The following is a 57671-nucleotide window of genomic DNA, read 5'->3' on the forward strand; positions in this document are numbered from 1 at the left end:
TCTGCGTGCTCGAGGTACGAAGAGTTGCTCGTCGAGCTGCACCGAGAGATGCGAGCAGGGCGCAGCGATGGGGAGCGGGCGGACCGGCTTCGCGACGAGATGGATGCGCCCTACCTCGCTGCGAGCGAGGAGGAGCAAGCGCACCTCGACGATCTTTCCGAGGACCTTTACATCATCGAAGGGAAGCGCCGGGTCGAGCCGTTCGTCGAGGGGGAGACGCAGGCGATAGTGTCGCAGAAGGTCAATGAAGCGTTTCTGGGACAAGACGATCGTCAGGCTTTATCGCTTATCAGAAAGCTCCCGTCACCGCTTGAGGCTCGCTACGTATATGCGATGGGTCGGTGTTGGGAGCGACAGGGATTTTTTCATGCTGCTGTTTGCTTCTACGACTTCGCGAACGAGCTGGAGCCAAAGCCGCATTATGAGTTTCTCGCTCTAGAGGCTCTCGTTTCCGCGGGGCTGATCGACGTTGCGGTCGAGCGCGCACGAGAAATCGAATCGCGGCCCATCGTCTCGGGGATACTGCTTCTGGAGGTTGCTGCGATCCTTCGTCGGGCATCGATGCAGGCAGAGGAGAAAGATCAGCGCGCGGTGCTCGAGCGAGTCACCAAGTTGGTCGAGTCCGCATGGGATGACCCTACGGCACTGCCTTCAATTCGTGCCATGGGGCTTCTCGCCGCAGGATTTGCGTACGAGGACCTCGGAGACAAGGATCAAGCGTTACGCTCCTTCGAGCGGGCTGTGACCGTGCATCGCTCCGAAGGGCCGCTGCTCGCGCGCGGCCTCGCGTTGCTGCACTCCGATCGAGCCCGAGCGATGCGAGACTTCACCGATGCCGCTAGATTGAAGACGAAGCTCGACTGGCCTTACCTCTACGCTGCGTTTCACGCGCTCCAGATAGGCCGCTACGCCGAAGTCGAGAGGTTCTGCGAAGATGGCCTTGCGCTATCCACCCGTAGCGAGGTGCGCGGGCGCCTCTTCGAGTGGTGGGCCATCGCCGCAGCGATGCTCGGTCGTCCTGAACAACAGGTGAACGCTCTCTTTGATCAAGCGACGGCAGAGCTACCGCTGGACCTGGAAATCCGTGGCAACGCTAAGCGTTACCGGGAAGCCCTCGATACCCAGGAAGTTTTGCCCGCGAACGACTGGGAGCTGTCGGCGGCGGAGATCGACGAAGCGCAGGCGTGGGAATCGCTACGTCTCGCCGCCTGATCCCCTCTACTTCGGCTCCTCATCATCCGTCATGATCCGGAACCCCGGATCCTCCTCCGTCGGCCCCTTCGGCTTCTGGCCCGGCGGATACCGCGGCGGATCCCGATCGTCTTTGCGCTCGTCGTCCGGCCCGGGCTCGCGCTTCTTGTCCTTGTCCTTGTCCTTCGACCCGAACAGCATCTCCGTCCCCAGCCGGCTCACGACGTTGTTCGCGGCGCGGTAGATCTCGCGCCCCGCGACCTCGACTTGCTTGCCCACGTCCGTGCGGTCGAGCTCCTTCTTGATTCCGGTCGCCGCCATCGTGGCCGCGCGGAACAAGTGGCCGAGGCCCTGCACCAGGTGCGTCTTCGCCCGTTCGGCTTGCTCGTTGCGATCGTCCCGATCGTCGTTCGCGCTCATACCTGGAGTGTATGGGTCGCGTCAGCGCGCTCGCAAGCCACGATCAGGCTGCGTGTTGCGCTTTCGACCCGGCGGCGCGGGGCAGGGCCGCGTGGGCGGTGACGCGGTTCCGCCCGCCGCGCTTCGAGGCGTAGAGGGCCTCGTCCGCCGCCTTGAAGAGGTCTTCCCAGGTCTCGCCGGCCTCGGGGAAGCTCGCCACGCCGATCGAGCAGGTCACGCGGATCGTCACGGGCTGACCGTCCGGACCGGGCTTCGGCGCGTGGAAGATCGTCTTGCCGAGCTCCTCGCGCACCCGCTCGGCCAGCAGCATCGCGCCGCGCGTGTCCGTCTCCTCGCAGATCACCACGAACTCCTCGCCGCCGAAGCGCGCCGTGGCGTCGGTCGCGCGCCGCTCGCGGCGGAGCACCTCGCCGAGGCCCTTGATGATCACGTCGCCCGCGTCGTGCCCGTAGGTGTCGTTGACCTTCTTGAAGTGGTCGATGTCCGTCACGAGCACGCTGAGCTTGCGGCCGAAGCGCTTGGCCGCCTTGATCTTCTGGTCGGCGATCTCCAGCATCGCGCGCTTGTTGTAGAGGCCCGTCATGCCGTCGAGCGTGGCCATCTCTTCGAGCCTGCGCATCATGCGCGCGTTCGCGAGCGAGACGGCGACGTGGCTCGTGAGCACTTCGAGCGTGCTGCGCGCGGCGTCGCCGAACGCGGCGCGGCGGCGCGAGCCGAGGACGAGCGTGCCGAGGGGCTTGTCGTGCACGAGCATCGGCAGGACGATCATCGAGGGCATGCTCGGCGGCGCGAGCTTCTTCGTGAAGACGACCTGGCGCTTCTCGTCGTACTCGCCGCGGTAGGGCAGCGGGTGCTTGTTTTCGAGCGCCATCGAGACGAGGCCGGCGTTCTGCTTGTAGCGCTGGCCGACGAGGTTCGCCTCGTCGCCGCCGCTGACGGCGCGGATCTCGTGGGCCTTCTGCGACTCGTCGTAGAGCGTGACCGCGGCGAAGTCGACGCTCGTGATCTCGCGCGCCGTGCGCAGGCCCGACTCCACGACCTCGGCCTCGGTCGTCGCGGCGTTGAGGCTCTCGACCGCGCGGTAGAGCCGGCCCTGCTCCACCTTGGCGCGCTCGAGCTGCACGAACACACGCTCGTTCTGGATGGCCCGCACCGCGTAGCGGCAGGCCTCCATGGCGAGCTCCTGTTCTTTGAGGCCAAAGGGCTCGTCGGTGAGCCGGTCGAGGACGAGCACGCCGCGGATGGAGCCGTGCTCGAAGACCGGGAGCGCGAGCGCGGCGCGCACGGGGCAAGGGCCCGTGTAGTAGGGGAGCTTGTGGCGCGGCTCGAGGCCACGGAGCGCGACGGCCTCGCGCTGCGTGATCGCCGCGCCGAAGATGCCGTCGCCCGCGAGGAAGGGGCCCTCGGCGACGTTCGGGTCGTCGGTCGAGAGCTCGCTGATGCGCAGGTGCGTCCCGGCGTCGTTTTGCCAGAGCAGGACCGCCGTGTGCAGGTTCATCGCCTGCCGCAGCAGCCGCAGCGCGAAGAGCACGGACTGGTGGATCTCCTCCACGCCCGAGCGCACGAGCCGCTCCTCGTCGTTCGCCCGCGACGAGGCGCGCCCGCCGCCCGGCGCGCCGAGCAGCCGGTAGCTCCGCGCGTCGTCGCGAAGTTTCTCCACCTCGGCCTGGATACGCTCCTTCAGCGCGCTCCTCGCGCGGGCGATCTCGGCGCGGAGGAGCAGCGCGTTGAACGAGGCGAACACGACCATGAACGCGCCCGCGTAGGCGAGGCGGTCGAGGCTCGACGCGAGCATGGCCCAGTGCCGCACGGAGGCGTCGAGCCCGAGCGCGAAGGCGAGGAGCAGGACCGTGGCGATCGGGCGCGCGAACGCGCTCACGAGGCCCACGCACACGTAGACGAGCGGGTAGAGGCGCCCGTCGAGCGCGCCGTCGCTGCGCGTCACGATCGCGTAGACGAGCACGGTGAAGAGCGCGCCGACCTCGAGGTCGAGGCGGAGCGTGCCCTCGATCGCCCGGGAGCGCCGCGACGCGCGCGCCGCGAGCAGGCCGAGCAGGAGCGCCGAGGCCGGCGCTTCGATCCAGAGCGAGAGCGGGCTCGCCGTGGACGCGACCACGATCGCGCCGAGGCCGATCGCAGAGAGGAGCGGCAAGGCCGCGCGGCCAAGGCGCCGAAGCTTGAGCACGAGGACCACGAGCGGAGCCATTTGGGTGCGACCGGTCCCGTATCAGAGGGCAGAGGAGCGGGCCTAGTTTTGGGACATCGGTCCCCGGCGGAGGCTGGGGCGTGGACGTGTGCGCGCGTCCTGACGTGTGCGCCGTCTCGACACGCGCGTGGATGCCGGTCCGGGGGAAGACGAATGCGAGAACGATGGCCAGCGGGCATTGCCACGCCGCGCTCGAACACGTTTCCTGGCCGAAAACGCGGAGAGTTTGATCCCGAAAGTTGTTTGATTTTTCCGCCGAGGCGTACCGTTTGCAGCGTCGTCGGTGCTCGCGTGCCGAGATCCACAACGCCGAGAAAAGAACGGTACATACCTCGATGAGACTCGACCGACTCCGGTCCGCGCTGCTGCTTCTCTCCCCGCTCGTCGCCGCGTGTATCGGCGCCCCCGACGGATACGAGGACGAAGGGCTCACGGACGAGGCGCAGCTCGCATTCTCGATCACCAAGGACATGCTCACGGTGAACGAGAGCCCGTCGGGCGTGAATACGTGGCCGAAGACCGTGACATGGTGTCTGGTTGGTGATCACGCGCCGCATGTCCGCACCCCCGCGGATCCCGTCGACGTCCAGTGGGACGTCTCCTGGTCCCCGAGCGATGTGCCGAGCAGCGGCCCTTGCATCAGCCGCACCTTGTCCGAGGAGAGCTGCGACTCGAGCGCGATGGTCGTCCGCGATTCGGCCTTCCATACCGGCAATACCGCCGACCCGAAGGCGCACATCGTGTACGACCACCGCGCATCCTTCGCGATCCTCCCGTCCTCGTACACGGTGCCGGTGAACCAGTCCGTGTCTCTCGTCGCCCCGGGGCCACACGGCACGCGGCACTGCGACGGAACCGGGAGCTTCGTCTGGCAGATCAAGCTCGCGAATGGCACCTGGCAGAACGTGAGCAGCAATGTGCAAACGCTTGCCGTGAACAACACGACGCCCGGCACGGAGACGTATCGGGTCCGCTCGACGCACCAAAACTTCGTGTCCACCAGCAACGAGATCGTGGTGACGTGGGTCGCGCCCCCGGCGGGCTGCACGATCGGCGGCGTGACCTACACGAACGGCGCGTTCAATCCGAGCAACAAGTGCCAGGTGTGCGACACGTCGATCAGCACCACGAGCTGGTCGAACAAGAATGGGCAAGCCTCGAGCGGAGTCTGCAAGAGCAGCGGGGTGTGCGGCGGCCTCATCACTTCGAGCTGCGCTGGATCGCCGTGCACATCGGATCTCGACTGCACGACCATTTGCCTGGACGGCGAGCGGGTGTGCGGGGGGCGCCTCGATTAGCGGAGCGCTCGACCCCTCGGGGCCTGCTCCCTGCTGCATCACGCCGGGAGACGAGACGCGCGCAGGTCCGGCGATTTTTCGGATCGTGAAAGATCACTCTGGTCGGCCCGACCAGAGCCCCGCACCGTAACGAGGTGCGCCCCGGCATCCGCCTTCAGCTCCTCGTCGCGCTCGGCACGCTGCTCGTCCTCGCCTTCCTGCCGCTCTTCTTCGCCGTCGTCAGCTTGCACCGCGCCAGCATGGCCGGCGTCATCCCCACGGCGCCCCTCGTCCGGCTCCTCGCGCTCTATATGGGCATCTTCGCCCTCGCGCTCCTCGTCTTCATGTACCTCGCGATGACGCGGCTCGTGGTCGATCCGATCGAGCGCCTCTCGCGCGCCGCGGGCCGCGTGGCGGAGGGCGCGCGGCGGCTCGAGTTGCCTCGCGCGGGCGCACGTGAGCTCGCCGAGCTCGCGGACAGCGTGGCGCGCATGACCGAGCGCCTGCGCGCCGACGAGGAGAGCCTGCGCGTGAAGATCGACGAGGCCACGCGGTATGCGAAGGAGCTCGAACGCGCGCAGGAGCGGCTCGTGCGCTCCGAGCGCCTCGCCTCCGTGGGACGCCTCGCGGCCGGGCTCGCGCACGAGATCGGAAACCCCATCGCCGCGTTGCTCGGCTTCGAGGAGCTGCTCCTCGCCGGCGGCCTCGACGAGGCCGAGCAACGCGACTTCTTGCAGCGCATGAAGGGCGAGACCGAGCGCATCCACGGCATCCTGCGGGACCTGCTCGACTTCGCCCGCCCTGCGACGAGCGTGCGCGGCGGTCGAGCCCCCGAGATCGGCGGCTCCCTCGCGCAAGCGATCGACGCCGCGCTCGCCCTCGTCAAACCGCAGAAGGCCCTGCGCGACGTGGCCATCACGCTCGACGTCGACAAGCATCTCCCGCTCGTCGCGCTTTCCGAGGAGCGCCTCGTGCAGGTCCTCTTGAACCTGCTCCTCAACGCGGCCGACGCCGTCCCGAAGCCCGGAGGGCGTATCGATCTCGTCGCTCGCCGCGCGCCCGAGGGCGTGCGCGTCGAGGTCCACGACAACGGCCCCGGCGTCGCGCCGGCCATCCGCGATCGGCTCTTCGAACCCTTCACCACGACGAAGGAGATCGGCAAAGGCACGGGCCTCGGGCTCGCGGTGTGCCGGGGCCTGCTCGAATCCGTGGGCGGAACGATCGGCGTCGAGCACGGCGAGGAGGGCGCGGGCGCGCGCTTCTCCTTCACGGTCCCGCTCGCCGCGAAGGACCTCAGTTGAACGAGCGGTTCGCGGTGGGCCGGGCGAGGATCGCGCGGCTGCCGCCGAGCCGATCGAGCTCGCGGGAGAGCTCCGGCGACGGCGCGATCGCGACGAGGTGTTCGAGCACGTTGCGCAGCCGCTCGTCGTCGTTCCGCGACGCGTGGATGCTGCGGAGGTTCGAGAGCATGCGGGCGAGGATCTGGCGCTTGCTGCAAGGTTCGAGCAGGCGCGGATCGACCCGCGGCCCCGCGCCCGTCACCCGCGCGTGCAGGGCTTCGAGCTCCTGCCCGGCGAGGATCCGCCCGTGGAACGGATCGATCACGAGGGGGACGCCCGGGGTCTCGACTTGCTTGGCGGCGTAGCGCGTCCCGAACCCCGGTCGCGGAGCTTCCTTCTGCCGATCCCCCGCGCCGACCAGAAAATGCCCCGGGAACGAGATGCCTTTCGCGTCGATCCCCGCGCGTGTCGCCACGTCGAGCAGCACGACGGCGAGCGTGATCGGGATGCCCTTCTTCCGGTCGAGCACCTCGTTCAGGTAGCTGTTGCGCGGGTCGTAATACTCCTCGGCGTTGCCGCGGAAGCCTTGCGAGCCGTAGAGCCATTCGAGCACCACGCGCACCCGCTCCTCCGTCGTCCCGTGCGGCGCGTCCTGGGCGATGCGCCGCGCCGCCGCGCGGCCGAGCGCTTCGAGCGTCGACACGTACCGCGCGACGTCGAGCGACGGGTACTCGCTCTCCGCGAAGACGAGCGAGGCTTGCACGAGATCGATCTCCGGCTCGGGACGCGAGACGAGGTGGGCGAAGAGGGTCAGGCTCGGGCGAGAAGGCACCATGACGATCCGTCTTCGTTCGTAGCGCTCTTCGGGGCCCTAGGCCGCACCTTCCTCGCGGCTTCCTTCCACGAAATCCGTGACCGCCACGCCCGCGAGGTTCCTCGCCCGCAGGCCTTCGAGGATCTTCGGCAGCGCGGCGAGGCTCGCCGGCACGTGATCCTCGCGCTCGGCCGCGTCGTGCAGCAGCACGATCGCCCCGTCTTCGAGCCCTCGCGTGACGCGCGCCGTCACCTTCTCGGCGTCCGCGGAGGCGAGCCCGTCGATCGCCCGAACCGACCAGCCGACCACGGTCAGATCGAGCGCGTCCACGACCTTCGCGATGCGCGGGTTCGTGTGCCCGATCGGCGGCCGGAAGAGGGTCGGCCTCCGGCCCGTGATCTTCTCCAGCACCACGAGGGAGCGCTCGACGTCCGCGCGCACGGCGGACGTGGGCAACATGGCGAAGGTCCGCGGGTGGGCGTAGCCGTGTGAGCCGAGCGCGTGACCTCGCGCCACGATGTCGCGCACGATCTCCGGGTGCGCCTCGGCCTTCTTGCCGATCACGAAGAACGTCGCCTTGACCTTCGCCTGGTCGAGCAGGTCGAGCACCTTCGGCGTATGCGTGGGGTTCGGCCCGTCGTCGAAGGTCAGGGCCACGCCGCGCGCGTCGTCGGGCCCGCGGCAGACCGCGTCGACGAACATACGCAGGCGCAGGAGGAGCACGCCGGAGAGGACCGTCGCCGTGTACGCGGCGAGCGCGGCGAGCGTGATCCACGTGGGCACGGGCCCGATCAGGAGCGAACGCGCGACGAGCGCGAGGGCCCCGAACGTCGCCATGTAGAACAGGATCCGCGCGGGCGGCACCGCTCTACTTCTTCGCCTTTTTCTCGTCCGCCGACGTGTCGTCGAAGTCCTCGTCGAGCTCGTCCGCGGCCGGCTGCGCGATGCGCTTCTGTGGCCCGGCCTTCGCGGGCGGGGCCTTCGCCTCTTCTTTCGCCTCGCCCTCGGGCTCGGGCGTGTTGTCCGCGTCGTAGAAGCCGCCGAGCACCGCGGCGACCGCGGCGAGCGAGGTGATCGGGAAGTAGCCGAGCTGGATCGTCTCGCTCTTCGCCATCACGCCGACCTGGCTCAGCAGATCGGTCGGGAGGTACATCGTCAGCCACTTGCGCGCGGCGAACATGAGCCCGGCGGCGAGAAGCGCGCCGACGCCGGCCTTCATCCCCGCCTCGATCTTCGCGTCCTTCGCCCAGATGGGTTTGCCCGCGATGAGGCCGATCACGACGCCCGTCACGGCGGCGGCGATGTACGCGAGCCACGCAGGAAGGACGGCAAATCCGAGCTTCACAAGCCCGAACCCGATGAGCCCGCCTACGATGAGGCCTTTGAGGATCCCTACGATCAGGCGCCCGAGCATCACCGTAATCCTTGGCACGGCAGCCCGCGCCGTTCAACATGCGGCCCGCTCGTGAACTTCATCAGCATCGAGTACGCGGTTTTCTTCGCCGTTGCGTTCGTCGGTTGGTGGGGCCTTTCGGCCCTCCGCCCCTCGTTTGCGACGGACGGCGGGCGCCTCCTCGCTTCGTGGCCGCGCATCATCTTTCTCCTTGCGATGAGTTACGGCTTCTACGCCGCCTGGGACTGGCGGTATCTGCCGCTCATCTTCGGCTCGTCGACCGTCGACTTCTTCCTCGCCCGCATCATCGCGAACGAGCCGAGCGCGTCGCGCCGCAAGGCGCTGCTGACGATCACCGTCGTCCTCAACCTCGGCTTCCTCGGCTTCTTCAAGTACTGGAACTTCGGCGTCGAGAACGTCGAGCTCCTCCGCGCGTGGCTCACGGGCACAGCGCCGAAGACGAGCGACGCGATGCGGGTCTTGCTCCCGCCCGTCGGCATCTCGTTCTTCACGTTCGAGTCGATGAGCTACGTCATCGACGTCTACCGCGGCGACCTGCCGGCGCACCGGAGCTACCTCCGGTACCTGCTCTTCGTCTCGTTTTTCCCGCACCTCGTCGCGGGCCCGATCGTTCGCCCGCGGGATCTTCTGCCGCAGCTCGAAGCCGTCCCCTCCCTGCCGAGCCGCGTCGGCGCCGAGGCCCTGTTCCTCATCGCGGTCGGGCTCCTGAAGAAGGTCGTCTTCGCCGATCAGCTCGCGATCCACCTCGTCGATCGTGTCTTCGACCAGCCCGAGAGGTACTCCGCGATCGAGGTGCTCGCGGGCGTCTACGGCTACGCCGTCCAGATCTACTGCGACTTCTCGGGCTACAGCGACATCGCCATCGGCTCGGCGCTCCTGCTCGGCGTGCGCTTCCCGCCGAACTTCGACGCGCCCTACACCTCGTCGAACCTCGCCGAGTTCTGGCGCCGTTGGCACATCTCGTTGTCGAGCTGGCTGCGCGACTACCTCTACATCCCGCTCGGCGGCAACCGCGGTTCGAACCTCGCGACGTACCGCAACCTCATGCTCACGATGCTGCTCGGCGGCCTCTGGCACGGCGCGTCGTGGACGTTTGTCTTCTGGGGGTTTTTGCACGGGCTCGGCCTCGCCGTGACGCGCGCCGTCGAGCGCGCCGGCGGCAAGAGCGCGGGCAAGCCGAAGCGTTTTTTGCCGAAGCCTGTCGGCGTGGTCCTCACGTTCCACTACGTCTGCCTCGCGTGGATCTTCTTCCGCGCCCCGACCTTCGACATCGGCACGCGCGTCCTCAAGCAGATCGCGACCGGGACGACCTTCCACCCGAACCTGCCGCCCATCGTCGCCGCCTTGCTCGCGCTCGGGATCGCCGTGCACCACACGCCGCGCGTGATCTACGATCGGCTGCGCGCCGCGTTCGCGGCCCTGCCGGCCCCCGCGCAGGGTGCCATGCTCTTCGTCGTCGCCGTCGTGCTGCACGAGGCGGCGAGCGTGAAAGCCGTGCCGTTCGTGTACTTCCAGTTCTGACCATGCGCCCCCTCGCCCTGCTCCTCCTCGTTCTCGTTGGCCTCGTCGGTTGTGGCAACACGATCAACGGTCGCGGTGCGGCCGCGCCGCTCGTGCGCGTGCACGCGGCCAAGGACCTCGATTGTCCCGACGAGGAGGTTCGCGTGACCGAGGAGTTCGGCGGGGTCTACAAGGCCATCGGCTGCGGCAGGAAGGCGTACTATCGCACCCTCTGCGAGGGCCTCTCCTGCGAGGTGAGGGGCGAGGGCGACGGGCCCGTCGGCTGGCGGGAGCGGCCCGATCAGACCACGCCCGTCCTTCCGAGGTAGACATCGAACCGGCGCTTAGCGACAGGACCGAACGATGAGCGAGACGAACGAGGGCGCGGATCCGCAGGGCGAGGCCGAAGAGCCGAGCGAGGCCACGCGCCCCAAGAAGAAGCGCAAGAAGAAGGCGAAGGCGCCGCGCGAAGGCGTGCCCTCGTTCGCGCAGCGGTTCCCGCGCGACGAGAGCCTCGACGCGCTGCTCGCCGCCTTCGACCGCGGCGACTACGGTCGCGTCCGCGAGGACGGCGCGCGCCTCGTGAAGAGCACCGACGACCCGGCCGTGCGCCGCGCCGCCGAGGAGCTGCTCCGTCGCATCGAGCCCGATCCGCTCGCGAAGTACATGCTCTTCGCCGCGTGCTTGCTCCTCGCCTTTTTTACGGTCTGGTACTTCTCCCACCGGCTCGCGCCCACCCCATGACGCCGAGGCCGAGCGCACTCGCCCTCGTCCTTTCGGGCTTCACGTTCGCCGCGTGTGGGCCAGCCACGCCCGAGCCGCGGCCTTCGTTCACCACGCCCGGCGAGGGCGTCGTCGATGTTTCCTCCGGCACGCCGATCGAACGGTATTTTCCGATCGTTCACGGCAACCTCTGGCACTACGAGACGACGAGCAACGACGGCGCGCGTGGCCTTTTGCTCGTCCGCGCCCGCCGCACGAGCGCGTTCGAAGGCGAGCTCGTCACGCCCAAGGGCGCGCGCCGCGTCGCGTTCACGAGCGAGGGCGTCGCGCTCCTCGGCCGCTCGGTCTACGTGCTCCGGGCGCCCGTCGTCGTCGGCATGAGCTGGACCGGCGAGCATGGCGGCGGGACGCGGATCGTGGCGGTCGGCCAGAGCGTGACCGTGCCGGCGGGCCGCTTCGAGGGATGTGTCGTCACGGTCGAAGAGCGCGGCGGCGATGTACCCGTCCGGTACACGACCACGTTTTGTCCCGATGTGGGCATCACCGTTCTCGACGTCGAGGCGCGCGTAGGCCACGAGCGAGCGGAACTCCGGAGTTACGGGCCACCCGTGAACATCGGACCCGAGGGCACGAGCGTCACCACGACGCCCTGATCACGGGCAGACGTTACGTTAGCGGCGGTCGCGGGCGCTCTTCGGGCGCGCTGCTCGTGGCTTCCGTTTTCGCCCGTCGGAAGTAGACTCGCCTCGCGACGAGGAGCTGACACATGCGCAACTACTGGGACTACATCAAGGTCGAAGAGCTCCTTTCGCTGCAGGGCGGCTTCGACAACGACGAGAGCAAACTCTCGAACGACGAGGTCGTCTTCATCGTCGTCCACCAGGTCTACGAGCTCTGGTTCAAGCTCATCCTGCGCGAGCTCGAGACGGCGCGCGATCTCTTCCGCCAGAACCCCGTGCCCGACATGAAGCTCGCGAACGCGGCGACCTCGCTCCGCCGCGTCGTCGCGCTCTTCGAGCAGGCCGTGCCGCACTTCCGCGTGATGGAGACGCTGACCACGCGCGACTACCTCGACTTCCGGGATCGCCTGATCCCGGCGAGCGGCTTCCAGTCGGCGCAGATGCGCGAGATCGAGATCCTGCTCGGGCTCGACGACAACCTGCGCATCCCGCTCGGCCGCGAGGGCAGCTACATGGCGGCGCTCCGCTCCTCGGACGGCTCTGCCTCGCCGGCGCTCGCCCGCGTCGAGCACCGCAGAGAGAGCGGGCCGAGCTTCAAGACCGTGCTCTACGACTGGCTCTCGCGCACGCCGATCGACGGCCCTGCGACGCAGGAGTCGGCCGAGCGTTTCGCGCGGGCGTTCATCGCGGGGCACGAGAAGGAGATCGAGAACCGCATCCGGCTCGCGAAGCAAAACGCGCTCACGCCCGACGACATCGCGCGGCTCGAGCAGCGGTACCGGGCCGAGATCAAGTTCGCCGAGCGCTTCCTCCAGGCCGAGGACGAGGAGGGGCTCGACGACGAGGCGCGCGCCTTCCGCCGCCGCTTGCGCGCGGCGATCGTGTTCCTGGAGAGCTACCGCGAGCTGCCGCGGCTCGCGTGGCCGCGCGAGGTCATCGACCTCGTGATCGCGGTCGAGCAGCAGATGATCATCTGGCGCCAGCGCCACGCGCGTATGGTCGAGCGCGTGATCGGCCGCCGCACGGGCACGGGCGGCTCCGCGGGCGTCGATTACCTCGATCAGACCGCACTCCGTTATCGCATCTTCAACGACCTTTGGGCTGTGCGGACCATCTTGCTCCGCAAGCCGAGCGTCCCGTTGCTCTCGCACGAGGACGAGTACCGATTCCGGGTCGAGGATTGACGTGGGCAAACGAATTCTGTCGAGCTTCCTTACCATCGACGCTCGCTCCCTGGGGCTCTTCCGCATCACGATGGCCCTCGTCCTTTGCGGCGACCTCTTCCGCCGCTGGCCCTGGGTGCGCGCGTTTTATTCGAACGAGGGCGTCCTCCCGAACCACAACCACATCTTCAACCTGCGCGACAAAGGCCAGGTCTGGAGCTTCCTCCACGCCTTTTCGAGCGTCGGCGAGAATCACGTCGCGTTCGCCCTGATCCTGCTCGTCTACCTCGGCTTTCTCCTCGGCTGGAAGACGCGCGTCTTCCACGCGCTCTCCCTCGTCGGGCTCGTGAGCCTCGGCGCGCGGAACATCCTGCTCGAAAATCAGGGCAACTACGCGGCCGTCGCGCTCCTCTTCTTCACGCTCTTCTTGCCGCTCGGCAGCCGCTTCTCCGTCGACGCCCTCGTCCGCTCGTATGCGGATCGCGACGAGAAGACCGACGCCGATCTGAACGATCGCACGCGGCCCACGGAGGCCGAGCTCGCGGCCACGCGTGGCCCCGGCTGGTCGCCCCTCTCGTTCGCGGCGCTCGCCGTCACATTGCAAATCGTGATCATCCTGATCGCGTCCGCGGCATGGCATTTCGCGGGGCCGTGGCGGGACGGCAGCGGGCTTTATTATGCGCTCCAGGTCGAGCGCTGGGTGAGCGACGTCGGCGTGCGGTTTCAACATGCGCCGGCGGGCGTCTTGAAGGGCCTCTCGTATTTGCTCCTCGCCACGGAATGCGTGGTGCCGCTCCTCGTGCTCGTCCCCGTGGCGCGCCGGCCCTTGCGTGGGATCGCGGTCGGGCTGCTCGTCGTGTATGCGCTCGCGCTCGGCGTCCTGTTCTCGCTCGGCCTGTATGCCTGGACGCTCCTCGCCGCCGCGGCGCTGCTCCTGCCCGCGGAGAGCTGGGACGCCTTCGAGCGCCGCTTCTCGCCCGAGCGCGCGCGCAGCGTCGTGTACGACGAGGATTGCGGCGTTTGCTTGTGGCTCGCGCGCCTCGCCAAACGCCTCGATGCCCATACCCACCTCACGTTCCAGGGCAATGGCGACCTCTCGGGTTTGCTCCGCGGCAAGGCCGACGGCTCGGTCGAGAAGGTCGATCTGCCGGCGGGCATCACCGAGGAGCTCGTGCAGGACACCATCGTCGTCGTGGACGCGAAGGGCACGGTCTTCACGCGGAGCCGCGGCATTGCGGAGATCGTGCGGGCTCTGCCGCTCGGGCAGCCGCTCGCCTTCGTCATGCGCCTGCCGGGCATCTCGAATCTGCTCGACGTCTTGTACGACGCTTTCGCCAAGCGACGCACGAACATCAGCGTGCTCGTTGGCCTGGACGCGTGTGGCCTCCCCGCGCCGAAAGACGAATCCGATGCCGAGGCCGCCGAGGCCCTCGAAGTCCCGTCTGCCGTGCGCGCGAAGCGTCTCGTGACGGGTGGCCTCCGCGACGCGTTCGCGCTCGTGCTTTTCGTCGCGGCGCTCGCCCAGGCGGCCAAGGAAAACCCGCTCCCGTTCGCGATTCCCCAGGGCAGGGTGCTCGCGGCGGTCGTCGCCTGGCCGCGCATGCTGGAGCGCTGGGACGTGCTCGTCGTGAACGCGGACGAGGACGGCGTCTTCGTGATCGACGGCCAGAACCGCAAGGGCGCGAGCATCGACCCGCTCACGGGCGCCCCGCCCGCGATCGACCCTGTCGCGTTCAACACGCGCAAGCTCGGCCAGCTCTGGAACGATTACTTGAACCGCGTCCGCCAGCGCGAGTACGAGCCGTACCAGAAGGCCCTGCGTGATTACCTCGGCAAGGGCGGCCCCGCGCTCGAAGGCCGCGCGCCGGACGAGCAGCTCTCGGGGTACGACGCGTACTGGGTGAAGTATTCGATTGCGAAGCCCGGCGAGAGCCCGGCGCGGGTCGAGAAGGGTCGCGAAAAACTCTTCACGCATTCGCGCGGCGGACGCCTGGCGATCGACAGGCTCCCGATCATCAAGCCCGACGTCCGCCGGCAGGAGTAGGCGCCGTGGCCGATGTAGCCGCCGAGGGCGAGGTCACGGCCGACGCGCCGGAGGAGAAGCCGCGGAAGGACAAAGCCGCGAGGCCGTGGTTTTCCCCGCTCCGCGCCGCGTTCGTGTGGCTGCGCGACCATTACATGACGATGGATCCGCGCACGCTCGGATTTTTCCGGCTCGTGATCGGCTTCCTGGTCACGGCCGATTGCATCCGGCACTGGATGGATGCGCGCTTGTTCTACTCGAACGAGGGCATCCTCACGAACCATTACCACCTCTTCCGTCCGAGCAGCGGCTTCAATTTCAGCATCTTCCACGCGTTCTCCACGCCCGGAGAGGTCCACGTCGCCTTCGCGATCGCGACGTTTTGCCATTTTTGTTTCTTCCTCGGCTGGCATACCCGCATCTTCTCGGTCCTCTCGTTCTTCTTCGTGACGAGCCTCGACAACCGGCTCGTCATGGTCGAGAACGGCGGGTACGTCGTGGAAAACCTGCTCATCGGCTGGGCGATGTTCATGCCCACCGGCCAGCGATTCTCGGTCGACGCGCTCTTGCGCTCGTTCCGCGAGCGCAAGGAGCGTTCGTCCGCGGAGCTCAACGCCCGCGCGCCGTTCGCCTGGGCCACGAAGCCCTACGTTTCGCTCATCGGGCTCGTCACGACCCTGAACGTCGCGGTCATTTATTATTTCAACGTCGTCAACAAATCGGGCCACATCTGGCGCAAGGGCGACACGGTCCATTACGTGCTCCACCTCGATCGCATGATCACGGGGCTCGCCGTGCCGTTTCGCGAGTACATGCCGCTCTGGATGATGCGGCCCGTCGCCTGGAGCGTGCTCGTCGTCGAGGCGCTCCTCGTGCCGCTCATCCTCGCCCCCGCCGGCCGCCGCATCACGCGGCCGCTCGCGATGCTCCTGATGACCGGCCTGCACGGGAGCTTCGGCGTGATGATGCGCCTCGGCCCGTTCTCCTGGTTCATGATCGCCTGGAGCTTCCTGTTCCCCCAGCCCGTGCACTGGGAGATCCTCGGCCGCTGGTACACGAAGAAGGCCCGCGCGTGGGTCGTAGTCTACGATCGGCGCTCCCCGCTCGCGTTTTTCATGTGCCGGCTCCTCGCGCGCCTCGACCTCTGCGAGCGCCTCACGTTCGAGGAGAGCCCCGAGGAAGACGCCACGCCGGCGCTCCTCCGTGTCCGCGATGCTGCGACGAACGAGGCCTACGACGACCACGCGGCGCTCGCGGCGATCGCGCGATCGCTTCCGGCGGGCCGCTTGTTCTGGCCGCTCTTCCGCGTCCTCACGCTCGGCCTGTCCGCGCCGCTCTTCGGCGCCGTCGCGCGCCGTCGGGACGCCGTCGCCCGCGCCTTGGGCCTCGGCACGAAGCTGCGCGGCCGTGAGGCGAGCGCGCCGCCGTCCCCGCTCGCCGTGCGCGCGGGGCGCGTGCGTGCGGGCTTGCGCGAGGCGCTCGTGGCCTGGGTCTTCGTCTGCGCGGTGAGCCAGACGGTGAACGAGAACAAGTCGGTCCCTGCGCCCTTCAAGCACCAGCAACCGTGGCTCATGCAGGCGACCCTCGGCTACCCGCGCATGTACCAGGGCTGGGGGATGTTCGCGCCGAACCCGATCAGCGACGACGGCTCGATCTCGGTCGACGCCGTCACGCTCGGCGGTCGCCGCGTCGATCCGTTCACCGGCGACGTGCCGGACCTCAATCTCTCGGACGCGCGTGGCCTCGGCCTGAACCAGATCTGGCAGGACTACTTCAACCGCATCCGGCTCGATCGGAACAAGGTGTTCCGTCATGGGCTCAAGGAGTACCTCCTGCGCTGGCACGAAGAGACGGGCCGCCCCGAGGACGAGCTTGTCGCGTTCGATGTGTACTGGCTCCGGGATCAGTGCCCTCTGCCTGGACAAACACAACCCTACAAGCATGAAAAGATTGCGATCCTGACATATCGAAAGCCTGGATACAGGCCTCCGCCGGGCAATCCGCCGCTCCCGCCCGAGCCAAAGGTCGAGAGCGCGGGCAACTAAAGAGCGGGCCGCGTCACGTCGGCGCAGCGCGTGATTCTGTCGTGCGACAATGTGGGCCGTCCGGAGCGCTCTTTGCGTTCCGGTGTGGCCGTGCGGGCTGGCTTGCATCGCAGCGTCGAGCACCGAACGTGCGATGGGCAAACGGTTCGGGTTCGTTTAGGATTCTCGGGACTGTATGCACGACGTCCTCCCTGCTTCGATCGATCTTCGGCGGGGGACCGAGGGCCACGTGTGCCGACGCCCTCGCCGTGCGGAGGTTCGTCGTCGTGAGGCTCGAGGTGCGTCCTCGCCGGGGTGGGCGAGAAACACGCCATGCGGGCTACCTGGTGCGTCGCTTCGCCTCCTCGGGGTATATGCTGCTTCCCGGAGCGCGCCGCGCGGCGCGCTTCGAACGTTCGAGGAAGGTTCGAGGCTTTTCGCGGCACGTAAGGACAATGGACCGCGACGAGGCCGATGGGCGGTCCCCAGGAGACGAGGTCGGGTTACGCGTCGATGACTCCACCCAACGCAGAGAACCTTTCGGCCTGGCTGGTCTCCCGCCTCGCCGAGCTTCGGGGGATCGATCCGCGGACCATCGACCCACGCGAGCGGTTCCATCGCTACGGGCTCGACTCCCTCGGCGCGACGAAGCTCATCGCGGATCTGGGCAAGCACCTCGGCCGTAGCCTCTCGCCGACCCTCGTATGGGAGCACGCGACCCCCGCGTCGCTGGCGAAGTTCTTGACGACCTCCACGGGTTCGTCCGTGGCGCCGACGTTGTCCGCGCGCCCGCCGCCGATGCCGCCGCGAACGACGTCGCCGGAGAACGAGCCCATCGCCATCGTGGGCATGGCGTGCCGGTTCCCCAAGGCGCCGGACCTCGACGCGTTCTGGCGGCTCTTGCACGACGGCATCGACGCGATCACCGAGGTGCCGCGGGACCGCTGGGACGCGGCGGACCTCTACGATCCGGACACGGCCGCCACGGGCAAGCTCAACACGCGCTGGGGCGGCTTCCTCGACCACGTCGACACCTTCGACCCGCAGTTCTTCGGCATCTCGCCGCGCGAGGCGGTGCAGATGGATCCGCAGCAGAGGCTCGCGCTCGAGCTCTCGCTGGAGGCGCTCGAAGACGCCGGGATCCCGCCGCCCACGCTGAAGGGCAGCCGCACGGGCGTCTTCGTCGGCGCGCTCTTCCTCGACCACGCGCTCCTCCAGGATCGCGCGGGGCGCGAGTCGATCACCGCGCACACGAGCACGGGCGGCGCCTCGTGCATCATCGCGAACCGCATCTCGTACGCGTTCGGCCTCCAGGGGCCGAGCATGACCGTGGACACGGCGTGCTCGTCGTCGATCGTCGCCATCCACCTCGCCTCGCAGAGCTTGCGCAGCGGCGAGACGGGCATCGCGATCGCGGGCGGCGTGAGCTTGATGCTCGTGCCCGAGACGACGATGGGCTTCACGCGGCTGAACGCGATGAGCCCCGACGGCCGCTGTCGCGCCTTCGACGCCCGCGGCAACGGCTACGTCCGCAGCGAGGGCGCCGGGCTCGTGATCCTGAAGCGCCTCTCGGACGCGCTCCGCGACGGCGACCGCATCTACGCGATCGTGCGCGGCAGCGCCGTGAACAACGACGGCGCGAGCAACGGCCTCACCGCGCCGAACCCGCTCGCCCAGCAGTCGATGCTGCGGGACGCGTGCCGCGCGGCCGGCATTGCGCCGGCGGACATCCAGTACGTCGAGGCGCACGGCACCGGCACGCCGCTCGGGGATCCGATCGAGGCGGGCGCGCTTGGGGCGGTGATCGGCGTCGAGCACCCGCCGGATCAGCCGCTCTGCATTGGGTCCGTCAAGACGAACGTCGGGCACCTCGAAGCGGCCGCGGGGATGGCGGGGCTCATGAAGGTCGCGCTCGCGATGCAGCACGACGCGCTGCCCCCGAGCCTGCATTACCAGTCGCCGAACCCGAACATCGACTTCCCTCGGCTGAACCTGCGTGTCGTCGCGAAGGTCGAGCCTTGGCCTGCGCCCGAGGGCACGCTGCGCCGCGCGGGCGTGAGCTCGTTCGGGTATGGCGGCACGAACGCGCACGTGATCCTGGAGAGCATGGCTCGCTCGACGGCGAGCGTCGCGCTGATCGAGGCGGGCGCGCCGGAGGCGATGGGCGCCTCGATCGGGCTCGCGCTCGAATCGATCCGAGGCGAGGAGGTGATCGCCGGGCGGGTCTTGCGTGGCCCTCCGGCCGGCCTGGGCCAGCGGCTCGCGGTCGTGGCGAGCACGAAGAGCGGCCTCGAAGCGCGGCTCGTCGAGGCCCGCGGCGGCGCCGAAGGGCGCGGAATTTTCCGCGGCGCAGCGCGCGGATCACGCCGCGTCGTGTGGGTGTTCTCGGGGCAGGGATCGCAGTGGGCGGGGATGGGTCGATCGCTCGTGCTCTCGGAGCCGAGCTTCCGCGCGGCGCTCACGCGGTGTGATCGTGTCCTCGGCCCGTTGCTCGGCTGGTCGGTGCTCGACGAGATCATGGCCGGCTCGACGCGCGTCGCCGCCGATCGCCTCGACGTCATGTGGCCCGTGCTCTTCGCGTTCCAGGTCGCGCTCGCGGAACTCTTGCACGACCTCGGCCTCGAGCCGGGCGCGGTGATCGGCCACAGCATCGGCGAGGTCGCGGCGGCGCATGTCGCGGGCGTGCTCTCGCTCGAAGACGCGGCGCGGGTCATCGCGCATCAGGCGACGCTCGTGCAGCGCTCGGCCGGTCAGGGGATGATGCTGCTCGCGGGCGTCGGCTGGGACGAGGCGCAGTCGATCGCCGCCTCCTCGGGCGGCCGCATCACCGGCGCCATCGCCGCGAGCCCGACCTCCACGGTCTTCTCTGGGGAGGGCGGCGCGCTCGCCACACTCGCGGCGTCCTTTGCGTCGCGCGGCGTCTTCGCCCGCCCGGTCAGCACCGGCGCCGCCGTGCATGGGCCGCAGATGGCCTACCTCACGGACGAGCTGCCGCCTTTGCTCACCGGCCTGCACCCGATGAGCGCGCGGGTCCCTGTCGTCTCGAGCCTCACGGGCGAGCGCATCCGCGGCGAGGACCTCGACGTCCGGTACTGGTCGCGGCAGCTCCGTGAGCCGGTTCTGTTCGCGAACGGCATTCAGCGCCTCCTCGACGACGGGCTCGCGGTCTTCCTCGAAATTGCGCCGCACCCCATCGTCAAGCACTCGATCGAGGAGTGCATTCGCCACGTGGACAAGCAAGCCACGGCGGCTGCGGTGGCGGCGCTCTGGCGCAACGAGGACGAGGGCCGATCGATCCGCGAGGCCGTCGGCCAGCTCTTCGTGCACGGCGCGAGCGTGCTGGATCGCAGCGCGGAGACCGAGGCGACCGAGACGGGCCACGTGCATCTCGTGCCGGTCTCGGGCCAGACCGAGTCGGCGATGCGGGACGCTGCGCGGCGCCTCGCTCACTACATCAACGCGTCGAACGGGATCGTGCTGCGGGACGTTTGCTACACGATGAGCGTTCGCCGCGCGCACCACCGCACGCGCGGCGTCGTCGCGGCGCGCACGCGGGCGGAGGTCCTCGACGGCCTGCGCGCGCTCGCCGAGGGGCGTGATCATCCTCTCGCGCGCGCGGGCGCGGTGCCGATCGGCGGCCGGCGCGGTCTGGTCTTCGTGTTTCCGGGGCAGGGCTCGCAGTGGGTCGGCATGGGCCGCTCGCTCTTCGTGCAAAAGCCCGTCTTCCGCGAGGCGATCGAGGATTGCGACGCGGTGATCCGGCGCGAGGCGGGTTTCTCCGTCATCGAGGAGCTCCTCGCGGACGAGACGCGCTCGCAGCTCGGGCGCATCGACGTCGTGCAGCCCATGCTCTTCGCGATCGAGGTCGCGCTCGCCGCGCTCTGGCGCGCGTGGGGCGTCGAGCCGGACGCCGTGATCGGCCACAGCATGGGCGAGATCGCGGCGGCGCACGTCGCGGGTGTGCTCTCCCTCGAGGACGCGGCGAAGGTCATTTGCCGGCGGAGCAAGCTCCTTCGCCGCGTCGCGGGGCTTGGCGCGATGGCGCTCGTCGAGCTCGCGATGGACGAGGCCGAGCGCGCGCTCGTGGGGTACGAGGACCGGCTCAGCGTCGCGGTGAGCAATGGCCCGCGCTCCACCGTGATTTCGGGCGAGCCGGCGGCGCTCGAAGAGATCGTCGCGAAGCTCGAGGGGAGCGGCGTGTTTTGCCGTCGGGTGAAGGTCGACGTCGCCTCGCACAGCCCGCAGATGGACGTGCTGAAGCAGGACCTCTCGGCCGCGCTCGCCGAGCTTCGGCCGCGGCCCGCGAGCGTCGCCATGCGCTCGACCGTGACGGGCGAGCTCGTCACGGGCGTAGAGCTCGATGGGTCGTACTGGGTGAAAAACCTCCGCGCGCCCGTCCTCTTCGGCAGGGCCGTCGCGAAATCGGCCGAGGAGGGACAAACCCTCTTCGTGGAGATCAGCCCGCACCCGATCCTCTTGCATTCGATCGAGGAGACGCTGCGCATGCTCTCGAAAGAGGGGGCAGCCATTGCGTCGCTCCGGCGCAACGAGGACGAGCGCCATTGCCTCGTCGACGCGCTCGGCGCGCTCCACGTGAAGGGCCACGATCTCACGTGGGGCAGGCTCTTCCCGCGCGGCGGCCGGTGCATTTCGCTGCCCACGTATCCGTGGCAGCGGGATCGTTACTGGCTGCCCGACGAGGTGAAATCGCGGATGCCGTCGTCGCGGCCGTGGCTCGCGCACGCCACTTCCCATGATCCCGCGGCGCACCCGCTGCTCGGGTCGCAGGTCCACCTCTCCGTCGAGCCCACGTTGCATTTTTGGGAGCAATCGCTGAGCACCACGGCGCTGCCTTACCTCGCGCATCATCGCGTGCAGAACGACCCCATCTTCCCCGGCGCGGGGTACGTGGAGATGGCGCTCGCCGCGGTCGTCGAGGTGCACGGCAAGGTCTCCGTCGCGCTCGAAGAGGTCACCTTCGATCGGATGCTCCCGGTCGGCAAGGACCCGGATCGGCGCGTCCAGTGCGTCCTCGTGGACGAGGAGCCGGGGCGCGCGTCGTTTCAGGTTTCGAGCCGCGAGGCGGGGGCGAAGACGTGGACGCGGCACGCGGCGGGCAAGGTGCGGACAGGCGTGGGCGCGCCGGGCGCGAGGATCTCGCGCGAGCGTCCTCGCGTGCTCCAGGCGCGTTGCCCGACGGTGGTCAACGCGGAGGCGTTTTATCGCCGCATGGAGGAAGGCGGGCTCTTTTATGGCCGGAGCTTCCGCGGCCTCGAACAGATGTGGCTCGGCTCCGAGGAGGGGCTCGCCCGCGTGTTCTTGCCGGCCGACGTGGCGGTGAATGCGGATCAATATCAGGTCCACCCGGCGCTGCTCGATGCCTGCTTCCAGACCCTCGTGCAGGTCCATGTCGCCTCGGAGACGGAGCCGCTCGGCACGTACGTGCTCTCGGGTGTGGACAAGATCCGGCTCCACCGTTCGCTCGGGCAGGAGGTGTGGGTTCATGCGCAGCTCCACCCGAGCGACGACAAGGTCAATCCCGCGGGTGACGTCTTCGTCATCGACGCGGACGGCCGGGTGCAGGCGGAGGTCCAGGGGCTCCGCATCAAGCGGCTGGAGAGCGGAAAATCGGCGCCTGCGAATGTGCTCGACGATTCTGTGTACACGATCGAGTGGCGCAAGAAGGACCTCGACGGCGAGTCGGTGCGGATCAAGTCGTCGGGCAACCCGGGCGCGTGGCTGTTCTTCGTCGACGAGGGCGGCACCGCGGCGTCCATGGCGTTTCTTCTGCTCGCGCGGGGCGAGACGTGCGTGCGGGTCCGCGTCGGGAGCCGGTTTGTCCGCCTCGAAGCGGGCCTCTTCGAGATCGATCCGACGAACCCCGAGCATTACCAGCGCGTCCTCCGCGAGGCGTTTGGCCGCGAGGTCCATTGCCGTGGGATCCTGCATCTCTTCGCGCTCGACGCGACCCCGTGGGAGCGGACCACGAACGACACCATCGAACGCGACGTCGCGAACGGCTGCCTGAGTGCGCTTTACCTCGTCCAGGCCGTGCTCCGGCAGGGGTGGCGTGACATGCCGCGCCTCTGGCTGGTCACGCGCGGCGCCCAGGCCGTGCTCTCGAACGGCACGCCGCTCTCCGTCGCACAATCGACGTTATGGGGCCTCGGCCGCACGATCGCGCTCGAGCACCCCGAGCTCGAATGCACGCGCATCGACGTCGATCCGAGCCGCAGCGCGGACGAGGCCTCGGTCCTGCTCCGCGAGATCTCGGTGCGCGACCGCGAGGATCAGATCGCTTATCGCAAGGAAGGCCGGTACGTCGCGCGGCTCGTGCACAGCTCATTCGACGCCGTCGGGGTTGTCAAGGCGAACGTGCCGCCCGAGCGCGCGAATGGCAGGCCATTCCGGCTGGAGAGCCTCGAAGTGGGGGTCCTCGATCAGCTCATGCTCCGCGAGGCGCCGCGCCGCCCACCAGGCCCGGGCGAGGTCGAGATCGAGGTCGAGGCCGCGGGGCTGAATTACGTCGACGTGATGAAGGCGATGGCTGCCTACCCCGGGACGGCCGGTGATGTCGCCACGCTCGGCCTCGAATGTGCGGGTCGTATCGTCGCGCTTGGCGAGGGCGTCGAGAACCTCTCCGTCGGCCAGGAGGTCGTCGCGTACGCGCCGGGCGCCTTCGCGTCGCACGTGACCACGCTCGCCGCCTTCGTGGCGCCGAAGCCTGCGAAGATCAGCTTCGCGGAGGCCGCATCCATTCCTGTCGTCTTCACCACCGTCTATTATGCGCTCAATCGATTGGCGCGCCTGGGTCACGACGAGCGCGTCCTCGTGCACACGGCGACGGGCGGGACCGGCCTCGCGGCGATCCAGATCGCGCGGGTGCTCAAAGCCGAGGTCTTCGCGACCGCCGGCAGCGAAGAGAAGCGGAAGTACCTGCGATCCATCGGCATCGAGCACGTCATGGATTCCCGCACGCTCTCGTTCGTCAGCGAGGTCATGGAGAGCACGTCCGGGCAGGGCGTGGACGTCGTGCTCAATACGCTGACCGGCGATGCCCGCACACGGAGCCTGGAGCTGCTCGCGCCATACGGGCGCTTCGTCGAGCTCAGCAAGCGCGACATCTACGAGAACAAACAGCTCGCCATCACGCCGTTGCGGCGCAGCGTCTCGTTCGCGTCGGTCGATCTGCCCGGCATGTCCGTCGAGCGGCCGTCGCTGCTCGGCTCGCTGCTGAACGAGGTGATGCAGCTCTTCGAAATGGGCATCTTCCAGCCCTTGCCCGTGAAGGTCTTCCCGGCGTCGGAGGCGAATGCCGCGTTCAAGCTGATGTCCGAGGCGAAGCACATCGGCAAGGTCGTGCTCGTCATGAATGAGCCAACGGCTGCGATTCTTCCCGTGGAGGAGCCGCGTCCCCGCATTCGCCCCGACGTGTCGTATTTGATCACCGGCGGCTTCGGCGGCCTCGGGCTCTCGCTCGCGCAGTGGATGGTGGATCAGGGGGCGCGGCACCTCGCGCTCGTCTCGCGCCGCGCGCCGGCGCCCGCTGCGCGCGAGGCCATCCGGGCCATGGAAAAGGCCGGCGCGCAGGTCCTCGTCGTCGAGGCCGACGTCGCCCGGGAGGATCAGGTCGCGGTGATGCTCGCGCAGATCGACCGCGCGCTGCCGCCTCTGCGCGGCGTCGTGCACGCGGCCGGCGTCCTCGACGACAGGACCTTGCTGGAGCTCGATGAGGAACGCTTCCAACGCGTGCTCGAACCGAAGGTCGCCGGAGGGTTCAACCTGCACGCGCGCACCCGGGACCACCAGCTCGATTTCTTCGTGTTGTATTCGTCTGCGGCCTCGCTCCTCGGCGCACCGGGCCAGGGCAATTACGCGGCGGCCAATGCCTTCCTCGACGCCCTCGCGCATGCGCGCCGGCGCAGTGGTTTGCCCGCGACGAGCATTCACTGGGGGCCGTTCTCGGACGTCGGCCTCGCCGCCGCGCAGGGCAATCGTGGCCAGCGACTGTCATATCGCGGAATCGAGAGCCTCACGCCGCAGCAAGGGCTCCTCGCGTTCGCCCGTTTGCTCGAACGATCCCCGGCTGAGGTCGGCGTCTTGCGCCTCGCCGTGCACCAATGGCTCGAATTCTACCCGCAGCTCGCGGGCAGCCCCTTCTGGTCCGAACTCCAGCGGGATCCGAAGACGACGACGGACCGCCCGGCGCCGTCGAGCCGCGTGTCGTTCAAGGGCTTGCTCGAGCGTAGGCCTCCGGCGGAGCGGCTCCCCGTGCTGGAAAAACACATCCTGGAGCACGTGGGCCAGGTGCTCCGTCTCGACGTCGGGCGCATCGACCGGCTCGCCTCGTTCACGAGCCTCGGAATGGACTCGCTGCTCAGCCTGGAGCTACGCAATCGGCTCGAATCGAGCCTCGGCGTGCGGCTCTCGGCCACGCTCCTGTTCACGTATCCGAACCCGGCCTCGCTCGCCGATCACCTTCTCGACCGGATGAGCCTCTCGCCCGGCCGGCGTCCCGGGGACACGGCGCCCCCGTCCATGGCGGCGCCGCGGGCGGAGCGCTCGTCGGCGCTCCCGGCGAGGCCAAGTGACCCGATCCGCGTGCAGTCGCCCAGGCACATTACGCAGTCGGAAGCCGAAATCCTGCTCGAGCTCGAGGAGGAGCTGGCTCGCTCGGAGGATTACCTCTCGTGACCACCAGACGCCCCGATGCCCCGCAGAGCATGACGACGCAGCACGACGACGACGCCCCGCCAGCGTCGGGGCTCTCGTCGATGCAGCGCGCGATCATGACGATCCAGAAGATGCGCGCGAAGATCGAGAACCTCGAGCGCGTGCGCGTCGAGCCGATCGCCATCATCGGCATGGGGTGCCGTTTTCCCGGGGGGGCGAACACGCCGGAGGCGTTTTTCGAGCTCTTGAAGCAGGGCGTGGACGCGATCACGGAGGTCCCGCCCGAGCGGTGGGGGCTCGACGTGGACCCGTCCACCGATCCGGAGGCGCGCGCGGTTCGCTGGGGGGCGTTCCTGCGCGACGTCGACCTCTTCGATGCTCGGTTCTTCAGCATCTCGCCGCGTGAGGCGTCGAAGATGGACCCGCAGCAGAGGCTCCTGCTCGAGGTCACGTGGGAGGCCCTCGAACGCGCGGGGCAGCTCCCCGAGCGCCTCGTCGGCAGCCGGACCGGCGTTTTTCTCGGCATCATGAACAACGATTATGCCGAGCTCTCCGCCATCGCCGGTATCGAGCAGGAGGACGCGTACACCACGACGGGCAATGGCCATTGTTTCCCGGCGGGCCGCATCTCGTACACATTCGGGTTTCAGGGCCCGAGCATGGCGGTCGACACCGCCTGCTCGTCGTCCCTCGTCGCGATTCACCTCGCTTGCCAGAGCTTGCGCAGCGGCGAGTGCAACATGGCGGTCGCGGGCGGCGTCAACCTCATGCTCGTGCCTTCGACCACGCGCAAATATGCTAGAACGCAGGCCCTGTCGCCCGACGGTCGATGCAAGACCTTCGACGCGACGGCGAACGGGTTCGTCCGGGGCGAGGGCTGCGGGATGGTCGTGCTCAAGCGGCTGTCGGACGCCGAGCGTGACGGCGACACGATCGTCGCGCTCATTCGTGGCTCCGCCGTCAACCAGGATGGACGCTCGACGGGCCTCACCACGCCGAACGTGCTCGCGCAGCAGGCGATGCTGACACAGGCGCTCGAGAGCTCGCGGATCGCGCCCTCCGACATCGGGTATGTCGAGACGCACGGCACGGGGACCTCGCTCGGGGATCCGATCGAGATGGAGGCGCTCACGCGCGTGTTCGGTCATCCCCGGGAGGCCGGCTCCGTGTGCGCGCTCGGGGCAGTGAAGACGAACATCGGGCACCTCGAGTCGGCCGCGGGGGTGGCCGGGCTCATCAAGAGCGCGCTCGTGCTTCAAAATGGGCTCATCCCGAAGAACATCCATTTCCGCACCTTGAATCCTCGCATCCAGCTCGACCGGACGCCCTTCGTGATTCCCACGGAGCCGCGACCCTGGCGGGCCGCGCTGAAGCGGCGCGTGGCGGGCGTGAGCTCGTTTGGCATGAGCGGGACGAATGCCCACGTCGTCGTGGAGGAGTTCGCGCAGAGCGCGGAGGAGGATCTCACCCCCGAGGCGAGTTCGTATCTCCTCCCCCTCTCGGCGAAGAGCCCCGAGGCGCTCCGGGCGCACGCGTCCGCGTTCCGCGATTACCTCACGAGCACGCAGGACGTCTCGTTTCGGGACGTCGTGCACACGGCGAGCTTGCGCCGGAGCCATTTCGAGTATCGCATCTCGGCTGTCGGCCGCACCCGGGAGGAGCTAGCGCGTTCGCTCGACGCGTTCCTGGGCGGCGAGGTGGGCGGGGGGCTCGCCACCGGAAAGTCCACGCCGGCGCGGGCGAAGGTCGTATTCGTCTTCTCGGGGCAGGGCGCGCAGTGGCTCGGGATGGGGCGGAAGCTCTACGAAGAGGAGTCGGCATTTCGATCGGTGATCGATTCGTGCGACGCTCTCCTCACCCCGCGGCTCGGATGGAGCCTGCTCGACGAGCTCGACACGACCGAGTCGATGTCGCGCTTGAACGAGACGCAGGTGGCGCAGCCGCTCATCTTTTCGATCCAGATCGCGCTCGTGGAGCTGCTCCGGTCCTGGGGGGTCGCGCCCGACGCGGTGATCGGTCACAGCGTCGGGGAGATCGCCGCTGCCTACATCGCCGGCATTCTTTCCCTGGACGAGGCGGTGCGCCTCGTCGCGATCCGCGGGCGGATCATGAACAAGGCGACGGGCCTCGGGAAAATGGTGGCGGTCGCGGCGAACCCCGACGTGGCGCGCCAGGCGATCGCCGGGTACGAGGACCGCCTGGGGATCGCCGCGGTGAACGATCCAGGCTCCGTCGTATTGAGTGGACAAACCGTCGCCCTCGACGAGGTCGTCGCGAAGCTCGAACGCGAAGGGGTCTCGTGCCGGCCGCTGCGCGTCAATTATGCGTTTCACAGCCCGCAGATGGAGCCGCTCGCGACGGAGCTCGTCGAGCGGCTCGTGCGCGTCACGGCGCGGCGAGCCACGCTCGCGATGTACAGCACCATCCTCTCCGAGTGCGTCGAGGGCAAGGAGCTCGACGCGCGGTACTGGGGTCGGAACGTGCAGGAGACCGTCCAGTTCGCGGGGGCCGTGGACGCCGCGATTCACGACGGATATCAGCTCTTTCTGGAGGTCGGGCCTCACCCGGTGCTGGCGGCGAACGTCGAGCAATGCCTTGCGATGCGCAAGGCGGCCGGGCTCGTCGCGTTCACCCTGCGGCGCAACCAGGACGAGCGCCGCTCGCTGCTCGAAGCGACGGGCGCGCTTTATACGCGCGGATGTGCGCCGGAATGGGCGAGGCTCGCGCCTAGCGGCGGAAAATGCGTCCCGCTGCCCACCTATCCCTGGCAACGGCAGCGGTATTGGCTGGAGCTCCCCGAGGACGCGCCGTTCGCCGCCGTGGGTCGGAAGGGGAAGAGCGACGCGCCGACCACGCAGAGCGCGCAGGACGATATAATCTTCGGGCTCGCGTGGCGCGCAGCTCCGGCGGCCGTCGATGCGAATTGCGCGTCGGCCCGCGTGGGCACCTGGATGGTCCTCTGCGACGAACGGGGGACGGGACGCGCGCTCGGTGCGATGATGCGCGCGCGAGGCATTCCCTGCGTGCTCGTCGAGGCGGGCGAGCGGTATGAGCGTGTCGACGCGACGACGTACCGGATCCAGCTCACGAGCGCCGAGGATCATGTCGAGCTCTTGAAGGCGGTCTTCGACGAGAACACCGTCTGCGCGGGCATCGTCCACCTGTTCGCCCTCGACGCGGTGCCGGTCGAGCGCGCGAGCGTGTCGACGCTGGAGGCCGATGGGGATCGCGTCGTTGGTAGCGCCTTGTTCCTCGTGCAGGCGCTCGTGCAGCGAGCCTTCCGCGAAGGGCCGCGGCTCGTCTTCGTGACCCGCGGGGCGCAGGCGGTCCTCGGCGACGTCGACGTCGTCTCTGTGGCCCAGGCGCCGCTCTGGGGGTTCCGCCGGACGCTCGCCCTCGAGCACCCGGACCTCGATGGAAAACTCGTGGACCTCTCCCCCGAGGTGGATCCCCTCGACGTCGAGCGTCTCTGCCATGAGCTCTTCGTGAACGACAGCGAGAGCGAGGTCGCGCTCCGCGGGGAGCTGCGTCACGTCGCGCGCATGACCCACAGTTCGTTCGACGCCGCGCCGGCGCGAGGCCACGCGGTTCATCCGGAGTCCTCGTACCTCATCACGGGCGGACTCGGCGGGCTTGGTTTGTCGGTTGCGCAATGGCTGGTGGCGCAGGGCGCCCGGCACGTCGCGCTCGTGGGCCGTCGTGCGCCCACGCCGGCGGCGCATGAGGCGATCGCGCGCTTACGCGAGGTAGGGGCAAACGTGGTCGTGCTGGAGGCCGACGTTTCCCGCGCGGCGGACGTCGATGCCGTCCTTGAGCGGGTACGCGCGGAGGCGCGACCGCTCGCGGGCATCGTGCACGCGGCCGGCGTCGTCGACGACCGGACGCTGCTCGACCTTTCACGCGACAAACTCGCGCGTGTGTTCGGACCGAAGATGCTCGGCTCGTGGAACCTGCACGAGCGTACGCGCGCCGAGCCGCTCGATTTCTTCGTGATGTACTCCTCGACGGCGTCCTTGCTCGGCTCGCCCGGTCAGGCGAATTATGCCGCGGCGAACGCGTTCATGGATGCGCTCGCGCACGCGCGGGTCGCCGCCGGATTGCCGGCGACGAGCATCCACTGGGGCCCGTTCTCCGACGTGGGCATGGCGGCGCTGCGCGACAATCGTGGCCAGAGGCTCTCCAGCCGAGGCCTCGAGAGCCTGACGCCGGAGGAGGGCGCACGAGCGCTCGGGCTGATCCTCGCGCGTCCGCGCGCCGAGGTGGCCGTCATGCGGTTTTCCCCGCGGCGCTGGCTCGATTTTTATCCGCAGGCGGCGGCCTCTCCCATGTTCGCGGAGCTCTCCCGCGAGCGCGGGGTCGATGCGGCGGCGTCGGAGGCGCGAAGGCGATTGCGGGAGGAGCTCGAGCGCGTGACGCCCGCCGAGCGGGTCGAACAGCTCGCGGCGCACGTCCTCGGCGAGCTTGGGAAGGTGCTCCGCCAGGAGCCTCGTCAGCTCGACCCGCGCGCGGGGTTCGCGAGCCTCGGCATGGACTCGTTGATGGGCGTCGAGCTGCGCAATCGAATCGAAGCGACCCTCGGCATCAAGCTTGCGGCGACCATGCTCTACACGTACACGAGTCCCACGGCGCTCATTGACCATTTGGCCAGCCAGTTCGCCGCGCCGCCGAAGCGCGCGGTCGAGGCGCCGGCCGCGCCCCCGGCGCCTTCGCCTGCCGCGGAGCCGGCGAAGGAGGGGGCCGGCGGCGAGGACGACCTGCTCTCCGCGTTCGATGCGTCGCTGCGTGAAATCGAGGAGCAGAAACTGCGATGAGCGGATCGGCATCCGTGGACGAATATCGCGCCCGGCTCCGGGAGGCGCTCGCGGTTATCAACGATTTGAAAGCGCGCGTCCAGGCAGCCGAGCGCGCGCGGGTCGAGCCGATTGCGATTCTTGGAATGGGGTGCCGGTTTCCCGGCGGCGGGGAGGGGCCGGAGGCCTTTCGCGAGGCGCTCCGCCGCGGCGTGGATGCGGTGCGCGAGATCCCGGCGACGCGCTGGCCCGCGTGGATGGTGCCGAAGGACCGACCCGAGGTGCGTCACGCAGCGCTCCTCGACGATATCGACGGGTTCGACGCCGCCTTTTTCGGCATCTCGCCGCGGGAGGCACAGAGCCTGGATCCGCAGCAGCGCCTCCTGCTCGAAGTGGTGTGGGAGGCGCTGGAGGACGGCGGGCAACGCCCCGACGCGCTCATGGGCAGCCGGACGGGCGTCTTCGTCGGGATCGGGACGCTCGATTATCAGCAGCGTATCGTTTCCGTCGGGCCGGGGGCCCTCGACACGTATTCGGCCACGGGGAACCTCGGGAGCACGGCGGGAGGCCGGCTCGCCTTCACGCTCGGCCTCGTCGGGCCTTGCATCACCGTGGACACGGCATGCTCGTCGTCGCTCGTCGCGACACACCTCGCCTGCCAGAGCTTGCGGAGCGGCGAGTGTGACGTCGCGATCGTGGCCGGCGCCAATGCGCTGGTATCGCCCTTCACGATGACCATGCTCTCGCACATGCGGGCGCTGTCGCCGGATGGGCGCTGCAAGACGTTCGACGCGCGGGCAAACGGCTACGTGCGGGGCGAGGGGTGCGGGGTCGTGATCCTGAAACGCGCCTCGGACGCGCGCCGGGACGGCGATCGCATTCGCGCGTTGATCCGGGGCTCGGCGGTGAATCAGGATGGCCGGTCGACCGGTCTGACGACGCCGAACGTGCTCTCCCAGCAGGCGCTCCTGCAACAGGCGCTCGCGAATGCGCGGCTCACGCCTTCGCAGATCGGGTTCATCGAGGCGCACGGGACCGGGACCCCGCTGGGAGATCCCATCGAGCTCGACGCGCTGCGGGCCGTGTTCGGCGAGCCGCGCCCGGACGGATCGACGTGCGTGATCGGCGCTGTCAAGACGAACATTGGTCACCTGGAGGGGGCGGCCGGGATCGCGGGCCTCATCAAGGCGGCGCTGGCGCTCGAATACGAGGAGATCCCCGGGAATCTGCATTTCCGCGTGCTCAATCCGCGATGCGACATCGAGGGGACACCCTTCGTCCTGCCGACGGGGCCCGTGCCCTGGAAGAGGGGAATGGCGCCTCGTTTCGCGGGCATAAGCTCGTTCGGGATCAGCGGGACGAACGCGCACGTCATCCTAGAAGAGGCGCCGATTGAGCCCGAACCGACGCGGCCGTCGCCGCCCGTCGGACCGTTTTTGCTTCCGCTCAGCGCGAAGAGCTCGGGGGCGCTCCTCGCGCTCTCGAAGAAATACGCCGCGTGGATTGGATCCAAATCGGAGGAGGCGCTCTCCGACGTCACGCAAACGGCGAGCGAGCGCAGGGCTCATCACGAGTATCGCCTCGCGGTCGTGGGACGTACGAGCGCCGAGGTCGCGGAGGCGCTCGCGTCCTACGCGGCTGGGCAGGTTCGTCCGGGCGTCGCGCAGGGGCGCGTGCCGGTGCAGGGCGCGCCGAAGGTCGTATTCGTGTTCCCGGGTCAGGGTTCGCAATGGCTGGGGATGGGCCGGCAGCTCCTCGCGGAGGATCTCGCGTTTCGTCAGGCATTGGAGGCTTGTGACGCGGCGATTCGCGCCGAGGCTGGTTTTTCGGTCCTCGCGGAGCTCGCCGCGGATGAGGCGAGCGCGCGCCTCGGTGACATGGCCGTCGTGCAGCCGCTCCTGTTCGCGATCGAGGTCGCCCTCGTGGCCACGTGGCGCTCCTTCGGCGTCGAGCCCGATGTCGTCGTGGGCCATAGCATGGGCGAGGTGGCGGCGGCGCACGTCGCAGGCATCCTGAGCCTCGCGGATGCGGCGAAGGTGATTTGCCGGCGGAGCCGGCTCCTCAAGCGCGTGAGCGGCAAAGGAGCCATGGCGCTCGTGGAGCTCACGATGGCGGAGGCGGAGCAGGCGCTCGGGCCGCGAGCCGCTCGCCTCGGCATTGCGGCCCAGAATGGGCCTCGCTCGACCGTGTTGTCCGGGAACGCCGACGCGCTCGAAGAGGTTCTCGCCGAGCTTGGCAAGCGCGGCGTGTTTTTCCGCCGGGTGAAGGTCGACGTCGCCTCGCACAGCCCCGAGGTCGATCCCTTGCTCGGCGAGCTGCGGGAGGTGCTCGCGGAGGTGCGGCCGGGCCCGGCCGCGATTTCGATGCGCTCGACGGTGACGGGCGGGCTGCTCGCTGGTCCCGAGCTCGACGCGGGCTACTGGGTGCGGAACCTGCGTGAGCCGGTGCGGCTCTCGCAGGTCACGAGCGCGCTCCTCGGGGCGTCGCCATGTGTGTTCGTGGAAATCAGCCCGCACCCGATCCTCGTGGCGTCGATCGAGGAAAACCTGCACGAGGCGAACCGGGAGGGCGCGGCCATCGCCTCGCTCCGGCGAGAGTCGAACGAGCGGCGCGCCATGCTGGAGGCGCTGGCCGCTTTGTACACGCACGGCGTGGGCGTGCGGTCGGCCCCGCTCGACGCCGCGCGCCGGCCGATCGTGCCTCTGCCCTCCTATCCGTTTCAGCACGAACGATACTGGATCGAAATCGGGGAGCGACGCGGCCGCGCCGCTGCCGCTGCCGGCGCACATCCGCTCCTCGGCGCGCGCGTCTCCCCCGCAGCCGCGCCGGAGATCCATTGCTGGGAGGTGTGGATCGACGTGAAGTCGTTCCCCTATCTCGCGGACCACCGTGTCCAGGGGGAGATCGTGTTCCCCGGCGCGGGATACGTGGAAATGGCGCTCGCGGCGGCTGCGGAGGTCCTCGGCGAGAATGCGGCGCTGCTCGAGGATCTCTCGTTCGAGCAGATGCTCGCGCTGCCCTCCGAGGGCGGCCGCGTCGTGCAGGTGACGCTGATCCAGGAGGGCGGGGGTGCGGCGAGGGTCGTCATTGCGAGCCGTGAAGAGGGCGCGACGACGTGGGTGACGCACGCGCAGGGCAAGCTCCGCGTGGCCTCGGCGCCGGCCGTCGAGGTCGAATCGCGTCGCGCCGTCGAGGAGCGGTGCCCGACGCTTTTTGAGGGAGTGGAGCATTATGCGCGCATGGAGGCGCGCGGGCTCTCGTACGGCGAGCGCTTCCAGGGCGTCGTCCGGGGTCGCATGGGGGAAGGCGAGGTCGTCGCGTCGGTGCAAATGCCGGCGGGCCTCGACGGGGATGCGGAGGGCCATCGTCTGATGCCCGCGCTTCTCGACGCGTGTTTTCAGGCGGCGGCCTGGGCGATCGGGTCCTGGGTTTCTGGAAAGGAACCGTTTGTCCCCGTCAGCGTCTCGCGCGTCTCCGTGCACGGGCGTCTCGGTCGCGCGGTGTGGGTGCATGCGCGCCTCCTCGGCGGAGAGCGCGATGGCGCGCCGAGGCTATCGCTCCGCGTGATGGACGAGCGTGGCGCCTTGCGGGTCGAGATCGGCGAGCTCCGCCTGCAGCGCCTCCTTTCGAGCGCGGAGCAGGCGCGTGACCCTCTGGAGGGTTGCTCTTATGTCGTGGAATGGCGGAGGAAGGATCTCGAGCGAAGGCAAGCGCCTGCCGCCGCGGCCGCGAGCGGCGCCTGGCTCGTGATCGCGGACGCTGGAGGCAGGGGGGAGGCGATCGCGCAGCTCCTCCGGCAGCGCGGTGATGCCTGCGTCGAGGTCGCCCGTGGGCCGGGTCGGGAGCGGCTCGGACCGTCAGAATATCGGATTGACGTCACCGATCCGGACGCGCTGCGCTGGATGCTCGCCGAGGCGTTCGGCGGCCAGCGCGCCTGTCGTGGCGTCGTTTGCATGCAAGCGCTCGACGCCGCGCCGTGGAAGGACACGTCCGCCGATTCCCTCGGTGCCGACCTGCGCGGCGGCCTGCTCGGGACGCTGCGGGTGACGCAGGCTATTCTGCGCCACGGATTCAGGGATCGACCGAAGCTCTTCCTCGTGACGTGCGGCGCGCAGGCGGCAGGGCGGGACGCGCGCTCCCTCGCTGTGTCGCAATCGCCCTTGTGGGGGTTTGGCAGGACGCTCGCCATCGAGAACCCCGAGCTCGAATGCACGCGGATCGATCTGCCGGCGCAGCCGGGCGAGGACGACGCCGCGCGGCTCCTCTATGAAGTCGTCGAGGGCGACGGCGAGGACGAGATCGCGCTCCGGAGCGAAGGTCGTTACGTCGCGCGCCTCGTGCGCGCGGATCTCTCGGCGAAGGCGACGGAGGAGGCGGCCACGCGTCGGGAGCCCGCGGCCGGGAGGCCCTTCCGGCTGGAGATTCCCGAGCCGGGCGTGCTCGACCGATTCACGTTGCGCCCCGTGACGCGCAGGCAGCCCAGCCGGGGCGAGGTGGAAATCGAGGTCGAGGCGGCGGGCCTCAATTTCATCGACGTGCTCAAGGCCATGGGCATTTATCCCGGAATGGACGGGACGGCGCCGCTGCTCGGCGGGGAATGCGCCGGGCGGATCGTGGCGGTGGGCGAGGGTGTGGAGGGCCTGCACCCCGGGCAGGAGGTCATCGCGGCTGTGATGGGCGCGTTCGCGACGCACGTGGTCGCGAAGGCAGCGTTCGTCGTTCCGAAGCCGCCGGGGCTCTCGTTCGAGCAAGCAGCGGCGATTCCTGGCGTCTTCACGACGGTGCATTATGCGCTGCGGGACGTGGGGCGCGCGCGCCGAGGCGAGCGGATTCTCGTGCATTCGGCGACGGGCGGCACGGGGCTCGCGGCTATCGTGGTGGCGCGGGCGCTCGGCCTCGAGGTCTTTGCCACGGCGGGCAGTGAGGAGCGGCGCGCGTACCTGCGCGCGATGGGCATCGAGCACGTGATGGACTCGCGGTCGCTCGGATTCGCGGACGAGATCATGCGCACCACGCGCGGAGCCGGCGTGGACCTTGTCCTGAACTCGCTGACGGGCGAGGCGATCGTCAAAGGACTCGAGGTGCTCGCGCCCTACGGGAGGTTCCTCGAACTCGGCAAGCGCGATATTTACGACAACCATCGCCTCGGGCTCCTGCCCTTCAAGAAGAGCCTGTCGTACACGGCCATCGATCTCGCCGGCATGAGCGTGGACGCCCCCGATACCTATGCGAGGCTGCTCCGGGAGGTCGTCGCCTCGCTCGAGGACGGGACGTACGCACCCCTGCCGATCGAGGTCCTGCCCGTGTCTCGCGCGGACGAGGCGTTCCGCCGGATGGCGCAGGCGCGGCACATCGGCAAGCTCGTCGTCCGGATGCGGGACGCAGAGGCGCAGGTCGACGCGACGCGTGCGTCCGCCGTGGCCGTGCGGAGCGATGGGACGTATCTCCTTACGGGCGGCCTCGGCGGTCTCGGCCTTTCCTTGTCGCAGTGGCTCGTGGATCGAGGGGCGCGGCACCTCGCGCTCGTGGGTCGCAGCGAGCCGTCCGAGGAGGCACGACAGATCCTTCAATCGATGCGGGACGCCGGAGCCGACGTGCGTACGTTCCGCGTCGACGTTTCGAATCGCGCGGCTGTGGAGGGGTTGATCGAGGCGGTGGAGCGGGACATGCCACCCTTGCGCGGTATCGTGCACGCGGCGGCGGTGCTCGCCGATCGGACGGTCGTGGAGATGGGCGAGGCCGATCTTTTCCTGCCGCTGGCCCCGAAGGTCCTCGGCGCGTGGAACCTGCACGCGGCGACCCGCGGGCGTGGCCTCGACATGTTCGTGCTTTATTCGTCGGCGGCCGGCCTGCTCGGAAATCCGGGGCAAGCGAGTTATGCCGCCGGGAACGTGTTCATGGACGCCCTCGCGCGCGCCCGCGTGGCGGAGGGGTTGCCGGGCATGAGCATTCAATGGGGGCCCTTCGCGGACGTTGGACTCGCGGCGGCCGAGGACAAACGCGGCAAGCGCCTCGCGACCCGCGGCATCGAGAGCTTGACGCCCGAGGAAGGGACGCGGCTCTTCGGTCGGCTCCTCGAGCGCTCCTTTGCGGAGATCGGGCTGTTCAAGCTGTCGATGCGCCAGTGGCTCGAATTCTATCCGCAGGCCTCGGGGCTCAGCTTTTTTTCCGAGCTCGAGCGCGAAGGCGACAAGCACGGCCCGGAAAAACCATCGGGCTTCCGCGAGGCCATCGTGCAGGCCGGGGCCGCCGAGCGGACGTCGATGCTCGAAGTGCACGTCATCGAGCAGATCGCGCGCGTGCTAAGGATGGACGTCTCGCGCATCGATCGCCGCGCGCCCTTCGCGAGCCTGGGTATGGACTCCTTGACGAGCCTGGAGCTGCGGAACCGGCTGGAAGCGAGCCTCGGAGAGCGGCTCTCGGCGGCGCTCCTGTTCACCTATTCCACGCCAGCCGCGCTCGCGGTCCACCTCATCGAGCGGATGGGCCCGTCGGGCCCGGCCGTGCCGGTCGTCGCGGAAGTGCCGCCTGCGCCTGCGCCTGCTCTCGCCCGCGACGAGGTCGCGGAGGGGACGATCGACGACGATATTCTTTCGGCGTTCGACGCGTCGCTTTCGCGCGTCAAGGCGGAGAATCTGCGATGAGCGCTCTGCTCGAAGAGTATCGGTCGCGCCTCCGCGAGGCGCTCTCGGTCATCAACGAGCTGAAATCACGCCTGGACACGGCGGAGCGCGCGTCCGTCGAGCCCATCGCGATCATCGGGATGTCGTGCCGATTCCCCGGTGGAGGGGGCGGCCCCGACCGGTTCTTCGATTCGCTTCTGCGCGGCGTCGACGCCGTCGGCGAGATTCCGCCGGAGCGATGGCCGAAGGAGGCGATCCCGGGGGATCGGCCCGAGGTGCGCTGGGCGGCGCTGCTCGACGATCTTTCCGGGTTCGACGCGGAGTTCTTCGGCATCGCACCCCGGGAAGCGCAGAGCCTCGATCCGCAGCAACGGCTCTTGCTCGAGGGCGCGTGGGAGGCGCTGGAGGACGCGGGGACGCGGCCGGACACGCTGTCCGGGAGCAAGACCGGGGTTTTCGTCGGTATATGCGCGTCAGACAACCAGCACCGTGTCCTGATCCGCGGCACGGATCAGTTCGACATGTACTGCGCCACCGGCAATGCCTACAGCACGGCGGCAGGCCGGATCTCGTTCGTCCTCGGCCTCCAGGGCCCGTGCATGTCGATCGATACGGCGTGCTCCTCGTCGCTGGTCGCCGTCGCCGAAGGCTGCCACAGCCTGCGCGCGGGTGACAGCGATCTCGTGATCGCCGCGGGGGTCAACGTGATTCTTTCGCCGCTCGCGATGGCCCTCCTCGCGGGCACGCAAGCGCTCTCGCCGGACGGTCGTTCGCGCGCGTTCGACGCGCGCGCGAACGGGTTCGTCCGAGGGGAGGGGTGCGGCGTCCTCGTGATGAAGCGTTTGTCGGACGCGATGCGCGATGGGGACCGCATTCAAGCGGTCATCCGCGGGTGGGCGGTGAACCAGGACGGCCGATCGACAGGGCTGACGACGCCCAACGTGCTGTCCCAGAAGGCGCTCCTCCGTCGTGCGCTGGAGCGCGCGCGCCTCGCGCCGTCGGACATCGGGTTTGTTGAGACGCACGGTACGGGTACGCCGCTCGGCGATCCGATCGAAATGGAGGCCTTGCGCGAGGTCCTCGGCGCTCCGCGGCCCGACGGATCGACCTGCGTGCTCGGCGCGGTCAAGACGAACATCGGGCACCTCGAAGGCGCGGCGGGGGTGGCGGGGATCATCAAGGCGGTGCTCGCGATGCGGCACGAGTGTATCCCCCGCAATCAGCACTTCCGGCGGCTCAACCCCCGCATTTCGCTGGACGGTACGTGCTTCGTCCTCCCCACCGAGAACGTACCCTGGCCGCACGGCGACAAGCCTCGGCGCGCGGGGGTGAGCTCATTTGGTATCAGTGGGACGAACGCGCACGTGATCCTCGAAGAACCGCCGCCCGAGGCGACGGCCGAGCGGCCCCGTGCCGAGGGGGCCCATTGGCTCGTTCTTTCGGCCCGGAGCAAGACGGCGCTCCCCGAGCTCGCGGGTGCCTATGCAGAGCGGCTCTCCACGGCCAGCGATGGCGAGCTCGCCGATATCACGTACACGGCGAGCGTGCGGCGCGTGCATCACGAGCATCGGCTCGTCGTGACGGGTCGAACCCGGCAGGAGCTCTCCGAGCAGCTCTCGGCCTTTGCGCGTGGAGAGGTTTCGCCCTCCTTGTCGCAAGGGAGCACCTCGCCTCATGGCGACCCGAAGGTCGTGATGGTGTTCTCGGGGCAGGGATCTCAATGGGCGGGGATGGGCCAGGATCTGCGGGGCGAGGTGGTCTTCTGGAAGAAGCTCGAGGAATGCGAAACGATCCTTCGGCGCTACGTTTCGTGGTCGCTGCTCGAAGAGCTCGCGGCGCCCGAGGCGCTCTCGCGGCTCGGGGAGACCGAGGTGGTGCAGCCGGCGCTGTTTTCGCTCCAGGTGAGCCTGACGGAGCTTTACGCATCCTGGGGGATCGTGCCGGGTGCGGTCGTGGGGCACAGCGTGGGTGAAATCGCGGCGGCGCACGTGTCGGGGGCGCTTTCGCTGGAGGAGGCGCTCCGGCTCGCCGTGTATCGCGGCCGCACCATGCAGAAGGCGACGGGCTTCGGGAAGATGATGGCCGTGGAGATCGACCGCGAGCGCGCGGAGCGAGTGCTTTCGGACTATGAGCAGCAGCTCTCGATCGCGGCCGTGAATGCACCGAATTCGGTCGTGCTCTCGGGCGAGGGCGCGGCGCTCGACGCCGTGGCGGCCCGCCTCGAAGCAGAAGGCGTGCCCTGCCGCTCCTTGCGGGTGAATTATGCGTTTCACAGCCCGCAAATAGAGCCTTTGAAGCGCGAGCTCGTGCAAGCGCTCGGGCGGATCGAGGCGGGACCGACGCGGATCCCCATGTTCAGTACGGTGACGGGCGCGCGGATCGATGGGCGTGATCTCGGCGCCGACTACTGGGGCGACAACATGCGGCAGCCCGTGCTGCTTTCGCGCGCGACGCAGGCTGCGATCGAGGGCGGCGGAGGCCTGCTTTTCGAGGTGAGTCCGCATCCGGTGCTGACCGCAAACCTGAGGCAATGCGTCGCGGCCCAGGGAGAGAAGGTGGACGTCGTTTACACGCTGAAGCGGCAGGCCGACGGGCGCCGCGCTGCGCTCGACGCGCTCGGCGCGCTTCACGTGAGGGGTTGCAGCGTGCATTGGGGCGCGCTTCACGGTGGCCGCGGTCGCAGCGTCTCGCTGCCGGCGTATCCCTGGCAGCGGGCTCGCCATTGGCTCGACGTCGATTTCGTCGCATCGAGCCTCGGCGACGCGGGCGACGCGAAAGCGCACGTCGCGACGCCGTCGCCGCCCGAGCGCGGGGCGCGGGGGCCGGCGAGTTTCCGCGCGACGCTCGCAATGGCGCTTCCCGGGGAACGGAGGGAGCTCGTGCAGGTGCACGTTGCGCGGCAGCTCGGGCTCGTGCTCGGGCAGGACCCCCATCGCATCGATCCGCGCGCGCCCTTCTCCAGCGTGGGCGTGGATTCGCTCATGGGCATGGAGCTCGGCAAACGGCTCGAAGCGACCGTCGAGGTATCGTTGCCGGCGACGTTCTTATTCGCCTATCCTACCGTGGAAGCGCTCGCGGAGCACCTCCTCGGTCAGCTCGACGTGATGGGCCCTCCCGCGACGAACCCGGAGCCCGACATTTCGAGCTTTGCGCCCGTTGCACCGCCCGTCGAAGTGGCGCCTCTCCTTTCGCCGAAGCCGGCTCCCACGCAGGAAGAGCTCACGGAAGGCGAGGTTGCGGTCCTGCTCGAAGCGAAGCTCGACGCGCTGGAGCGCTGGCTCGGCCTGGGATCGCAGCCGCTGCGCTAGGCCGGAGGTTCAGCGCGGGCTGGCTCGGCGAGAATGCGACGCAGGATCGCCGAAAGCTCGCGCACGTATGGCTCGAAGATCAGATTGAAGTGCGTGCCCGTCGTGTCGTGGATGTCCACGGGATAGGGTGACAGTGCGTCCCAGCCATACGCCTGACCGAGTCCTTCCAGCGATTGGGCCAGCCCGCCGGCCACCGTTCCGCGGGAGCGTATCAACGTGATGCGTCCGGACCAGGGCTTCAGGCGATAGGTGCGCAATGCCGCGTTGTGCGCAGCGACCACGGCTTGGAGCCGGTTCGATTCGCTGACGTCGTCGGGCAGCATGGCGGAGGTCGCCACGGCGCGCGCGATGTGGCGTGCTTGCTCGTCCGGGCCGAGGGACGAGAACATGGGATCGTCCGTGTAGCCGAGCCAGACCGCGAGCAGTTCCAGGAGCGACCCTTCGCGCCCGGCGACGGCCGCGGGGATGTCGATGAGGACGAGGCGCTCGACCTCCTCGCCTTCCTTCGTGAGCTGCTGTGCCATTTCGTAGGCGACGTAGGCGCCGAACGAATACCCGCCGATCTTGTACGGACCTCTGGGCTTCACGCTCCGGACGGCCTGCACGTACAGGGCGGCCATTTCCTCGATGCGATCGATCGGAGGCTCGTCGAGGTCGACGCCGCGCGCCTGGAGCCCGAAAAATGGCTGGTCGGGGCCCAGGTGGACGGCGAGTGTCTTGAAGACGAGGGCCATTCCATAGCCCGGGTGTACGCAAAAAAACGGCTCCTGCCTGCCCGTCGATCGTAATGGCAGCAGCGGGGAATACGCCCAGGGCCGGGAAAGGCCGGCGGCCTCCCTTGCGTGCGGGCTCGGTAGCAGCCTCGATGCGAGGTGCTCCGCGAGGGCAGAGACACTCGCATGTTCGAGCGTGACGCTCGCCGGGAGCGGCACGCCGAGGGCTCGCCCGAGGGCGGCGGCGAGCTGTACGCCCGCAATGGAGCCGAGCCCCAGGGAATCGAACGGCGCGTCGATTGCGACCGCGTCGAGCTCGTGTCCGAGCAGATGCGCAACCTGCTCCCGCACGAAGGTCGTGAGCAGCCGCCGGCCCGCCTGTGCCCCGGCGCGCGGGAGCCGATCGAGGAGGAACTCCGTGCCGCGGCGTCTGGCGTCGGAAGAGCCGTCGATTTCCCCCTGCTCCGCATCCATCCCCACGGCCGTCGCCGCCACCAAGCCGCTTTGGCCCATGGATCGATCGAGGGCCGCGCGGAGCGCGTCTCCCGAGAGCGGCGCGAGTCCCTCGTCCCACGCGGCTGCCGCGTCTCCGGGCGGCACGGCGTGCACGCTATGCGCGCGAAGCCCTTTGCTCCGTCGAAGGAAGGCCAGCGCGTCCGCGATCTCCTCGGCGAGGACCTCGTACGCGGAGCCCTTCGCTCCGCCGAGGGAAGACGCGGTGGAGAGGAGAACGAATTCAATCGAAGGATCCTGCGTCAGCTCGTCGAGGACGACGCCTGCCAGCGCGCTTCTGCGCACCAGGGTCTCGAAGGCCTGCGCGGCGCTCGGATCGAGCGGCGAATACCGCTCTGCCCATCCGTGATCGGCGTGCACCACGCCCGCGAGGGGGGCGTCGAGGCGTGCGAGGAGCGATTGCATGGCGTGCCGATCACAAGCGTCCGCCGATTCGACGCAGATCCGTGCGCCGAGCGCTTCGATTGCGCGCAAGGTGTCCACGGGGAGCTGCGCGTCTTTCTGGCGGCTCGAATCCACGAGCACGAGCGAGCGCGCGCCCCGCTCGACGAGCCACCGCGTGGCGCAGAGGCCGAGCCATCCGAGCCCTCCCGTCACGAGGTACGTTCCCTCGGGGCGCAGCGAGAGGGGGTTGTCCGAAAGAGGAGCTCGCAGCCGCGACAAACGCGTGCAGAGCCTCGTGCCGCCGCGGAATGCCATTCGATCTTCGTGGTCGTCTTGCGCGAGCGCCTGCGTGAGGTGCTCCACGTCGGCGGGGCTCGGCTCCGGATCGAGGTCGATGGAGCCTCCCCAGAGCCCCGGCGTTTCGAGCGCAAGCGCGCGACCGAGGCCGAGCAACGCCGCCGCCCCGAGCGAACCCGGCGGACCCGAAATGGCCTCGGCGCCCCGGGTCACGAACCAGAAGCGCGGAGGTCGCTCGTGGCTCGACGCAATCGTCGCCAGGTTGCGCGTGGTGACGAGCACGCGCATCCAGGCCTCGAGGGGCGCCTCTGCATGCATGGCGTCGAGGCTCCAGAGGTGTATGACGTCCGTGATGGAGCGATTGAGAGCGAGCACCACGTCGAGCCGCTCCGGCGCCTGCTCGAGCTCGTCACGGGTGAAAATCGTGCATGCGTGACCGCGCGCGAGCCAATGCTCCCGCGCCGCCTGCGCGAGGCCGCTCCGATCGGCGAGAATCAACCCATGGCGCTTCGGTGCCGTCTCTGCCGGTTCCGTGAGAGGTCGCGCGATCCAGGTGCGCTCGTGGAGAATGCGCGGGGCCGGATCCTTGCCCGACTCACGCAAGATGTCGAAAGGATGGGCGGCCGTGAGCGCGAGGCCACGAATCTCCGCGATCGTCGTCCCATCCGTGTCGAGCCACACGCCATCGACGGTCGCCTCCTCGGTATCGAGCCGCGTCCATACCAGCCGGAGCCACGTAGCCGAGGTGATGTTCGCGCCGTGTTGCAGGTGATCGAAGGAGCGAGCGCTCCAGGGCACGCCGGTCGCGGCTCTGTGCGTGCTCGACGCGAGCGCGATCGCGGCATGGACGAGATCCCGGGCGATCGCACCGGGGTTCGTCTCGGTGATGATGATGCGGGCGAGGCTCGACCGTTCCGCGGCGCCGACGCGCTCGTAATGAAAACCACGGGGAGACAGGCCGTTTCGCGCGAGGCGCCGGCGCACGAGGCTCGCTGGGATCTCGACGAGGTCGTCGAACCGCGGCGGCTCATGCGCGGGCGCAGGGAGCGCGGCCTTCTTCGCGGCGAGGGTCCCGGTCGCAATGCGCAGGAAGGGGGCGCCAGCGTGACTTCGGTGGTAAAATCGAATGAGCGTCGCGCCGCCCTCCGCTGGCTCGACGTGGGTCTGCAAAACCCCGCCGTCCTCGGCGAGGACGAGTCGCTCGACGGCGAGGCGCAAGGGACGGTCGTCATCGCCGGCTGAGCGCGCGAGGCTCGCGAGCGCCCCCAGGGACAGGACATCCACGAAGGCGAGGTGGTGCCTCCCAAGGCCGTCGATCGCGGCCGCGTCGAGCGTGCGCTCGAATCCACGGAGCAACGGCTGGTGTGCGAAGGGGACGAGCGGTCGACCGAGGAGCGATTGGCCCTCGGAGAAAGGCGTCTCGGCATTCGTGCGGTTCGCTGGGGCGCGCAGCCAAAATCGCTTTCGATCGAAGGGATACGTAGGCAGCCGGACGCGGCAGAGGTCGTACCCCTGGTGAATGTTTTGCCAATCCAGCGCGACGCCCCGCGTATAAAGCAGCCCGAGGGCGGAGAGGAGCACGTCCGCATCGGGCCTTCCTTCCTGCAAAGAGGCCACGGCCGAAGGTAGGAAGGGGCTTCTGGGAACGTCCGTGTTCGAGGGAGCGGGCTGCGGACCGAGCTCCAAGATTGCAGTGAAATCACGCGCATCGATGGCGGCGCCGGACGCGCGGACGGGGGTCCCGGCGCGTGCCCAGGCCCTCCAGCCTTCGAGGTCGGCGGGGAGGCCGTCGGGCCGCGATGCGAGGTGCAGCGCCGTCCGCGGAGGCTCGAAGCGAATCGGCTCGATCGTCTCTTCGAGCGGGACCGCGTTTTCCCACGCGAGCAGCAGTGAGATGGCCTCTTCGAGCCGCAAAATGCCCGCGAGGTGGGCCGCGAGGACCTCGCCGCTGCCCTCTCCGAGCGACGCGCTCGGGTAGACACCCCACGAGCGAAGGAGCTGCGCGACGGCGTATTGCAGGACGAAGCATCGCTGCCCCGGGGGGGACGTCGATTCCTCTCCGTTTTGCGTGAAGGTCGGGGCCACGTCGCGGCCGAGCCTGGCCCGGAGCGCCTCCTCGCAGGTGACCACGGCCTGGCGGAAGACGGGCTCCTTCTCGTAGAGAGCGCGACCGACGTGGGCCGCGACGGAGCGCTGGTGCGGGCAGGAAAAACCAATCCGGGGCTTTCGCGTGCTGCGCGGCGCGACGCCGCTCGATGCGTCCCGCGGGATCCCGCCCGCGGCGACGACGGCAAGGTCGTCGAGTAGTTTGTCCGGTGAACCGACGAGGAGCGCGAGGCGGTGCTCGAAATGGTTCCGTCCGACGGCGGCTGTGTAGCAGGCGTCGTCCACGCGGATGTCGGGGTGCTCGGCAAGGTGTGCGCGTAGCCGCTCCGCCGAGGCGCGGAGCGCGGCCGAAGTGCGGGCGGAGAGCGGCAGGAGATTCGTCTGCGCGCGCAGAGGCCGCTCGTCGCGTCTCGGGGCCGGGGCTTCCTCGACGACCACGTGTACGTTCGTGCCACTGAGGCCGGACGCGCTCACGCCGGCAATTCGTGGGGATTCGCCGCGCTTCCAGGGGACTTCGGCGACGGGGATGGTGAACGGCGTGTCCGTGAGGGAGATCCGCGGATTCAGCTTCTCGAAATGGAGATTGGGCGGGATGGCCTCGTGCTCCAGCGCGAGCACCGCCTTGACGAGGCCGGCGACGCCCGAGGCCGCTTCGGCGTGGCCGATGTTCGTCTTCAGCGATCCGAGGACGCACGTCGATCTGTCGGGTCGCGCAGCGCCGAGCACGGCGCGAAGCGCCTCGGCCTCGATGGCGTCGCCGAGGGGCGAGCCATTGCTGTGCATCTCCACGTAGCCCACGCGCGTAGGCGCCACGCGCGCCTCGCCGAGCGCGAGGCGCAGCGCCATGACCTGCGCGCTCACGCTCGGCGCCGTGGGGCTCTGCGCCCGCCCATTGTGGACGACGGCGGAGCCGCGGACGATGGCTCGTATGGGATCCCGCTGGCGCAAGGCATCCGAGAGCCGGCGCAGGACGACGATCCCGCACCCTTCGGACCGAACGTATCCATCGGCCGCGGCGTCGAAGGTCCTGCACTTGCCCTCGGACGACAGGATTTGTAGCGAGGAGAGGAGGTTCGAACCGCGCGGGTCGAGGATGAGGTTTACGCCCCCGGCGAGCGCGAGATCACACTCGCCGTCTCGCAATGCCCGGCAGGCGGCATGAACGGCCGCGAGGGCCGAGGAGCAGGCCGTATCGATACAAAGACTTGGCCCCCGCAGGTCGAGCAGGTGCGAGATCCGGCCCGCCGCGAGCGGCACGGCCGTGCCCGTGGCCAGGAGCCCCTCCGGTTCGTCGGACGCGGCGGACGACAGGCGCTCGTAATCGTGCAGCGTGATCCCGACGTAGACGCCCGTGCGGCTCCCTTCGAGCGAGGCGGCGGGGATGGTTGCGTCTTCCAGCGCCTCCCAGGCGACCTCGAGCAGGACCCGCTGCTGGGGATCCATGGCGGAGGCCTCGGCTGGGGGCAGGCCGAAGAACTCGGCGTCGAACTGGTCCACGCCGTCGAGGAGGCCCGCCCAGTGGGCGGCGGGGTGGGGCGCGGCGCTGGCGGTCCAGCGCTCTGGGATCGTCGAGCGGATGCCGTTCGTCCCGTCGCGCAGCTTTCGCCAGAACGTCTCAGGGTCGATGCCTCCGCCGGGCAAACGGCATGCGATTCCGACGATCGCGATGGCCTCATTCTTGGCCCGCTCGGCTTCGGCGAGCCGCACCTCCATCTGCTCGAGCACGTGAAGCGCGCGCCCGAGAAGGGAAGCGGAATCCGCGCGACCGTGCGTCACGTCACCGCCATGAGGGGAAAGCGAAAGAGCGCTCGAGGGGCAACGCGTCGGTGCATGACTCGTTGGCGCTCATCTTCCGAAGGAGCGTGGGATCTACCGGGGTCACGTGGGCATCGGCGGTCGTGAGCGATGACGACCGGCGACGATCTACGGCAGCGTCCAGCCAGCCTGCAGGGCGTTGCGCGACATCTCGGAGTTGTAGTTGGCCCACCACTCCCGGAGGTACGAACTCGCCGGACCCTGGTGCTCGGCTGAGATGTGGGGCACGACTTCGGCGTGCACGGTGACCGCGTTCCACGTGGCGTACCAGATCATGGCGAGGAGGTTCTCGCCCTGGGAGATCTGCGAGGGAACCACGGCACCCATGTACGTCGCCAGGGCTTCGGTGCCCTTGTTGTCGAGCTCCTCCGCCATCATGGCGTGCAGGCTCATGAGGAACTGCTCGAGGTCTGCGGCAGTGTACCGGATCCGGACGTTCGGATCTTTTTGCGCACGATCGGCCATGGCCTGCGCCACGACCTTGATCTTGGACCTGAAGACAGACAGCAGCTCAGTTGCCCACGCTTCCATGACAGCGACCCGTAGCATGGACCAACCGTCGACACAAGACTGACCGGGGGAGGCTCCTGGGGGCTTGAAATACGCGCCCCAAAGCAGGTGTGTCGGCGTGGAGCTCAAGGCGTGCGCGGTGCGGGAGGGGGTGTCGGGCGATCGTCGGCGGGGGCGCGTCGCGAGAGGAGAGGCGCGGCCAAACGTATTCGTCGGGCGTGGCGCTTGCGGCTTGTCGGGCATTTCGGGTTGAATGCGATTGCAGAAGCGCGGCGCCAGCCCTCATTCGATGGCGCGGGTGGAAGGAGGCGGTGCGCGGGTAAGGGATTTTTGTCTTGACGTGGATTTTTGAATGTGGGGTGGTATGTTGTCGGGTCGATTGGGATATGTCGCCGCGGGCTCCGTACGTGACGAACAGGAGGCGCCTGCTTGCTCGCCAGGAGCGAAATTCTCTAGACAAACGGGTTTCCGAGGCGCGCATCGCGCATGCAGGATCTCACGGCTGTGGCGGCGCCGGGAGCGACGAGGTCCGCGGGCGTCGCTTCGCACCCTCACTGCATGGGTCAGAAATGTGAGATGGATCGCGTTGCGATGTGCGGGCTGCCCGGATGACCGAGGCGAACACCATATTACCCTGCGCGGACAATGTGGTAGCATGCGCCATGCTCACCGAAGGCGATCGCCTGCAGCTCGCTCGGTTCATCCAAGCGAACGTCGAAAAGTACACGGACGCGCTCGTCCGTGCCGTCGAGCTCACCCAGGCGAAGGATTACCGGCGCGAGGATCTGAAGCAGATCATCGCTGGGTACGTCGCGATCATGTCCGAGGCCCTGGTCGAGAAGAGCAACGACAAGCGCTCGTTCTACCTCGAGACGGTCATCCCCGGCCTCGTCACGAACGGGGAGGCGCTGCCGAAGCTCCTTTACGGCGCGGCGAGCGTTAGCCTGATCATCTCGATGGATGTGATGCACGGATTCCCCTCCGCCTCGCCGAGCGATCTTTCCGACTGGGTTGCCGATTATTTTGCGTCGTTTTTACGCGACATGATGGGCTCCGCCCTCACGACCGCGATGCAGACCCCGGCGCTCCTCGCGCAGATGGCGAGCAGCTAGCCCGACGAGCCTTCTTCTCGCGCGACGGCGACCTTGGGCGGCAATGTGGGAGAGACTTGATACCGCCCATTTTCGTAGGCCCAATCGAGATGGCCACGCAGCAGATGCCCGAGCGCGGTGACGAAGCGGCGCGTGCCCTCGTCCGGATCGTCGTGGCGTAGGCGCTCCGCGAGCTGGAACCATTGGCGCATGCGCTCGTTGTGCATGCCAACCACCAGCTCCTCGGCTTGCGCGGCGCCGATTTTTTTCTCCCGCATGAGCACGAGCACGAGGTTGTGGTAATCGCCCTCGTCGAGCTCCCGCGCATACGTGAACAGGTCGTTCGCCATTCCCACGAGCGAGCAAGCCTGGCCTTCGAGCCGCGCGACGTCCGGCCGCATCCGGGCCGCCGTCCCCGCGGGCCGTGCACGATCCGCGTCGGCGAGCTCGATCAGCGGAGAAAGACCAATCGTGGTCTTCCGCGCCTCCAAATAAAGCTCTGCGTGCGGGACGAACCGGTTTTTTCGATTGATCGCCTCCCAGGCAAAACCGGCGAACAGATCCGCCACCTTGTCGGCGAAACGAGCGAACCAGGCCTCCGAGAACATGCTCGTCATCCGGAGCCGAAGATCCTCGAACGCGCTCCCCATCGGGACATCCCCTTGCGACGGTTCGGTTCCGCGCAGGACGTTCACCTGCCGACCCAGCAAGAGCGCGGTATCGATCGGATGCACCTCCGGCCGCTCGCTCAGGTCGTCCGTCAGGAAAAACAGCACGAGCCAATCCGTCGCGATTCGCAGGGCATCGGCGCTCGCGTCGGGAAAGAATCGCGCGCCGAGCGTTCCGAGCTGAATTTTTTCGAGCCGTGTGTAGAGGGCTTCCGTCGGGAGAAGCTCGTGGCGCCGCGCCCACCCGAGGCTCGCGGCCTGCGCCTCGGCGCCGTTGGGATTGAGCGCCGAAGGTAACGGACAATAGATGGCAGAACTCATGAGACTCATGAGGCCCTCCTGGCGCGTGGGCGTTATGCCAATGATTCCAGCATCGAGTAGACCCGAGAAAAACCTCGAAGTCAAGGGTGTGACACGGTGCGGAAGCTCAGCACGGCGCCGCGCCTATTGAGGGACTCGTACGAAGGCAGGAATCAGACGATCCAGAATATCAAAAGAAAGCGTCGATTTAACCGAAATGGCGCGCTCTCCATTGTTACCATTGCAACCACATCGCACAGGCCTGCGCTTCGAGCGTTTCGGTTCGTGGCCGCACCTCGACGGCGGGCGCACCACGCGCGAGAGGTCCGTGATCCTACGCCATCCATTGCCCTCCCCCCTCGTTCGGTGTCACAACCACGCCCCCGATGGCCCGCCCCCAGCTCCTCTCCATCCCCGAGCGCCTCGACGCCAACCCCCGCTTCACCGGCCGCGGCATCGTCATCGCCCTCGTCGACAGCGGCTTCTATCCGCACCCCGACCTCATGCGCCCGAAGCGCCGCATCAAGGCGTACGCCGACGCGACGCGTGACGAGGCCGTCGCCGACGACTTCTTCACGCCGCGCGCTGCGTCGTGGCACGGCACCATGACCGCCTGCACCGCCGCAGGGAACGGCTACGTTTCGGGCGGCCGGTACCGCGGGCTCGCCTCGGAAGCCGAGGTCGTGCTCGTCAAGGCGATGAGCAGCGAGGGAAAGATCACGGGCAAGAACGTCGCCCACGCGATCCGCTTTCCGCTCCGATACCCGCACCTCGGCATCCGCGTGCTCAACGTGTCGCTCGCCGCGCCGTCGAGTGATCCCGACCTCGCCGAGGTCGAGGCCGCCGTCGCCGAGGTCGTCGCCGCAGGGATCACGGTCTTCGCCGCCGCAGGCAACACGCCCGGCAGGCCCTCGCGTCCGCCCGCGTCCGCGCCCGAGGCGATCACCGTCGGCGGTCTCGACGACAAGGGCGAGCGCGAAGGCGACGCGTCGCTCTGGCCGTCGAGCTACGGCACGATCCGCGAGGGGCTCGACAAGCCGGACCTCGTGGCCCCCGCGATCTGGGTGCCCGCGCCGATGCTGCCCGGCACGCTCGTCGCACGGGAAGCCGTCGCGCTTTTCCAGCTCCTCTCCGTGCTCGAAGAGCTCTCCGTCGAGCAGGGGTTCTCCGAGCAGAAGCAGCGCGCGGGCCACGACGAGCGCAGCAGCGTGAACGGGCTCATCGACGCGGTCAGCGCGCGCATCAACCGGCAGAAGTACATCGGCGTCGACTACCAGCACGTCGACGGGACGTCGTTCGCCGCGCCGATCGCCGCGAGCGTGGCGGCGCAGATGCTCGAAGCGAACCCGCTCCTCACGCCCGCGCAGATCCGCGAGGGCCTGCTCGCGACGGCGGCGCCCATGCCGCAGTACCCGAAGATCCAGCAAGGCGCAGGGTTCATCCGGCCCCGTCAGGCCGTGATGTGGGCGCAGCAGAAGAAGCAGGACAAGTTCGTCGCCGTGGTGGAAGAAGGCGCGCTCGAGTAACGCTCAAGGCGCCGCGTACACGCTCTCCCACGTGCGCGGAAAGACGCCTTCCTTGCTGAAGAGCTTGGGCACGACCTCGTCCCAGCCGCCGAGCGCGTCGATGCGCACGGGGGCTTGGACCTCGGGGAACGCGTCGGCGTGCGCGGCGCGTACCTCGGGGTCGTCGCTGCGGAAGCCGTACTTCGCGAGGAAGTGCTGCGCCTCGTTGGAGCTCAAATAGTCGACGAAGGCCTCGGCCTCGGGCAGGAGGGCGTGCTTCGTGGCGTTCACGTCGACGACGGCCGCCATGACCTCGACGACCATCGTCGACGCGGGGATCACCATGTCGTAGGTGCGGCCCGCGGCGCGGCCCGCGAAGACCTCGCTCTCGTAGGTGACGGCCACGTCGCCGACGCCCTTCTCGAACGTGATGAGGCTCTCGCGCGCGCCCTTGTCCATGATGGCGACGTTCTTCAGGACGCCGCGGAGATATCCCTGCGCGGCGCCCTCGTCGTTCGCAGCGACGCCCGCATGGCCACGGAGCGCCGAGACCCAGAGCGCGCTGACGTTCCACATCGCGCCGCCGCTCGTCTTCGGGTTCGGCATGAGCACGTCGAGGCCCGGGCGCGCGAGGTCGGAAAAACCCGTGACGCCCTTCGGATTGCCCGGACGCACCGCGAGGGCCACGACGGAGGTGGTGAAAGCGCCGTGCCGGCCCCGCTTGCGCCAGTCGTGCGTGATGAGTTTTTCCTTCTCCAGGCGCGCGACGTCGGGGGCGAGCGCGAGCACGACGACGTCGGCGGGGAAGCCGGAGGCGACGGCGCGAGACTGCGCGCCGCTCGCGAGGTACGAGGCGCGCACGCGGAGGCGCTTGCCGGTGCGCGCCTCGTGCTGCGCTTGAAAGGCGGGGAGGATGTCGCGTTCGAAGGCGTCACGCGACGCCGAGTACGCGGCGAGGACGAGCGTGACGTCTGCCTCGGGTTCGCGTCGCTCGTGGGTGCACGACGCGAGCCCGAGGAAAGAGAGCGCGAGGGCGAAGCGCGCCCAGCGCATCGTTCAGGGGAGGATCGACGGATCGAGGACGCCGCCGGTGTTCGTGACGCCGCCGCCGGGCGTGACGCCGCCCCAGACGACCATCTTGCTGCCCGTGCTGATGGCCGTGTGATGCGCGCGGCCGAGGGGCGCCGTCGGGATGGGCTTCGCGCTCCAGGTGTTCGTCGCCGGGTTGTAGAGCGAGCCCGTGTTGAGGTAGCTGCCGTCGACGTTCTGGCCGCCCCACACGATGAGGCGCGGCGCGATCCACACGGCCGTGTGGAACTGCCTGAGCTCGGGCGCAGCCTCGGTCGTCATGAAGCTCCACTCGATCTTCGGCTTGTACCGCGCGCCGATCGACGCCGGCCCGAGCAGATCGTAGCCACCCCAGACGATCATCTCGGTGCCCGTCCACTCGGCCGCGTGACGCGCGCGCGCCGGCGGTTGGCCGTCCTTGACCGCGCTCCAGACGCCCGTGCCCGGATCGAACTCGGCCCCGTCGCCGAGGTAGGTGACCTCGACGCCGTTGAAGCCGTAGCCGCCGAACACGATCATGTCCGAGCCGGTCCACACGGCCGAGTGATCCGAGCGCGGGCTCGGCGGCGTGCCGCCCCCGGGGATCGCGTCCCAGCGGTCCTCGGTCACGTCGTACGCGCCGCCGTCGCCGAGGTAGTTCGTCCCGTCAAACCCGCCCCACACGATCACCTTCGAGCCGGTCCACACCATCGTGTGGCCCGAACGCGGCGAGGGCGCGCCGGCCGTGGTCATCGTCGACCACGTGTTCGAGATCGGGTTGAACACGCCGCCCGTCTTGACCGGGGTGCCGTTCTCGCCGCCCCAGACGACCATGTGCGTGCCGGTCCAGACAGCGCGGCCGCGCGAGCGCGGCGCCGGGACGTTCGCGGTGCTCGTCGGCGTCCACGTGCCCGTGGCGAGGTCGAGCATGCCGCCGGTGTTCGTGTTGCCGCTGGCGGTGTTGCCGCTCCAGACGATCATCGTCGCGCCGGTCCACACGCCGACGTGATGCGAGCGCGGGGCGGGCGCGTCCTGCGTCGGCGTCGGCTCCCAGGCGTCCGCGCACTTGCCCTCGGTGCACGCGCCGAAGCAAGCGTGCCCGCAGGTGCCGCAGTCCTGGCTGCTCGTCTGCCGATCGACGCAACGCGCGGGTGCGCCGCAGAACGACTCGCCCTCGTTCGGACACACGCACGCGCCCTCGGAGCAGATCGTGCCCGGCCGGAACGCGCAGTCCGCGATCTCCAGGCACTCGACGCATGTCGACTTCTTCGTGTCGCAGACCGCAGTGGGCGCGGGGCAATCGGAGTTCGAGATGCAGCTCGTCGGAGCGCCGCCGTTGCCGCCGCCGCCCGGTCCTCCTCCGCCAGGGCCCGCGCCGCCCGAGGCGCCGGTCGGGTCCTCGGTTCCCAGGGTCAACGCATCCGGGCATCCCCCGAGCAGCATCACGAGCGCTGCCGAGACACCCACGAGCCCCCACGGCCTTTGGCGAGTAGCACCCATCTCGAACCTTCCCATTCTCACGGCCTCCAAGGCGCGCGCCGCGCGCGCGGCGATGGATTCGAGACGTTACCAGAACGCTCGATTTTCGTCGCGGTCGTCCGGCCGTCCCGATGGATCAGGGGTTCGTCGCCCGCCGGAGCCCGTCGACGAGCCGCTCGATGTCCCGCTCGGGGACCGAGCAGAGGCCGACGCGGAGCGCGCCCTGGACCGGCACCACGAAGATGCCTTCCTCGCGCAGACGCGCGGCGGCACGCGGAGCGTCCTCGCAAAACACCGTGGTAAAGAAGCCGCCGTCGTAGCGGGGATAGCCGAGGCCCGCGGCGGTCGCGAGGGCGTTCCAGCGCTCGACGCGGCGGTCGAGGAGGTCCTTCCACGCGGCGCGCTCCTGGTCGACGCGGGCGCGGAGATCGGGATCGGCGAGGACCCGGGCGATGGCGGTCATGCCGGCCGCGTTGCAGTTCGACCAGGTGCCGCGGCTCGCGTACGTGAGCGCATTCTGGACGCGCGCGCGCTTGCCGGCGTCGGGGCAGAGCGCGACGAGCGCGCCGACGCGCAGGCCATACTGCGTGAACGACTTCGACGCGGACCAGGCGAAGAGGACCATGGCCTTGTCCGCGAGGCGCAGCGCCGGCGCGAATGTCTCGTCGAGCTTCTCCTTCGCGTACCGACCGTAGGCGACGTCGAGCAGCACGGTGATGGGCCCGCGCCCGGCGGCGCGCCCGACGACGTCGACGATGCCGTTCCAGTCCTTTTCGTCGAGCGAATACCCCGTCGGGTTGTGGCAAGGCGTGTTCAGGAAGACGAGCGCGCGGCCCTGTGCGTCGAGGACGCCGGCGAGCTTGCGCTCGAAGTCGGCGATGTCGAGGCGGCCCTTGTCGTCGAACATGCGGAACGTGGCGAGGGTGCGATCCGCCTCGTCCGCGAGGGTCTTGTACGGGCTCCAGTAAAAGCCCGTCGTGAGCAGCATTTGCTGCGGCTCGAGGAACGTGGTGATCGCGTGGCGCAGCGCGCCGGAGCCGCCGGGTGTGGCGACGGCGGTCGCAAAGGAGGCCTCGGGACGGCCGGCCAAGAGGTCGTCGATCACGCCCTGCAAGAAGGCCGGCGGGCCGGCGATCGGCGCGTACGCAGCGCCGACCTCGGGCGGGACCGAGCGCAGCGCCTCGACCACGGCGCCGATCACCGCGAGCTTGCCATCGTCGTCGAGCAGCACGCCGACGGTCGCGTTGATGACCGGATCACCGGACTTCTTTCTCGCCTGCGCTTCCGTGTTCAGCGCGAAGATGGGATCGTCCGCGGGGCGCGCGGTTCGCGAGGGAATCAAGAACTCCATGGAAGCGGCCGCTACCACGACTTCGGTAGGGCTGCCAAGCCGCGACACGCGCCGCGATGCGTCCAAGGTCGTCCCGCTCGCCGGCTCGATGCGGACGGGACCCGGCTTCTGCGCTGCGCTAGGATAACGTCATGCGAACGCCTGCCGCTCTCCCGACCGCGCTCGTCGCGACCGCGCTCGTCGCCGCCGTAAGCGCCGCGAGCGCCCAAGGTGCCGAGCGCTCGCTCGTAGATCCTTCGCGAGCGAATGGCGCCCCGGAGACGTACGCCGATCGGCTCGGCCCGCTCTACGAGCCCGTCGCCATCGCGACGGAAGGGTTCCTGTCGACGCCTTCCGATCTCGGCGAGACGAGCTGGGATGTGCCGGGGCAGATCGTGGTGGACGCTCGGGACGACCTCGACGCGCCCTCGCTGCTCTCGCTCGCCGCGGACTTCGGGCTCTCGTTCACGCCGACGCAGCTCGAGCCGACGACGAAGATCCAGATCGCGACGGTGCCCGCAAGCGACGTGGCGAGCGTGCTGGATCGGCTCTCGCGGGATCCGCGTGTCGAGTTCGCCGAGCCGCTCGCGCGGGTGCGTGCGTCGTTCGTCCCGAACGACCCGCTCGCGGGCGAGCAGTGGCACATGGAGCGCATCGGCGCGCAGCGGGCGTGGGATTTTTCGGTCGGCCGCGGCGTGACCGTCGCCGTCGTCGACACGGGCATCGCCTGCGAGGACCACGGCCCCTTCATGAAGGGCACCGATCTCGCCGCGACCGAGTGCGTCGAGGGCTGGAACTTCGTGACGGGCAACGAGCACGCGAACGACGATCAGGGCCACGGCACGCACGTGGCCGGCACGATCGCGCAGTCGACGAACAACGGGATCGGCGCGTCGGGCGTGGCGTTCGGCGCGCGGCTCATGCCCGTGAAGGTGCTGAACGAGAACGGCTGGGGCACGACGGCGGACGTAGCCGACGGCATTCGCTGGGCGGCCGATCACGGCGCGCACGTGATCAACCTGAGCCTCGGCGGCCCGCGCAACGCGAAGGTGCTGCAGAAGGCGATCGACCACGCGACGAGCATGGGCGCGGTGGTCGTCGCGGCTGCGGGCAACACCGGCGGCAGCGTGCAGTTCCCCGGTGCGTCCGACGGCGTCATCGGCGTGAGCGCGACCGATCCGAGCGACAAACTCGCGTCGTTCTCGTCGCGCGGAGAAGGCGTGGACCTCGCCGCGCCGGGCGTGAAGGTCGTGCAGCAGACGGTGTGCAACAAGGGCCGCAACAAGTGCGAGCAGTTCCCCGGCTGGAACGGCACGTCGATGGCCTCGCCCCACGTCGCCGGCGCGGCCGCGCTCGTGATGGGCCTCGGCGTGACCGATCCGGCCGCGGTCGAGGACGCGCTGCGGAAGAGCGCGCGCGTGATCGACAGCTCCGACGGCGGAAAGCGTCTCTATGGTGCGGGCGTGCTCGACGCTGCCGAGGCGGCCGTGTCCGTGACGAAGCAACATGCGTTCACGCGCCTCGTCGCGCTCGTGCTCATGACGGCCTTCGTCGCGCGTGCGGCGCGCAAGAAGAACAAGGACGCGAAGAGCCCGCTGCGCCTCGACTTCCTCCTGCCGGCGCTCGCCGCGGGCCCGGGGCTGCTCTTCTTCGCGCCGTGGCTCTTGCCGCGCGCGGACTTCTGGGTCGACGTCGCTGCGCGCCCGATCGCAGACCTCGATCTGCTCGTCGGCGTCTCGCTCCATCGCTTCCTGCCGCTCGCGAACGCGTTCGTCCCCTTCGCGCTCACGGCGGTGGGCTTCGGCATGAAGCGCCTGCGCCCGGCGATCGCGGGGCTCTCCGTGGGCACGGGGGCGTACCTGCTCTCGCTCGTCGCGCTCGGTGACGCGGGCGGGCCCTTCGGCCGCGTGGCGCTCGTCGTGTGGTGCGTCCTGAACGCGGCGATCTGCGCCTGGATCGCGCGTACGAACCTCGCTGAGACGCGCTAGCGTCCCTGCCGGCCGGGCTCCCTCGGCTCGGGTATAGTCCGCGCATGCGTTCGCGATCCCTGCTCGTCCTGCTCGTCCTCTCGCTCTTCGGCTGCGGCGGCTCCTCCAGCGAGACGCCGTGGCCCGCGGAGCCCGAGGGGCCTGCGCTCGGTCCCGCCGGTGAGACGTCGCCCGGCGAGCTCGACGACATCCGCAGCGCCTCGCCCGACGCCGGGCCGGGCGTCGAGCCGTGACCACGCCTCGGCGCGCCTGGTCGTTCGCGCTCGCGACCTTCGTCGCGCTGCTGGTCGTGCCGCTCCTCGTGTGGCTCGTGCTGCCGAGCCCCGGCGCGCCCCCTGCGAGACCGCCGCGCCCGCGCGCCACCACCGCGACCCTCGCGCCGCCCGTGGAGACGACGGAGGCGAGCGCGGCGCCACACGCGCCGTCGAAGCCTGCGATCGCGAAGCAAGACGAGCCGCCGGCCGACGACGACGTGACCGGGACCGTGCTCGACGCGGAGGGACAACCCGTCCCGCGCGCCGCCGTCGGCTGCGATGATCGAAGCGCGCAGCTCACGACGACGACCGACATGGAAGGCCACTTCCGGCTGCCCGCGGAGGCCGCGGGTTGCATGGTCGTCGCGCATCACTCGCAGCATCCGTCGTCCGAGCGCGTCCGTGTGGAGTCGGGCAAGGACAACATCGTGAAGCTCGGTCAGGGCGGCGCGATCGAGGGCGTGGTCGTCGACGAGCAAGGCGCGGCGGTGACCTCGTATCGCCTCACGATCGAGCTCTTCTTGCCGAAGACCGAGGGCGTCGACATCGGCGTGCGAGGCCGGCCGAAGAAGGTGGAGGATCCGGCAGGCGCGTTTCGCTTGGAAAAACTGCCTCCAGGGAAGTACGTGCTCGGCGCGAGCGCGGAGGGGCATCCGCCGGGCAAGAGCGAGACCGTGGAGGTCGAGGTCGGTCAGACGGCGCGCAACGTACGGATCGCGCTGCCGCGCATGGCCACGCTCTCGGGCACGGTGCGCGACGAGGAGACACGGAGTCCCATCGCAGGGGCGACGGTGCGGCTCGACGGGGTGGCGGGCGGCGGAGGCTTCGACCTCGCGGCGCCCGTCACGACGGACGCGGAGGGCGCGTTCTCGCTCGTAGGCGTGCCGCCGGGGCCGTTCTCGGTGCGCGTGGAGCGCGACGGCTACAAGAGCCGGATCGTGCCGGGTTTGACCACGCGCGGCGCCTCGGTCATCCGCGAGGACATCACGCTCCGATCACGCGGCGACGGCGGCAGCGAGAGCGAGCTCGAGGGCATCGGCGCGATCCTCGTGCCCACGCCGAACGGGATCGTGATCTCGTCGCTCGTCGAGAACGGGCCGGGCGCGAAAGCAGGGCTTCGACGCGGAGATCGGCTCCTGCGCATCGACGGCGTGTCGGCCCTGGAGATGACGCTCCCCGACGCGATCCAAAGGCTCCGCGGTCCCTCGGGATCACGCGTCACGGTGTCCGTCGCGCGCGAGGGCGAGGGCAACGCCGAGGTGACGGTGACGCGCGAGCGCATCGAGCGGTAGCGCTCGGCTGCTCGACCATTCCGCCTCGCGGCCGTGCTACATGCTCGCCCCATGGTCACCCGCAAGGCCGAGCTACCGCCGCCGGGCGCGTCCGATGTCCTCTACATCATCGACCTGTCGGGCTACGTCTTCCGCGCGTATCACGCGATCCAGACGCCCCTGACGAGCCCCACGGGCGAGCCCACGCACGCCACCTACGGCACCGTGAGCATGTTGTCGAAGCTCGTCGACGAGCGCAAACCGGCGTTCCTCGCGGTCGCGATGGACTCG

The 57671-nt window shown here is 69.1% G+C and carries 31 protein-coding genes (1 of these 31 cut by a window edge); 20 read left to right on the forward strand and 11 right to left on the reverse strand.

Features of this window, described 5'->3' with window-relative positions:
* Window positions 1–24: 24 nt before the first annotated feature.
* The gene (locus QHF89_RS20485; protein WP_136966534.1) at window positions 25–1212 is read left to right on the forward strand and encodes a hypothetical protein; all 1188 of its coding nucleotides are present in this window, start codon (window positions 25–27) and stop codon (window positions 1210–1212) included.
* Window positions 1213–1218: 6 nt separating this feature from the next.
* On the opposite strand, the gene QHF89_RS20490 is transcribed toward QHF89_RS20485, so the two are convergent.
* Both QHF89_RS20490 and QHF89_RS20495 read right to left on the reverse strand, forming a co-directional pair.
* Window positions 1219–1611, reverse strand: a complete 393-nt coding sequence (locus QHF89_RS20490) for a hypothetical protein (protein ID WP_136966533.1) — start codon at window positions 1609–1611, stop codon at window positions 1219–1221.
* Between the two features lie 43 nt (window positions 1612–1654).
* Window positions 1655–3817, reverse strand: a complete 2163-nt coding sequence (locus tag QHF89_RS20495; RefSeq protein ID WP_136966532.1) for a sensor domain-containing diguanylate cyclase — start codon at window positions 3815–3817, stop codon at window positions 1655–1657.
* Window positions 3818–4152: 335 nt separating this feature from the next.
* On the opposite strand from QHF89_RS20495, the gene QHF89_RS20500 reads away from it, so the two are divergent.
* Both QHF89_RS20500 and QHF89_RS20505 read left to right on the forward strand, forming a co-directional pair.
* A complete protein-coding gene (locus QHF89_RS20500; protein ID WP_136966531.1) occupies window positions 4153–5115 on the forward strand; it encodes a hypothetical protein in 963 nt (320 codons plus the stop codon).
* 134 nt (window positions 5116–5249) lie between these two features.
* Complete coding sequence (locus QHF89_RS20505) at window positions 5250–6395, forward strand: sensor histidine kinase (protein WP_136966530.1); 1146 nt, start codon at window positions 5250–5252, stop codon at window positions 6393–6395.
* Here the strand turns inward: QHF89_RS20505 and QHF89_RS20510 are convergent.
* Genes QHF89_RS20510 through QHF89_RS20520 form a run of 3 tightly spaced genes read right to left on the reverse strand, consistent with a single transcriptional unit; the run spans window position 6388 to window position 8602 of the window.
* The gene (locus QHF89_RS20510) at window positions 6388–7209 is read right to left on the reverse strand and encodes a SirB1 family protein (protein WP_284720727.1); all 822 of its coding nucleotides are present in this window, start codon (window positions 7207–7209) and stop codon (window positions 6388–6390) included. The two genes, QHF89_RS20505 and QHF89_RS20510, sit on opposite strands and share 8 nt — an antisense overlap.
* 36 nt (window positions 7210–7245) lie before the next feature.
* A complete protein-coding gene (locus QHF89_RS20515; RefSeq protein ID WP_136966529.1) occupies window positions 7246–8052 on the reverse strand; it encodes a polysaccharide deacetylase family protein in 807 nt (268 codons plus the stop codon).
* A gap of 4 nt (window positions 8053–8056) precedes the next feature.
* Complete coding sequence (locus tag QHF89_RS20520) at window positions 8057–8602, reverse strand: hypothetical protein (protein ID WP_136966528.1); 546 nt, start codon at window positions 8600–8602, stop codon at window positions 8057–8059.
* A 51-nt stretch (window positions 8603–8653) separates the two neighbouring features.
* On the opposite strand from QHF89_RS20520, the gene QHF89_RS20525 reads away from it, so the two are divergent.
* From QHF89_RS20525 to QHF89_RS20575, 11 genes are all read left to right on the forward strand, one after another.
* Entirely contained in the window at window positions 8654–10123 is a 1470-nt protein-coding gene (locus QHF89_RS20525) for an MBOAT family O-acyltransferase (RefSeq protein WP_136966527.1), read from the forward strand.
* Window positions 10124–10125: 2 nt separating this feature from the next.
* Window positions 10126–10431, forward strand: a complete 306-nt coding sequence (locus QHF89_RS20530; RefSeq protein ID WP_136966526.1) for a hypothetical protein — start codon at window positions 10126–10128, stop codon at window positions 10429–10431.
* Window positions 10432–10465: 34 nt separating this feature from the next.
* A complete protein-coding gene (locus tag QHF89_RS20535; protein WP_136966525.1) occupies window positions 10466–10846 on the forward strand; it encodes a hypothetical protein in 381 nt (126 codons plus the stop codon).
* Window positions 10843–11478: a hypothetical protein gene (locus tag QHF89_RS20540; RefSeq protein ID WP_136966524.1), complete on the forward strand. Its 636-nt coding sequence runs from the start codon at window positions 10843–10845 to the stop codon at window positions 11476–11478. Before QHF89_RS20535 ends, QHF89_RS20540 begins: the two co-directional genes overlap by 4 nt.
* A 113-nt stretch (window positions 11479–11591) precedes the next feature.
* A complete protein-coding gene (locus QHF89_RS20545; protein ID WP_136966523.1) occupies window positions 11592–12689 on the forward strand; it encodes a tryptophan 2,3-dioxygenase family protein in 1098 nt (365 codons plus the stop codon).
* Window position 12690: 1 nt separating this feature from the next.
* Window positions 12691–14712: a DCC1-like thiol-disulfide oxidoreductase family protein gene (locus QHF89_RS20550; RefSeq protein WP_284720728.1), complete on the forward strand. Its 2022-nt coding sequence runs from the start codon at window positions 12691–12693 to the stop codon at window positions 14710–14712.
* A gap of 5 nt (window positions 14713–14717) precedes the next feature.
* Window positions 14718–16736, forward strand: a complete 2019-nt coding sequence (locus tag QHF89_RS20555; RefSeq protein WP_284720729.1) for an HTTM domain-containing protein — start codon at window positions 14718–14720, stop codon at window positions 16734–16736.
* Window positions 16737–17228: 492 nt separating this feature from the next.
* Window positions 17229–25409: a type I polyketide synthase gene (locus QHF89_RS20560; RefSeq protein WP_284720730.1), complete on the forward strand. Its 8181-nt coding sequence runs from the start codon at window positions 17229–17231 to the stop codon at window positions 25407–25409.
* Window positions 25406–30199, forward strand: coding sequence for a type I polyketide synthase (locus QHF89_RS20565; protein ID WP_136966521.1), 4794 nt, complete (start codon window positions 25406–25408; stop codon window positions 30197–30199). The genes QHF89_RS20560 and QHF89_RS20565 overlap by 4 nt, the downstream gene beginning before the upstream one ends.
* Complete coding sequence (locus QHF89_RS20570) at window positions 30196–36822, forward strand: SDR family NAD(P)-dependent oxidoreductase (RefSeq protein ID WP_136966520.1); 6627 nt, start codon at window positions 30196–30198, stop codon at window positions 36820–36822. The genes QHF89_RS20565 and QHF89_RS20570 overlap by 4 nt, the downstream gene beginning before the upstream one ends.
* Window positions 36819–40109, forward strand: a complete 3291-nt coding sequence (locus QHF89_RS20575; protein WP_136966519.1) for a type I polyketide synthase — start codon at window positions 36819–36821, stop codon at window positions 40107–40109. Before QHF89_RS20570 ends, QHF89_RS20575 begins: the two co-directional genes overlap by 4 nt.
* Here the strand turns inward: QHF89_RS20575 and QHF89_RS20580 are convergent.
* Together QHF89_RS20580 and QHF89_RS20585 are read right to left on the reverse strand one after the other, a co-directional pair.
* Window positions 40106–45898 (reverse strand): type I polyketide synthase, encoded by a 5793-nt coding sequence (locus QHF89_RS20580; protein WP_136966518.1) that lies wholly within the window; start codon window positions 45896–45898, stop codon window positions 40106–40108. The two genes, QHF89_RS20575 and QHF89_RS20580, sit on opposite strands and share 4 nt — an antisense overlap.
* Before the next feature lie 147 nt (window positions 45899–46045).
* Entirely contained in the window at window positions 46046–46486 is a 441-nt protein-coding gene (locus tag QHF89_RS20585) for a hypothetical protein (RefSeq protein WP_136966517.1), read from the reverse strand.
* A gap of 623 nt (window positions 46487–47109) precedes the next feature.
* Here QHF89_RS20585 and QHF89_RS20590 point away from each other — a divergent pair.
* The gene (locus QHF89_RS20590; protein WP_136926972.1) at window positions 47110–47559 is read left to right on the forward strand and encodes a hypothetical protein; all 450 of its coding nucleotides are present in this window, start codon (window positions 47110–47112) and stop codon (window positions 47557–47559) included.
* On the opposite strand, the gene QHF89_RS20595 is transcribed toward QHF89_RS20590, so the two are convergent.
* Window positions 47556–48527, reverse strand: a complete 972-nt coding sequence (locus tag QHF89_RS20595) for a terpene synthase family protein (protein ID WP_136966516.1) — start codon at window positions 48525–48527, stop codon at window positions 47556–47558. The genes QHF89_RS20590 and QHF89_RS20595 overlap by 4 nt on opposite strands.
* A 365-nt stretch (window positions 48528–48892) precedes the next feature.
* On the opposite strand from QHF89_RS20595, the gene QHF89_RS20600 reads away from it, so the two are divergent.
* On the forward strand, window positions 48893–50032 hold the full coding sequence (locus tag QHF89_RS20600) for a S8 family serine peptidase (protein WP_136926974.1): 1140 nt from the start codon (window positions 48893–48895) through the stop codon (window positions 50030–50032).
* Between the two features lie 3 nt (window positions 50033–50035).
* Here QHF89_RS20600 and QHF89_RS20605 read toward each other — a convergent pair whose 3' ends face one another.
* The 3 genes from QHF89_RS20605 to QHF89_RS20615 all read right to left on the reverse strand — a co-directional run bounded on the left by QHF89_RS20605 (window position 50036) and on the right by QHF89_RS20615 (window position 53888).
* Window positions 50036–51064, reverse strand: a complete 1029-nt coding sequence (locus QHF89_RS20605) for a sulfate ABC transporter substrate-binding protein (RefSeq protein WP_136966515.1) — start codon at window positions 51062–51064, stop codon at window positions 50036–50038.
* A 3-nt stretch (window positions 51065–51067) separates the two neighbouring features.
* Window positions 51068–52558: a Kelch repeat-containing protein gene (locus QHF89_RS20610; RefSeq protein WP_136966514.1), complete on the reverse strand. Its 1491-nt coding sequence runs from the start codon at window positions 52556–52558 to the stop codon at window positions 51068–51070.
* 115 nt (window positions 52559–52673) lie between these two features.
* The gene (locus QHF89_RS20615; RefSeq protein WP_136966513.1) at window positions 52674–53888 is read right to left on the reverse strand and encodes an aminotransferase class I/II-fold pyridoxal phosphate-dependent enzyme; all 1215 of its coding nucleotides are present in this window, start codon (window positions 53886–53888) and stop codon (window positions 52674–52676) included.
* 131 nt (window positions 53889–54019) lie between these two features.
* Here QHF89_RS20615 and QHF89_RS20620 point away from each other — a divergent pair, with 131 nt between their 5' ends.
* The 4 genes in view from QHF89_RS20620 to polA are tightly spaced (at most 51 nt apart) and all read left to right on the forward strand, a layout consistent with a single transcriptional unit that may run on beyond the window.
* Window positions 54020–55855 (forward strand): S8 family peptidase, encoded by a 1836-nt coding sequence (locus QHF89_RS20620; RefSeq protein ID WP_136966512.1) that lies wholly within the window; start codon window positions 54020–54022, stop codon window positions 55853–55855.
* Window positions 55856–55899: 44 nt separating this feature from the next.
* Window positions 55900–56088, forward strand: coding sequence for a hypothetical protein (locus tag QHF89_RS20625; RefSeq protein WP_136926979.1), 189 nt, complete (start codon window positions 55900–55902; stop codon window positions 56086–56088).
* Window positions 56085–57401, forward strand: a complete 1317-nt coding sequence (locus tag QHF89_RS20630) for a carboxypeptidase regulatory-like domain-containing protein (protein ID WP_136966511.1) — start codon at window positions 56085–56087, stop codon at window positions 57399–57401. The genes QHF89_RS20625 and QHF89_RS20630 overlap by 4 nt, the downstream gene beginning before the upstream one ends.
* Before the next feature lie 51 nt (window positions 57402–57452).
* Window positions 57453–57671: the start of a DNA polymerase I gene (polA, locus tag QHF89_RS20635; RefSeq protein ID WP_136926981.1), read on the forward strand. The gene runs 2478 nt beyond the window's last position; only the first 219 of its 2697 coding nucleotides appear in the window; its start codon is at window positions 57453–57455; the stop codon falls past the right edge of the window.

The sequence above is a fragment of the Polyangium sorediatum genome, assembly GCF_029946465.1.
Lineage (GTDB): Bacteria > Myxococcota_A > Polyangia > Polyangiales > Polyangiaceae > Polyangium > Polyangium fumosum.

Coding starts and splice junctions, on each gene's coding strand:
- QHF89_RS20490 (WP_136966533.1), bottom strand. CDS start 1,611: ATGAGCGCGAACGACGATCGGGACGATCGCAACGAGCAAGCCGAACGG.
- QHF89_RS20495 (WP_136966532.1), bottom strand. CDS start 3,817: ATGGCTCCGCTCGTGGTCCTCGTGCTCAAGCTTCGGCGCCTTGGCCGC.
- QHF89_RS20500 (WP_136966531.1), top strand. CDS start 4,153: ATGAGACTCGACCGACTCCGGTCCGCGCTGCTGCTTCTCTCCCCGCTC.
- QHF89_RS20510 (WP_284720727.1), bottom strand. CDS start 7,209: ATGGTGCCTTCTCGCCCGAGCCTGACCCTCTTCGCCCACCTCGTCTCG.
- QHF89_RS20520 (WP_136966528.1), bottom strand. CDS start 8,602: ATGCTCGGGCGCCTGATCGTAGGGATCCTCAAAGGCCTCATCGTAGGC.
- QHF89_RS20530 (WP_136966526.1), top strand. CDS start 10,126: ATGCGCCCCCTCGCCCTGCTCCTCCTCGTTCTCGTTGGCCTCGTCGGT.
- QHF89_RS20535 (WP_136966525.1), top strand. CDS start 10,466: ATGAGCGAGACGAACGAGGGCGCGGATCCGCAGGGCGAGGCCGAAGAG.
- QHF89_RS20540 (WP_136966524.1), top strand. CDS start 10,843: ATGACGCCGAGGCCGAGCGCACTCGCCCTCGTCCTTTCGGGCTTCACG.
- QHF89_RS20545 (WP_136966523.1), top strand. CDS start 11,592: ATGCGCAACTACTGGGACTACATCAAGGTCGAAGAGCTCCTTTCGCTG.
- QHF89_RS20560 (WP_284720730.1), top strand. CDS start 17,229: ATGACTCCACCCAACGCAGAGAACCTTTCGGCCTGGCTGGTCTCCCGC.
- QHF89_RS20570 (WP_136966520.1), top strand. CDS start 30,196: ATGAGCGGATCGGCATCCGTGGACGAATATCGCGCCCGGCTCCGGGAG.
- QHF89_RS20575 (WP_136966519.1), top strand. CDS start 36,819: ATGAGCGCTCTGCTCGAAGAGTATCGGTCGCGCCTCCGCGAGGCGCTC.
- QHF89_RS20585 (WP_136966517.1), bottom strand. CDS start 46,486: ATGCTACGGGTCGCTGTCATGGAAGCGTGGGCAACTGAGCTGCTGTCT.
- QHF89_RS20590 (WP_136926972.1), top strand. CDS start 47,110: ATGCTCACCGAAGGCGATCGCCTGCAGCTCGCTCGGTTCATCCAAGCG.
- QHF89_RS20595 (WP_136966516.1), bottom strand. CDS start 48,527: ATGAGTTCTGCCATCTATTGTCCGTTACCTTCGGCGCTCAATCCCAAC.
- QHF89_RS20600 (WP_136926974.1), top strand. CDS start 48,893: ATGGCCCGCCCCCAGCTCCTCTCCATCCCCGAGCGCCTCGACGCCAAC.
- QHF89_RS20605 (WP_136966515.1), bottom strand. CDS start 51,064: ATGCGCTGGGCGCGCTTCGCCCTCGCGCTCTCTTTCCTCGGGCTCGCG.
- QHF89_RS20610 (WP_136966514.1), bottom strand. CDS start 52,558: ATGGGTGCTACTCGCCAAAGGCCGTGGGGGCTCGTGGGTGTCTCGGCA.
- QHF89_RS20615 (WP_136966513.1), bottom strand. CDS start 53,888: ATGGAGTTCTTGATTCCCTCGCGAACCGCGCGCCCCGCGGACGATCCC.
- QHF89_RS20620 (WP_136966512.1), top strand. CDS start 54,020: ATGCGAACGCCTGCCGCTCTCCCGACCGCGCTCGTCGCGACCGCGCTC.
- QHF89_RS20625 (WP_136926979.1), top strand. CDS start 55,900: ATGCGTTCGCGATCCCTGCTCGTCCTGCTCGTCCTCTCGCTCTTCGGC.